The sequence below is a fragment of the Thalassospira profundimaris genome, from assembly GCF_003326675.1.
GTDB lineage: Bacteria > Pseudomonadota > Alphaproteobacteria > Rhodospirillales > Thalassospiraceae > Thalassospira > Thalassospira aquimaris.
On the sequence record NZ_JPWF01000004.1, the window covers coordinates 1 to 57,671 of the forward strand.

General features: G+C 54.2%; 48 protein-coding genes (1 of these 48 running past the window's edge). 17 read left to right on the forward strand and 31 right to left on the reverse strand.

The genetic code is table 11. The features are described 5' to 3' along the window. Positions 1-46 precede the first annotated feature (46 nt). The 7 genes from hydA to aptA all read right to left on the reverse strand — a co-directional run bounded on the left by hydA (position 47) and on the right by aptA (position 8,284). A complete protein-coding gene (hydA, locus tag TH19_RS06590) occupies positions 47-1,498 on the reverse strand; it encodes a dihydropyrimidinase (RefSeq protein WP_114101563.1) in 1,452 nt (483 codons plus the stop codon). A 160-nt stretch (positions 1,499-1,658) separates the two neighbouring features. Continuing rightward, positions 1,659-2,642 carry an ABC transporter substrate-binding protein gene (locus TH19_RS06595; protein WP_114101564.1) on the reverse strand — a complete coding sequence of 328 codons (984 nt, stop codon included), beginning with the start codon at positions 2,640-2,642 and terminating at the stop codon, positions 1,659-1,661. A gap of 61 nt (positions 2,643-2,703) precedes the next feature. Then, positions 2,704-3,861: an ABC transporter permease gene (locus tag TH19_RS06600; RefSeq protein ID WP_114101565.1), complete on the reverse strand. Its 1,158-nt coding sequence runs from the start codon at positions 3,859-3,861 to the stop codon at positions 2,704-2,706. Next, positions 3,858-4,787 (reverse strand): ABC transporter permease, encoded by a 930-nt coding sequence (locus tag TH19_RS06605; protein ID WP_258547849.1) that lies wholly within the window; start codon positions 4,785-4,787, stop codon positions 3,858-3,860. Before TH19_RS06605 ends, TH19_RS06600 begins: the two co-directional genes overlap by 4 nt. Beyond that, the gene (locus tag TH19_RS06610) at positions 4,777-5,568 is read right to left on the reverse strand and encodes an ABC transporter ATP-binding protein (protein WP_114101850.1); all 792 of its coding nucleotides are present in this window, start codon (positions 5,566-5,568) and stop codon (positions 4,777-4,779) included. The genes TH19_RS06605 and TH19_RS06610 overlap by 11 nt, the downstream gene beginning before the upstream one ends. A 270-nt stretch (positions 5,569-5,838) precedes the next feature. Further along, entirely contained in the window at positions 5,839-6,705 is an 867-nt protein-coding gene (locus tag TH19_RS06615; protein ID WP_068517972.1) for a nitrilase-related carbon-nitrogen hydrolase, read from the reverse strand. A 247-nt stretch (positions 6,706-6,952) separates the two neighbouring features. Further along, on the reverse strand, positions 6,953-8,284 hold the full coding sequence (gene aptA, locus TH19_RS06620) for an omega-aminotransferase AptA (protein ID WP_114101566.1): 1,332 nt from the start codon (positions 8,282-8,284) through the stop codon (positions 6,953-6,955). A gap of 465 nt (positions 8,285-8,749) precedes the next feature. Between aptA and TH19_RS06625 the strand changes: the two genes are divergently transcribed. The 4 genes from TH19_RS06625 (at position 8,750) to TH19_RS06640 (ending at position 13,528) form a co-directional block, all read left to right on the forward strand. Continuing rightward, positions 8,750-9,427 carry a TetR/AcrR family transcriptional regulator gene (locus TH19_RS06625; protein WP_114101567.1) on the forward strand — a complete coding sequence of 226 codons (678 nt, stop codon included), beginning with the start codon at positions 8,750-8,752 and terminating at the stop codon, positions 9,425-9,427. Between the two features lie 82 nt (positions 9,428-9,509). Further along, entirely contained in the window at positions 9,510-10,868 is a 1,359-nt protein-coding gene (locus TH19_RS06630) for a hypothetical protein (RefSeq protein WP_114101568.1), read from the forward strand. A 158-nt stretch (positions 10,869-11,026) separates the two neighbouring features. Continuing rightward, the gene (locus TH19_RS06635) at positions 11,027-11,881 is read left to right on the forward strand and encodes a substrate-binding periplasmic protein (RefSeq protein ID WP_258547850.1); all 855 of its coding nucleotides are present in this window, start codon (positions 11,027-11,029) and stop codon (positions 11,879-11,881) included. A 147-nt stretch (positions 11,882-12,028) separates the two neighbouring features. After that, positions 12,029-13,528, forward strand: coding sequence for an alkaline phosphatase D family protein (locus TH19_RS06640; protein ID WP_114101570.1), 1,500 nt, complete (start codon positions 12,029-12,031; stop codon positions 13,526-13,528). Between the two features lie 93 nt (positions 13,529-13,621). Here TH19_RS06640 and TH19_RS06645 read toward each other — a convergent pair whose 3' ends face one another. Genes TH19_RS06645 through TH19_RS06655 form a run of 3 tightly spaced genes read right to left on the reverse strand, consistent with a single transcriptional unit; the run spans position 13,622 to position 17,594 of the window. After that, complete coding sequence (locus TH19_RS06645; protein ID WP_114101571.1) at positions 13,622-14,899, reverse strand: Zn-dependent hydrolase; 1,278 nt, start codon at positions 14,897-14,899, stop codon at positions 13,622-13,624. Between the two features lie 33 nt (positions 14,900-14,932). Next, complete coding sequence (gene preA / locus TH19_RS06650; protein ID WP_114101572.1) at positions 14,933-16,210, reverse strand: NAD-dependent dihydropyrimidine dehydrogenase subunit PreA; 1,278 nt, start codon at positions 16,208-16,210, stop codon at positions 14,933-14,935. A gap of 25 nt (positions 16,211-16,235) precedes the next feature. After that, positions 16,236-17,594, reverse strand: coding sequence for an NAD(P)-dependent oxidoreductase (locus tag TH19_RS06655; protein ID WP_114101573.1), 1,359 nt, complete (start codon positions 17,592-17,594; stop codon positions 16,236-16,238). Between the two features lie 527 nt (positions 17,595-18,121). Here TH19_RS06655 and TH19_RS06660 point away from each other — a divergent pair. Beyond that, complete coding sequence (locus TH19_RS06660) at positions 18,122-18,541, forward strand: acyl-CoA thioesterase (RefSeq protein ID WP_114101574.1); 420 nt, start codon at positions 18,122-18,124, stop codon at positions 18,539-18,541. An 80-nt stretch (positions 18,542-18,621) separates the two neighbouring features. On the opposite strand, the gene TH19_RS06665 is transcribed toward TH19_RS06660, so the two are convergent. Genes TH19_RS06665 through TH19_RS06675 form a run of 3 tightly spaced genes read right to left on the reverse strand, consistent with a single transcriptional unit; the run spans position 18,622 to position 21,869 of the window. After that, positions 18,622-20,175: a DHA2 family efflux MFS transporter permease subunit gene (locus TH19_RS06665; RefSeq protein ID WP_114101575.1), complete on the reverse strand. Its 1,554-nt coding sequence runs from the start codon at positions 20,173-20,175 to the stop codon at positions 18,622-18,624. Continuing rightward, positions 20,172-21,323: an HlyD family secretion protein gene (locus TH19_RS06670; protein ID WP_114101576.1), complete on the reverse strand. Its 1,152-nt coding sequence runs from the start codon at positions 21,321-21,323 to the stop codon at positions 20,172-20,174. Before TH19_RS06670 ends, TH19_RS06665 begins: the two co-directional genes overlap by 4 nt. Positions 21,324-21,341: 18 nt before the next feature. Then, positions 21,342-21,869 carry a MarR family winged helix-turn-helix transcriptional regulator gene (locus tag TH19_RS06675; RefSeq protein ID WP_114101577.1) on the reverse strand — a complete coding sequence of 176 codons (528 nt, stop codon included), beginning with the start codon at positions 21,867-21,869 and terminating at the stop codon, positions 21,342-21,344. Positions 21,870-22,112: 243 nt separating this feature from the next. Here TH19_RS06675 and TH19_RS06680 point away from each other — a divergent pair, with 243 nt between their 5' ends. After that, positions 22,113-23,759, forward strand: coding sequence for a U32 family peptidase C-terminal domain-containing protein (locus TH19_RS06680; RefSeq protein ID WP_114101578.1), 1,647 nt, complete (start codon positions 22,113-22,115; stop codon positions 23,757-23,759). Positions 23,760-23,865: 106 nt separating this feature from the next. On the opposite strand, the gene TH19_RS06685 is transcribed toward TH19_RS06680, so the two are convergent. Both TH19_RS06685 and TH19_RS06690 read right to left on the reverse strand, forming a co-directional pair. After that, positions 23,866-25,368 carry a SagB family peptide dehydrogenase gene (locus tag TH19_RS06685; RefSeq protein ID WP_114101579.1) on the reverse strand — a complete coding sequence of 501 codons (1,503 nt, stop codon included), beginning with the start codon at positions 25,366-25,368 and terminating at the stop codon, positions 23,866-23,868. 6 nt (positions 25,369-25,374) lie between these two features. Beyond that, a complete protein-coding gene (locus TH19_RS06690; RefSeq protein ID WP_114101580.1) occupies positions 25,375-27,651 on the reverse strand; it encodes a TOMM precursor leader peptide-binding protein in 2,277 nt (758 codons plus the stop codon). A gap of 336 nt (positions 27,652-27,987) precedes the next feature. Between TH19_RS06690 and TH19_RS22400 the strand changes: the two genes are divergently transcribed. Both TH19_RS22400 and TH19_RS06695 read left to right on the forward strand, forming a co-directional pair. Beyond that, positions 27,988-28,416: a hypothetical protein gene (locus TH19_RS22400; protein ID WP_147250722.1), complete on the forward strand. Its 429-nt coding sequence runs from the start codon at positions 27,988-27,990 to the stop codon at positions 28,414-28,416. 146 nt (positions 28,417-28,562) lie between these two features. Then, positions 28,563-29,492 (forward strand): GNAT family N-acetyltransferase, encoded by a 930-nt coding sequence (locus tag TH19_RS06695; RefSeq protein ID WP_114101581.1) that lies wholly within the window; start codon positions 28,563-28,565, stop codon positions 29,490-29,492. Between the two features lie 80 nt (positions 29,493-29,572). Here TH19_RS06695 and TH19_RS06700 read toward each other — a convergent pair whose 3' ends face one another. From TH19_RS06700 to TH19_RS06715, 3 genes are all read right to left on the reverse strand, one after another. Next, entirely contained in the window at positions 29,573-30,166 is a 594-nt protein-coding gene (locus TH19_RS06700; protein WP_114101582.1) for a DedA family protein, read from the reverse strand. Positions 30,167-30,855: 689 nt separating this feature from the next. After that, positions 30,856-31,269 (reverse strand): DUF3830 family protein, encoded by a 414-nt coding sequence (locus tag TH19_RS06710; RefSeq protein ID WP_114101584.1) that lies wholly within the window; start codon positions 31,267-31,269, stop codon positions 30,856-30,858. A gap of 8 nt (positions 31,270-31,277) precedes the next feature. Beyond that, complete coding sequence (locus TH19_RS06715) at positions 31,278-32,504, reverse strand: ArsB/NhaD family transporter (RefSeq protein WP_114101585.1); 1,227 nt, start codon at positions 32,502-32,504, stop codon at positions 31,278-31,280. A 394-nt stretch (positions 32,505-32,898) separates the two neighbouring features. Here TH19_RS06715 and TH19_RS06720 point away from each other — a divergent pair, with 394 nt between their 5' ends. From TH19_RS06720 to TH19_RS06740, 4 genes are all read left to right on the forward strand, one after another. Continuing rightward, positions 32,899-33,276 (forward strand): hypothetical protein, encoded by a 378-nt coding sequence (locus TH19_RS06720; RefSeq protein ID WP_114101586.1) that lies wholly within the window; start codon positions 32,899-32,901, stop codon positions 33,274-33,276. Positions 33,277-33,445: 169 nt separating this feature from the next. Continuing rightward, positions 33,446-34,306, forward strand: coding sequence for a GNAT family N-acetyltransferase (locus TH19_RS06725; protein ID WP_258547869.1), 861 nt, complete (start codon positions 33,446-33,448; stop codon positions 34,304-34,306). Positions 34,307-34,932: 626 nt separating this feature from the next. Further along, complete coding sequence (locus TH19_RS06735; RefSeq protein WP_114101589.1) at positions 34,933-36,066, forward strand: type III PLP-dependent enzyme; 1,134 nt, start codon at positions 34,933-34,935, stop codon at positions 36,064-36,066. Positions 36,067-36,089: 23 nt separating this feature from the next. Next, the gene (locus TH19_RS06740) at positions 36,090-36,596 is read left to right on the forward strand and encodes a GNAT family N-acetyltransferase (protein WP_114101590.1); all 507 of its coding nucleotides are present in this window, start codon (positions 36,090-36,092) and stop codon (positions 36,594-36,596) included. 67 nt (positions 36,597-36,663) lie between these two features. Here the strand turns inward: TH19_RS06740 and TH19_RS06745 are convergent, their stop codons facing one another. From TH19_RS06745 to TH19_RS06770, 6 genes are all read right to left on the reverse strand, one after another. Beyond that, positions 36,664-38,238 carry a YbaY family lipoprotein gene (locus TH19_RS06745; protein ID WP_114101852.1) on the reverse strand — a complete coding sequence of 525 codons (1,575 nt, stop codon included), beginning with the start codon at positions 38,236-38,238 and terminating at the stop codon, positions 36,664-36,666. Between the two features lie 121 nt (positions 38,239-38,359). Continuing rightward, a complete protein-coding gene (locus TH19_RS06750) occupies positions 38,360-39,460 on the reverse strand; it encodes an ABC transporter ATP-binding protein (protein WP_114101591.1) in 1,101 nt (366 codons plus the stop codon). Position 39,461: 1 nt separating this feature from the next. After that, complete coding sequence (locus TH19_RS06755; protein WP_181846338.1) at positions 39,462-40,508, reverse strand: carbohydrate kinase family protein; 1,047 nt, start codon at positions 40,506-40,508, stop codon at positions 39,462-39,464. 8 nt (positions 40,509-40,516) lie between these two features. After that, positions 40,517-41,365, reverse strand: a complete 849-nt coding sequence (locus TH19_RS06760; RefSeq protein ID WP_114101593.1) for a carbohydrate ABC transporter permease — start codon at positions 41,363-41,365, stop codon at positions 40,517-40,519. Between the two features lie 2 nt (positions 41,366-41,367). After that, a complete protein-coding gene (locus tag TH19_RS06765) occupies positions 41,368-42,252 on the reverse strand; it encodes a carbohydrate ABC transporter permease (protein ID WP_181846339.1) in 885 nt (294 codons plus the stop codon). A gap of 90 nt (positions 42,253-42,342) precedes the next feature. After that, positions 42,343-43,581, reverse strand: a complete 1,239-nt coding sequence (locus TH19_RS06770) for an extracellular solute-binding protein (protein ID WP_114101594.1) — start codon at positions 43,579-43,581, stop codon at positions 42,343-42,345. Between the two features lie 128 nt (positions 43,582-43,709). Between TH19_RS06770 and TH19_RS06775 the strand changes: the two genes are divergently transcribed. Then, complete coding sequence (locus TH19_RS06775; RefSeq protein ID WP_181846340.1) at positions 43,710-44,924, forward strand: ROK family transcriptional regulator; 1,215 nt, start codon at positions 43,710-43,712, stop codon at positions 44,922-44,924. 60 nt (positions 44,925-44,984) lie between these two features. Here the strand turns inward: TH19_RS06775 and TH19_RS06780 are convergent, their stop codons facing one another. Then, positions 44,985-45,875 carry an SMP-30/gluconolactonase/LRE family protein gene (locus TH19_RS06780; RefSeq protein ID WP_114101854.1) on the reverse strand — a complete coding sequence of 297 codons (891 nt, stop codon included), beginning with the start codon at positions 45,873-45,875 and terminating at the stop codon, positions 44,985-44,987. 307 nt (positions 45,876-46,182) lie between these two features. Between TH19_RS06780 and TH19_RS06785 the strand changes: the two genes are divergently transcribed. From TH19_RS06785 to fhuB, 4 genes are read left to right on the forward strand one after another with little or no spacing between them, the layout of a single operon-like run. Then, positions 46,183-46,959 (forward strand): ABC transporter ATP-binding protein, encoded by a 777-nt coding sequence (locus tag TH19_RS06785; RefSeq protein WP_114101596.1) that lies wholly within the window; start codon positions 46,183-46,185, stop codon positions 46,957-46,959. 52 nt (positions 46,960-47,011) lie between these two features. Further along, positions 47,012-47,959 carry an iron-siderophore ABC transporter substrate-binding protein gene (locus TH19_RS06790; protein WP_114101597.1) on the forward strand — a complete coding sequence of 316 codons (948 nt, stop codon included), beginning with the start codon at positions 47,012-47,014 and terminating at the stop codon, positions 47,957-47,959. Positions 47,960-47,962: 3 nt separating this feature from the next. Then, positions 47,963-48,898 carry an ABC transporter substrate-binding protein gene (locus TH19_RS06795; protein WP_114101598.1) on the forward strand — a complete coding sequence of 312 codons (936 nt, stop codon included), beginning with the start codon at positions 47,963-47,965 and terminating at the stop codon, positions 48,896-48,898. After that, on the forward strand, positions 48,895-50,880 hold the full coding sequence (fhuB, locus tag TH19_RS06800) for a Fe(3+)-hydroxamate ABC transporter permease FhuB (protein WP_114101599.1): 1,986 nt from the start codon (positions 48,895-48,897) through the stop codon (positions 50,878-50,880). The genes TH19_RS06795 and fhuB overlap by 4 nt, the downstream gene beginning before the upstream one ends. 27 nt (positions 50,881-50,907) lie before the next feature. Here fhuB and TH19_RS06805 read toward each other — a convergent pair whose 3' ends face one another. From TH19_RS06805 to TH19_RS06830, 6 genes are all read right to left on the reverse strand, one after another. After that, a complete protein-coding gene (locus TH19_RS06805; RefSeq protein WP_114101600.1) occupies positions 50,908-51,330 on the reverse strand; it encodes a hypothetical protein in 423 nt (140 codons plus the stop codon). A gap of 81 nt (positions 51,331-51,411) precedes the next feature. Continuing rightward, a complete protein-coding gene (locus TH19_RS06810; RefSeq protein ID WP_114101601.1) occupies positions 51,412-53,811 on the reverse strand; it encodes a TonB-dependent receptor in 2,400 nt (799 codons plus the stop codon). Positions 53,812-53,919: 108 nt separating this feature from the next. Then, positions 53,920-54,981, reverse strand: coding sequence for a FecR family protein (locus TH19_RS06815; RefSeq protein WP_114101602.1), 1,062 nt, complete (start codon positions 54,979-54,981; stop codon positions 53,920-53,922). A 75-nt stretch (positions 54,982-55,056) separates the two neighbouring features. Then, complete coding sequence (locus TH19_RS06820) at positions 55,057-55,581, reverse strand: RNA polymerase sigma factor (protein ID WP_114101603.1); 525 nt, start codon at positions 55,579-55,581, stop codon at positions 55,057-55,059. 138 nt (positions 55,582-55,719) lie between these two features. Continuing rightward, positions 55,720-56,514, reverse strand: a complete 795-nt coding sequence (locus tag TH19_RS06825; RefSeq protein ID WP_114101604.1) for an NAD-dependent epimerase/dehydratase family protein — start codon at positions 56,512-56,514, stop codon at positions 55,720-55,722. Positions 56,515-56,548: 34 nt separating this feature from the next. Next, positions 56,549-57,671 carry the 3' portion of a TRAP transporter large permease gene (locus TH19_RS06830; RefSeq protein ID WP_114101605.1) on the reverse strand. The gene runs 167 nt beyond the window's last position, so only the last 1,123 of its 1,290 coding nucleotides appear in the window; its start codon lies beyond the right edge, outside the window — the gene reads right to left on this strand; its stop codon occupies positions 56,549-56,551.

Consider the following 57,671-nt stretch of genomic DNA (forward strand, 5'->3'; position numbering starts at 1 on the left):
CAGCCATTGGCTGCCCCGTTTCTGTTTCATCACATAAGATGGCGACTTAGACGCCAGCTGGAATACCGCTGCGCTCGACCTTACGCGGCGATGTGATTTCTTTCCATTTGGAAAGGGCCTTGTTGACGGCCGGATATGGTTCGCGGGCGATGAATTCGCCGTCGCCGCATTTGGCAAGAACCACGCCTTCTTCGGCGGCAATACGGCCGCGGCTGAGGGTATAGCGCGGAAGACCGGTCACCTCGATGCCTTCGAACACGTTGTAGTCAATCGTCGACTGCTGATGATCGGCGGTGATGATTTTCGATGCCTTCGGATCCCAGACCACAAGATCGGCATCGGCCCCAACAAGAACCGCCCCTTTGCGCGGATAGATATTGAGGATTTTGGCAATATTGGTCGAGGTTGCCGCCACGAACTCGTTCGGGGTCAGACGACCGGTATTAACACCAAAGCTCCAGAGAAGCGGCATGCGGTCTTCAAGACCACCCGTGCCGTTCGGGATTTTGGTGAAATCGCCAACGCCAAAGCGTTTCTGTTCGGTGGTAAAGGCACAATGGTCAGTCGCAACAACCTGCAAGCTGCCCGATGCCAGACCGTTCCATAACCCGTCCTGATGTTCCTTGCTGCGGAATGGCGGGGACATGACGCGACGTGCGGCATGATCCCAGTCCGGGTTCTTGTATTCGCTGTCATCAAGGATCAGGTGCTGGATCAGCGGTTCACCAAACACGCGTTTGCCATTGGCGCGTGCGCGACGGATGGCTTCGTGGGCCGGTTCGCAGGACACATGCACGATATAAAGCGGCACATTGGCCATATCGGCAATCATGATCGCACGGTTACATGCCTCGCCTTCGACATCGACCGGACGCGAATAGGCATGGGCTTCGGGCCCGTTATTGCCTTCGGCCAGCAATTTTTGCTGAAGGGTCGCAACCACATCACCGTTTTCGGCATGGACAAGCGGCATCGCGCCCAGTTCCGAACAGCGCGAGAAGGATGCGAACATTTCGTCATCATCAACCATCAGCGCGCCTTTATAGGCCATGAAATGCTTGAAGGTGTTGATGCCTTTTTCCTGCACGATGGTCTTCATTTCGTCAAAGACCTGCTCGCTCCACCAGGTGATCGCCATGTGGAAGGAATAGTCACAAACCGCCTTGGATGATTTGTTATCCCACGCCTGAAGCGCTTCAAGCAGCGACTGGTTCGGCGATGGCAGGCAGAAATCCACCACCATGGTGGTGCCACCGGCAACTGCGGCCTTGGTGCCGCTTTCGAAATCGTCGGCGGAATAGGTCCCCATAAAGGGCATTTCCATATGGGTGTGCGGATCAATCCCGCCGGGCATCACATAGCAGCCATCGGCGTCAATAACCTTGTCCCCGGTCAGGTTGTTTCCGATCGCGGCAATTTTGCCGTCTTCGATCAGGATATCGGATTTGTATGTCAGATCGGCGGTAACGATGGTTCCGCCACGAATAACCATGGACATGGGTGGCTCCTTGTCTGTCTGTTTGGTGAAAAGTTGCGGGCCTTCCCGGCATTTCACCCGTTTCCCCGAACATCACCGGGGCATCAAATTCTGTATTTGGATCGGGAGGTAATTCTGTCTGGCGGGGCATGAAACCACCGCCAGACAGATCAAAGTCGGATTACATGACCTTGTCGGTCACGGCATGGGTCCATGCGCCTTCCGGTTCTTTGGTGATAACCGGGTCAGAACCACCCGAAAGCAGGCTGTCAACGGTACGCTGATATGCTGCTTCGTCGAGTTTGCCGGAATCACCAAGCAATTTGGCAACTTCGGTCATCATGCGGATCTGGTGTTTTTCGGTCTGGGCACCGGTCGCATCGTTTTCAAGAACGATACCGGCTGCTTCTTCCGGATGCTCTTTCGCATACATCCAGCCCTTCATGCTGGCTTCTACGAAACGCGCCATCTTGTCGACAAATGCCGGGTCCTTGAGTTTGTCTTCAAGAACATACAGACCGTCTTCAAGGGTCGCGACACCCTGGTCTTCGTATTTGAAGACCTTAAGGTCTTCCGGGGTGATACCGGCATCAATGACCTGCCAATATTCGTTATAGGTCATGGTCGAGATGCAATCGGCCTGCTTCTGAAGCAGCGGATCAACGTTAAAGCCCTGTTTCAGAACCGTAACGCCCTTATCCCCACCATCGGTCGGAATGCCAAGCTTCGACATCCAGCTCAGGAACGGATATTCGTTCCCGAAGAACCAGACACCAAGGGTGCGGCCCGGGAAATCATCCGGGCTGGCAACGCCGGTTTCCTTAAGACAGGTCAGCATCATGCCCGATTTTGCAAACGGCTGTGCGATATTGACCAGCGGCACGCCTTTTTCACGCGATGCAAGTGCGGACGGCATCCAGTCGATGATCACGTCTGCACCACCACCGGCAATCACCTGCGGCGGGGCGATATCCGGGCCACCCGGATTGATGGTCACGTCAAGATCGGCTTCTTCGTAGAAACCCTTATCCAAAGCCACATAATACCCGGCAAACTGGGCCTGTGTGACCCATTTAAGCTGCAGGGTTACTTCATCTGCTGCCATCGCCGAAAGCGATGTCAGACCAAAACTCAACCCCAATGCAGTCGCAAACAATTTCTTCATTCGTCGATGTCTCCTCAGGTTGTAGTCAAGTCCTCCCGGCGGGTCGTCTTTGATTGTGCCTTTAGTGGCGACGTACCCGAAATGATGGATGCCATGACGTCGCTTTTCTCTCGATATAAGCCACGGCCCCATAGAAGGCGGTCCCCGCAAGGGCCGCCAAAGCGATCTCTGCCCAAACCATGTCGATATTCATCCGCCCGACCTCAGTCGAAATGCGGAAGCCCATACCAACAATCGGGGTGCCGAAAAATTCGGCGACGATTGCGCCAATCAGCGCAAGCGTGGAATTGATTTTAAGTGCGTTGAACACAAACGGCATGGCCGCAGGCAACCGCAACCGGAACAGGGTCGACCAGTATCCCGACGCATAGGTCGCCATCAGGTCACGTTCAAGTTTCCCCGCCGCATTCAACCCGGTCACTGTATTCACCAGCATCGGGAAGAAGGTCATGATCACGATCACGGCTGCCTTTGACTGCCAGTCAAAGCCGAACCACATCACCATGATCGGGGCGACCCCGATGATCGGAAGGGCCGATACCATGTTGCCCAACGGCAAAAGACCGCGTTTGAGGAACGGCACGCGGTCAACGGCAATCGCCATGACAAAGGCCGACCCGCAGCCAAGGACATAGCCACTCAGCACCGCCTTCACAAAGGTCTGATAGAAATCGGCCGCCATAACATCGGTCGAGGTCACAAACCGTACCCCGATCATGCTGGGCGGCGGCAACAGAACCTGTGGCACGCCAAATCCGGCAACCAGAACTTCCCAGACAAACAACAGCCACATGCCAAAGGCCACCGGCACAATCACATTCGCGGTTTGCTGCTTGGCCGTTTCCAGAGAACGGTAATTGGCAATCACATCAATCCCGCGCCAGACAAAGGCCCAAAGCGAGATGATAAACAGCCAGAACCCGGTTCCTGCATATCCGGCAACCCCGTGATCATACAGGGTCGAAACCGCCTGCCAGCACCCGAATACGGCAACGGCCAGCAACACGGTCCCGCTAAGAACCGAGCGCACGCCAATCCAGGTAAATGCCGCACCGGCAATAACACACAGCGCCATGGCAATGGCAAGACCGGGAATATCGCCGACAAAGGCAACCTGTTTGCCGGTATCAAGATCAACACCGGCAAGCGGGAAGATCAGAGCCAAAAGAGCCGCAATCGCACCAACCAGACAGAATTTATCAAGTTTCATCTGGTTCATGGCTTTACCCCCATGCGGGCCAGAACACGACGTTCCAGCCATCCGACAATCACCACCATCATGGCCGCGACAAAGGCCGCAGTCAGAAGGGCGGACCAGATCTGGATGGTCTGTCCGTAATAGGAGCCGGCAAGAAGACGGGCGCCAAGCCCTGCCTGGGCACCGGTCGGCAATTCACCAACGATGGCACCGACCAGACTGATCGCAATCGCAACTTTCAGGCTGGCAAACAGATAGGGCATCGCCGACGGCAGGCGAAGCTGCCAGAAGGTCTGCCATTTCGAGGCATTATAGGTCCGCATCAGATCAAGCTGGATGACTTGCGGCGACCGCAGGCCTTTGACCATGCTGATGGTGACGGGGAAAAAGCACAAATAGGTCGAAATCACCGCCTTTGGCACCACGCCCTTGATCCCGATGGCCCCCAGAACCACGATGATCATCGGGGCAATGGCAAGGATCGGAATGGTTTGCGATGAAATCACCCACGGCATCAGACTTTTTTCAAGCGTCATGACATGGACAATGCCAACCGCCAGAACAATGCCCAGAATGGTGCCAATGCCAAAACCAAGCAGGGTCGAGGAAAGCGTCACCCAGCTATGATAAACCAGTGACCGCTTTGACGTGATCTTGGTGGCAAAGATGGTTTTATACATTTCCTCGGCCACCTGGTGGGGGGCCGGAAGGATCGGACGTTCCTGTGCCAGGGTATCTTCGATCAATTGGCTGGTGGTCCAGGTTTGATCCGCGCGGGTATATTTGTCGATCTGGGTCGGCGCATTCATGAAAATGGCCCCGACATACCAAAGAGCAAACAGCGCAATCAGAACAACACAAACCGGACCAGTCTGCCCCGACATCATTCGGGACCAGATCGACGGCCCGGCAAGGGACCCGGTCATGGTGGCGGTGTTACTCGTCATTGCTGTGCCCCGCACGCAAACCTTCACGAACCCGGTGCGCAATTTCGAGGAATTCCGGTGTTTCACGGATATCAAGACTGCGGTCACGCGGGAAATCGGTTTCGATCACATCAATGATGCGGCCCGGACGCGGTGACATGACGACAATCTTGGTCGACAGATAAACCGCCTCGGGGATCGAGTGGGTCACAAAGGCCACCGTCTTGTTGGTGCGCGCCCACAACTTCAACAACTGCTCATTGAGGTGATCACGCACGATTTCATCAAGCGCGCCAAACGGTTCATCCATCAGCAGCAGATCGGCATCGAATGAAAGCGCACGGGCAATCGATGCGCGTTGCTGCATCCCGCCGGAAAGCTGCCAGGGGAATTTCTTTTCAAACCCGTTCAGTTCAACGAGTTTAAGGGCATCATGCGCCCGTTTGATCCGCTCTTCCTTGGAAATCTCCATGATTTCCAGCGGCAGGGTCACGTTGCGTTCAATTGAACGCCAGGGCAAAAGTGCCGGTGCCTGAAACACATAACCATATGCGCGGTTTTCACGTGCCTGTTCGGGCGAAACGCCATTAATGGAAATATCGCCGCCGGTCGCCCGTTCCAGATCGGCAATCACCCGCAAAAGCGTGGTCTTGCCACAGCCCGACGGGCCGATAAAGGAAACGAAATCGCCTTCATTGATCGTCAGATCAACATCGGAAAGCGCATAAACCGGACCATCCGCCGTCTGAAATGTCAGCGACAGATTTTTGATATCAACAACTGCGTCCTTGGATGCGGGCATCGAAGCAACGTTATTGACGACTTCTTTTAGCGTCATGGGGTTTCCCCTGATCGTATGTCTCTCTCGGAACCAGAAATGTCATGAAATGGCGTTTCTGGCACATTCGATGGAAGCTTCCTTTCAGGGACGTTGCCCTGAGCTTTGCCAACATTTGATCAGGTCCGTTTGGGCCCTGCCCGGTCATTGCCGGGATGACGGGATCATTGCCCGCCCATGTTGGTCAAAGTAAAACGGCAAGCAGGCCTTTGCCTGCTTGCCGGTATCATGATGTCAGTTTCCGTCCGTCAAACGGGTATAGGTCGAAGGGCGACGGTCGCGGAAGAATTGCCAGTTATTGCGGATTTCACGCACCATCGACATATCCATGTCGTGTACCAGCAATTCATCCTTGTCGCGTGATGCCTGTGCCTCGATCTCGCCGCGCGGATTGACGAAATAGCTTTGACCGTAAAACTCGCCAATATCCCACGGCTGTTCACGGCCAACGCGGTTGATCGCCCCGATAAAGCAGCCATTGGCAACCGCCGATGCGGGCTGTTCGAGTTTCCAGATATATTCCGAGACGCCTGCAACCGTGGCAGACGGATTGACGATATATTCTGCGCCATTGAGTGCCAACGCACGCCAGCCTTCCGGGAAGTGGCGGTCATAGCAGATATAGACGCCAAGCTTGCAATACTGGGTCTCAAAGACCGGCCAGTCCGATGCGCCCGGCTTGAAGAAGAATTTCTCCCAGAAACCGGCGACATGGGGGATATGGGTTTTGCGGTATTTGCCAAGATAGGTGCCATCGGCGTCAATCACGGCAGCGGTGTTGTAATACACACCGGTGATGTCTTCCTCATAGATCGGAACAACAATCACCATCTTGTATTTGGCTGCCAGTTCGCACATCAGCTGTGTGGTCGGGCCATCGGGGATTTTTTCCGCCGCGGCATACCATTTCTTGTCCTGGCTCGGACAAAAATAGGGCTGTGTGAAAACCTCCTGAAAGCACAGGACCTGCACGCCTTTTTTACCCGCCTCTTCAATAAGGGGCAAGTGTGCCTCGATCATGGCCTTGCGGATTTCTTCGGGGGTCTGATCGGTTGAACCCTTCAGGCTCATTTGAATCAGGCCGCCTCTCAGCATTGACATCCGAGATACCTCCTTGATCTGATATTTTATGTCCTAGCCACTTTTGTGGTCTGACGGACTTATGTCCTTTCGCGCCCCCAAAGACCCTGTTTTGTTTTATGCGGGTCTATTCCCAGAAGGGACGCGATCAGAAAAATCGCGAAACAGATGTTTCCTCCGTGGCGTTGCAAAACCGTCTGTTTTTTATGGGCCTTGCAAGCCATCTGTTCCCTGCCCGTCGATGCAGGCAGGGAACAGGATAGTCAATTTAGTCGATCTCTTTAAGCACGTCGCGCAGCGTTCCGAACAGCTGATCGATATGTGATTTTTCAATGATCAGCGGCGGCGAAAGCGCAATGATATCGCCCGTCGTGCGGATCAGAATGCCTTTCTCGAACGCCTTGAGAAACGCACCAAATGCACGCTTGGTCGGGAAACCGGCAATCGGTTCAAGTTCAATCGCACCGATCAGACCAAGGTTACGAACATCCTTGACCAACGGCAGATCAATCAGGCTGTGAACCGCATCTTCCCAATACTGACCAAGTTCCTTGCCCTTTTCATAAAGACCTTCTTCTTCATAGGTCTCAAGGGTCGCAAGACCAGCCGCACAGGCAACGGGGTTGCCCGAATAGGTATAGCCATGGAACAGCTCGATCATGTTGTCCGGGCCGGTCATGAAGGCATCATGAATTTCATCGGTCGCAAAAACCGCACCCATCGGGATCGTCCCGTTTGTCAGGCCCTTTGCGGTCGTGACCAGATCGGGCTGAACACCGAAATAGTCAACGGCGAACGGCGCGCCAAGGCGACCAAAACCGGTGATGACTTCATCAAAGATCAAAAGAATGCCGTGCTTGGTGCAAATCTCGCGCAGGCGTTCCAGATAGCCCTTTGGCGGGATCAGAACGCCGGTCGAACCGGCAACCGGCTCAACAATCACAGCCGCGATGGTTGACGGATCATGCAGGGCGCAAATGCGTTCCAGATCATCGGCAAGATACGCACCATGTTCGGGCATACCACGGGTAACACCGTTTTCTTCCGGCAGATAGGTGTGACGCATATGGTCAACACCGCCAAGCATCTGGCCAAAGGTTTTGCGGTTACCGGAAATACCACCAACCGAGATACCGCCAAAGTTAACACCGTGATAGCCGCGTTCACGACCGATCAGACGGGTCCGCTGACCATCGCCGCGTGCACGGTGATAGGCTAGGGCGATTTTAAGCGCGGTTTCAACCGATTCAGAACCGGAGTTGGTATAGAAAACATGGTTCAGGTTGCCCGGCATCAACTGTGCCAGACGGCTTGCCAGTTCAAATGCCTTGGGATGGCCCATCTGGAATGCCGGGGCGTAATCCAGTTCGTCCATCTGTGCTTTGACGGCTTCGACGATTTTCGGACGCTTGTGACCGGCGTTGCAGCACCAAAGGCCCGCAGTCCCGTCAAGGATTTCACGATTGTCGTCGGTTTTGTAATACATGCCATCGGCAGAGACCAGCATACGCGGGGTCTGTTTGAACTGGCGATTGGCGGTAAACGGCATCCAGAACGCCGAAAGATCGTTCGGACGGCTGATTTTCGTGGTGGCTGTCATAAAAGGTCTCCCGTACCTTTTTTATTGCTTCCCTGACACCGGACAGGTGGCGGGCACCCGTATTTCCGGCATCTGACATCTTTTATTCCGGCTGTCTGGCAATTTGATCAAGTGACCAATATGTCGCACATTCAACTTCCGGAGCAGCGCGCCCAAAAGGGCAGTCAAAAATCGTTAGCATGAGACACGCCCATGCACTAGAGCTTTAACACCACCGGGGAATTGTTTCGAATATTCGACCGTCAAACACCATTTCAGCGACCCTGTTTTTTATTTACGGCGTCTATTTTCTGTTTATCTTTCATCGGTGCTGTTCGATATTTCGGACAAAACCGACTCTTGACCATGGACAAGTGCGGGGCCAAGTGCGACGCGCATAAAAAAGTTTCTTTTGCATATTTGCGGTAGAGGTTATTTTAACCTGACCAAACGGTCAAGATAAATGACACAAATCAGAGAGCATGAATGACCTCATTTAAAAGCGTCTCGAAACAGGACAGTCAGTTTGGTGCGAAACCCGCAGCAAACGGGGCACACAAGGCCGCTATCCGCCAGGAAAATGAAGAACAAATTCTGGCTGCTGCCGAACGGGTTTTTGCCGATTTCGGCTTCAAGGGCGCGACCACCGCGCGCATCGCCGAAACCGCAAATGTGCCCAAGGCCAATGTGCATTACTATTTCAGCACCAAAGAGGCGCTGTATCGCCGGATCATGGAAGATGTCTGTGATCACTGGCTGGAAGCAGCCATGACCTTTGACAACAGCGCCGACCCCGCCGTGATCCTGCGTGGCTATATCGAAGCCAAGATGGATTTGTCGCGTGCGCGCCCCTATGGTTCGCGGCTTTGGGCCCATGAAATCATTCGTGGGGCGAAATTTTCGTCCGGCTATATCTCGACCACGGTCAAGGACTGGCTTGATAGCCGCGTTGTCGTGATCAAGGGCTGGATCGCCGAGGGCAAGATGGATGACATCGAACCCTATTCCCTGATGTATATGATCTTTGCCACGACCCAGCATTACGCCGACTTCGGCCGCCAGATCGAAATCTTCAATGGTGACAGGCCGCTTAGCGAAGAACAATTTGCAGAGGCTAAGGAAAACGTCGTGCGGATCATCCTTAAGGGCGTTGGATTGTCGTGACCCACATCTACCCACAACACTAAAGAGTTTTCTTTGCCTAAAATACTGCGCCTCAAATCGCCGGCCGACGATAAGGAACAGCATGTCAAAAAAGAACAGACACGGGCTTAGCAGAACCATTCCCGAAGAAGTTAAGCGGGAGATTAGACAAAGATCCAAGTTTGGCTGCGTGGTGTGCAGACAAGCAATCTACACCTACGAGCACATACTTCCTTGTTTTGTCGATGCCACCGAACACAACCCCGACAACATGTGCCTTCTCTGTCCAAATCATCAAAGAGATTCCACAGATGGAGTGCTGTCAAAAGCGATAATACAAAACGCTTACGAACAAATTCAAAAGTCTAATGCCCCCCTGGCACCCAACAGACATAACTTCTTTAACTTAACTGATCATCCAACTGCGATTGTCGAATTTGGACCAACGAGCTTCCACGGCTTCCAATCAATTATAAATATTGATGGCAAAGACCTACTTTGCTTCTCAAAAAGCGAAAATCTCGATCAGTTTCTCAATATCAATGCACAGTTTTTTGACAGTTCCGGCCAACGACTTTTTAGCATCAAAAACAATGAATGGATTGGCAATCACCGCAGCTGGGACATTGATTTTGTAGGCAGAAGATTAACAATCCGGCGGCGCTTAGGTGATGTAATTTTCTCAGCAGAGAAGCTAATTAACAGCAATACAATACGAATAGAGAAAATAGATATGTGGATAAAACCATTCCACATATATGCAGACAAAAAACAATTTAAAATCGGACAAATTAATACGAACAAAAAACAGTACGTATACTACGGAATACACGCACAGTTACATTACGGCAAATGCGGTGTATTTTTAGATTCGCAGTCAACTAACAATCTTGCTGTAGGTCAACTCAAAATATATGGAGGGAATGCCATCATAACAGGAACTGGCATAAATTTAGGCCGGGGAGATGGTTATATGATTTTCAAAGAAATGAGAATCGATAAGACACCTAACGTTCCTATTCTAATAGAACCAAGACCAATAAAAAGAAAAGAACATCAAATTTTCGTCACCGGGCATCTTCAAATCAAAAAATTGCAGTTCTCCAGCTGGGAAGAAGAAGAGTATTATTTAGATGGCATGAAGTTGATTTCGAAGCCTTCTTCATGGGGAGTTATCACCCCAAACACAAACGAAGAATTATTCCATATCGCAGGTAGCGAACAGGCACGTTTAGAAAATTTGAAGGGTTTCGTCGGCTATTGGGCAGATGATCTCTTAAATCAAAGCTGGGCTGATCGCGTTTTCGAATGTGAAGTTAAAAGCGATGAGCACCTAAACTCCACCGTCAGAGTGAAAAGAAGTAAAATTTCCGGCAGAGAAGTCGTTCGTGAAACATCCCCTGAAGACAACAAGTGGTTTTATCCACACAAATTCGCCGGAGTTCCCGTGTGGAAAGAATGACTAACCGCAATATCGCCTTGTTTCCCATAACTGGTCTCTCATTAAACCAACAATAACCCGCCCAAAAGTATCGCATCCCACCTCTTCCGGATAGTTGTGCAACCACGACGTCCGACAAATCTGTAATAGCAGACAGATTTCCCAAGACAGAGGCTGATATGGCGTGCCCTGAAATGTGGTTACGCGCCGCCAGAACGCTTTTTGCTGCCTTTGTGGCTGGCGGCCTTGGTATTTTGATCACCAATTCGGCAATTGCCGATAACAGTTCCCCGATCACCACTGATCGCGACCGGGCTCTCTCGGGCTGTAAAACCCTAAGCGTTGGCGGGGCCGATGGCTGGGAACCCATCACCTATATCGAAGAAAACGGCCGACAGAGTGGGCTTGGCATCGACATCCTGCGCGCCTATGCCGATGCCCATGGCATTCAGCTCGAACTCAGGCTTGATGTTCCCTGGAACCGCTCGCTTCAGATGCTGGCGAAGAACGAGCTTGATGTCATTGCAGGGGCCTATTTCACCGCTGAACGCGACCGCACTTTTATCTACACCCAGCCGTTTGCATATGACGATGTGATGATTTTTCAACATCGTGACAACCGCTTTGCCGTCAATGGCCTGCATGACCTGATCGGCTATCGCGGTGCCCGCCCGCAAGGGGGCAGCTATGGCGATCATATTGATAAATTTGCCGAGCAACGTTTGGACATGATGTATTCCCCGACCGGGAACAACATTTTCAAAGTGCTGCTCAATGGTCGGGCAGATTACGTCATGCTGGGGCTTTATGATGGCATGGCCAACATCTATCGCGACAAACTGGTCGATACGGTCATCCCCGCCGAAACGCCAATTGCGCGCAATGAAGTCCATCTGATGTTTTCACGCGGCAGTGCCTGCGTTCGCCACATCAAAAACATCAATATTCTGATCGACAGACTTGATGAAGACGGCACCCTTGATCAGTGGACCAAAAACCATCTGATGAAATATCCGACCGAAAACGGAAGTTAAGGCAGCGCTGCTTTGCCGCAGCCCCTGACGCCACCGATAAGCCCCCAAATCCCAGCCCCTTTCCTCAATGCGAGTTTCACCTTAAAGTTGCCGTGTCCGAGCAAAATAAAACTTTAATTTAGCAAAACATAACAATGGGATGGATCGATGAAAATCCTGATGGGGCCGGTTCTGTCATTCAAGGGATATGACAGCACCAATAATCGCTGGAAGCTGAGTGCGCTGGTTGTCACAGGTAGCGCCGAGCCAACTGGCATCTTCTTTACCAATGGACAAAATGTCACCCAGCACGGCTCCAAATTGCTGTCCCAAAATGGCAATCGGTTTGCCCACAGTTTTCAGTTTGAGGTGCCGCTGGCAAACACCCCGTCAAAACTGACCTATAGTGTTGAAAACGGCATCTATCACGACATCCACCTGCCCGCCCAAAATGATGCACCGAACATGTCCTATGCATCCTGCAACGGCTTTTCATCGCAAAAGGTGATGAAGGGGGTCGAGGTCAAAAACCGCATGTGGCTTGAGATGGCGGAACGCCACAGCAAAAACCCGATCCATTTAATGCTTTTGGGCGGGGATCAGGTCTATGCAGATTCGATCTGGGAAGTCGTTCCCTCGATCAAGGAATGGAACAACAAACCCAACCAGGCCGCCAACAAAGCAAGCTTCACCAAGCCGATGGAAAAGCAGGTCGAAGCATTTTATTTCAACCTTTACACTGAACGCTGGGCACAACCGGAAATCCGCCAAATGATGGCCAGTATCCCGTCAATCGCCATCTGGGATGACCATGACATCTTTGACGGTTGGGGTTCCTACCCGCCTGCCCGTCAGGACTGTCCGGTTTTTCAGGGGATCGGCGCAATCGCGACCAAGGCGTTTAGTGTTTTCCAACAGCATATCGCGCCGGGCGCCAACAAGCCTGATGTCTATCTTGCGCCAACATTCGGTTTTTCAATGGGGCATGTGATTGGCGATACCGCCATCCTGTGCCTTGATATGCGATCCGAACGCACCCAGCGACAGGTCCTTTCAAACCCTCACTGGAAACAGGTCTATGATTGGGTTTCGGGTCTCTCGGACATCAAACATCTGTTTGTGATGTCGAGCATCCCGGTCGTCTATCCCGATTTCAATATGCTTGAAAGTTTGCTGGGCGTTGTGCCGGGCCAACAGGAACTTGAAGACGACCTTCAGGACCATTGGAGCAGCCGAAGCCACAAAGGCGAGCGCACCCGCATGGTGCATCGTCTGTTTGATTTTCAGAAAACCGGTATGCGGGTCACGATCCTGTCAGGCGATGTGCATGTTGCCGCCCTTGGCATCCTGCAAAATGATCGCATGGAATACGAGGGCAAAACGCGCGTGATAAATCAGTTGATTTCATCAGCCATCGTTCATCCCGCCCCAAGCAAGATGGTCTTGTTTGCGCTTCGGCACCTGCTTGATAACGATCAGGAAATTGATCCGGGTATTCAGTCACGCATGGCAAACCTGCCCGGCACCGATGTCCGTTTTGTTGGCGCGCGCAATTTCCTGTGTCTGGAGCCCGATGACAAAAACGGTCAGAACCGATACTGGGCGCACTGGATTGCCGAAGGACAGGAAGAACCCTTTACCAAAGTTATCCATCCGGTTCCGTCCTGATCGCAAACCCGGGCAAAAAAGAAGGGCGGGTATAAAACCCGCCCCGCTCTGGGTGGCTGCATGGTCAGCCACGGGAGGATGATAATCCTGAAATCAGTCTGATTTCTGCATTACGGTTTCATCGGCCTTGGCCAGAACCGCATGCAGCAGAACCTGCCCACCGGCATCCGACCAGTGTTTGTGGACTTCTTCGATTTCGTTATGCGAAATCCCGTCCACACACGGGATAAAGATCATTGCCGTCGGGCAGACCTGTGCGAGATAGCAGGCATCATGACCGGCACCCGAAACAATTTCACGGGCCGAGAAACCGCCAAGTTCCGCACCTTTGCGAACCGCATCAACACAGGACGCATCAAACGGCACCGGGGCGTAATAAAAAATCTGTTCCAACTCGGTCTGAAGGCCGATTTCAGCAGCAATTTTTTCCACACCTTCGCGAAGGGCCTTGTCCATATCGGCCAGAACCGCATCGTCGGGATGACGGAAATCAACGGTGAAGAAGACCTCGCCCGGGATGACGTTGCGCGAATTCGGATGGATCTGCATCATGCCAACCGTCGCACAGGCAAGCGGGGATCGATCCAGACCGATCTTGTTGACAAGATCAATCACACGCGCCGCCCCAAGAAGCGCATCCTTGCGGGTTTTCATCGGGGTCGGACCAGCATGGGCTTCGACACCGGTGAATTTGATTTCATACCAGCGCTGACCCTGCGCATCGGTGACAATCCCGATATCCTTGCCTTCATCTTCAAGGATCGGGCCCTGTTCGATATGGGCTTCGAAATAGGCCCCCATCGGGTGGGCATCAATGGTCGCCTCGTCCGGGCCCATATAACCGATACGTGTCAGTTCCTCGCCCATGGTTTTGCCATCGACGTCAGCCCGTGAATGACCGTATTCAAGATCAAACACCTTGGCAAACACGCCCGATGCCACCATTGCCGGGGCAAAGCGCGAACCTTCCTCGTTGGTCCAGCACACAACTTCAAGCGGGGCTTCGGTTTCGTATTTGGCTTCGTTCAGCGCCCGGATGACTTCAAGGCCCGAAAGCACGCCATAAACACCGTCATATTTCCCGCCGGTCGGCTGGCTATCAAGGTGGCTTCCCATCACAACCGGCGGAAGGTCAGGATTACGACCTTCACGCCTTGCAAAGATATTGCCCATCTTGTCGATACGGATCGAGCATCCCTCGGCCTCGCACCACTTGATGAACAGATCGCGGCTTTCGCGGTCAAGATCGGTCAGCGCCAGACGGCAAACGCCGTCCTTTGCTGTTTTGCCGATTTTGGCCATTTCCATCAGGCTGTCCCAAAGGCGGTCACCGTCAATTGACAGATTTCGAACACTGGGTTGAAGAGTCATTATTCAATCCTTTTAGGTTGGTGGCACTGATGGTTATTCGGCAGCCATACGCATCGGGTTCAACGGATGTTCCGGCCAGGTCATTGGCGGTTTGTCAGTTTTGACCGGCTCCATGGTGATACAATCAGGGACCGGGCAAATGTGATAGCAAAGGTTACAGCCAACGCATTCCTCGTCGACGACCTCGAACAGGCGGCCGCCTTCGGGCTTGGCTGTCATGGTAATGGCCTGATGCGAGGTATCCTCACATGCGATATGGCAACGACCGCATTCGATGCAGTTATCCGGGTTGATCACGGCTTTGGTGTCAAAGTTCATGTTCAACTCGTTCCAGTCGGCAACCTGCGGCACCGCGGCACGGGTGAACTGTTCGACACTGGTGTAACCCTTGTCATCCATCCACTGGCTCATACCGTCGATCAGGTCATCAACAACGCGGAAGCCATAAATCATCGCAGCGGTGCAAACCTGAACCGCGTTGGAACCCAGAGCCATGAACTCGACCGCATCTTTCCAGGTGGTGATGCCACCGATACCGGAAATGTGAAGGTTTTTGGTTTCCGGGCTACGGGCGATTTCAGCAACCATGTTCAGGGCAATCGGCTTGACCGCCGATCCGCAATAACCGCCATGGGTTCCCTTGCCATCGACCATCGGTTCGGGGACCATCTGATCGATATCGACCGAAATGATCGAGTTAACGGTGTTAATCAGCGACACCGCATCCGCCCCGCCTTTGTAAGCAGCCTCGGCTGACCACAGGATGTTGGTGATGTTCGGGGTCAGCTTGGTAAAGACCGGAATATCAACGCTTTCCTTAACCCAGCGGGTGACCTGTTCAACCATTTCAGGCACCTGACCAATCGCCGAACCCATACCGCGTTCACACATGCCATGCGGGCAGCCAAGGTTAAGCTCGATGCCATGCACGCCGCTTTCGGCGATCTGCTGGGCAAGGTCCTTCCAGGCGCGTTCCTCGATCGGGGCCATCATCGATCCGATAATGACGTGATCGGGATATTCCGCACGGCATTCGCGGATTTCCTGAAGGTTGACGGCCAACGGACGGTCGGAAATCAGCTCGATATTGTTGATACCAAGCAGGCGGCGGTTCTGGTCATGATGGGCACCATACCGCGACGATACGTTGATCACGGGCGGATCAATGCCAAGCGTTTTCCAGACAACCCCGCCCCAGCCCGCTTCAAAGGCGCGAACGACGTTATATTTCTTGTCGGTCGGCGGTGCAGATGCCAGCCAGAACGGGTTCAGGGAATCAATCCCGGCGATTTTGCAGCTTAGATCAGCCATTTTTCTCTCTCCCTTAGCTGGCAGTTCAAGCGGATTTCAGGAATGCATCAATGGCGATGGCGGCCTGTTTGCCGTCCTCGACCGACTGAACAGTCAGGTCCTCGCCGCTTTTGATGCAGTCCCCACCGGCGAACACGCCCGGGGCTGTTGTCTGATAGTTTTCATCGACCACGATTTTGCCGCCGGCGATCTCCATTCCGGCAAGGTCATCGGTTTTGATTTTTTGTCCGATGGCTTTCAAAATCTGGTCGGCACGCACTTCAAAGGTCTCGCCGGTTCCAACCAGCTTGCCACTGGCATCAAGTTCGGTTTTTTCGAACTCCATGCCCAGAAGCTTGCCATTGGCCTTGATCGCGACGGGCTTTGCCCAATAGCGGACAACGACACCATTGGTTTTCGCCAGGTCCTGTTCAAACTCGGTCGCCGACATGTTTTCCGCCCCGCGACGGTAAACAAGGGTAACCTCATCGGCACCAAGGCGCTTGGCCTGAACCGCGGCATCGATTGCGGTGTTACCGCCACCAATGACGATCACGTTATTGCCAACCGGCATGTCGGATTTCGGTTCGGTCTGACGAAGCTTTTCGATAAAGCTGATGGCGTCATCAACGCCCGGGAATTCTTCGCCCTTAAGGCCAAGATTGTTGGTCGATCCAAGACCGACACCGACAAACACGGCGTCATAGGAATCTTTCAGCGCATCGATGCTGATATCTTTGCCAAGGGCCTTGCCGTATTCGATGCGGATACCGCCAATGCCAAGCAGGAATTCAACTTCGCGCTGGGCGAAATCATTGGTCATCTTATAGGCGGCCAGACCATATTCGTTCAAACCGCCCGGCTTTGCCTTGGCTTCGAATACGGTGACATTGTGGCCAAGCATCGCGGCACGGTGCGCACAGGAAAGGCCCGCCGGACCGGCACCGACAACAGCAATTGATTTGCCGGTTTCAGGCGCACGTTTGAACGGATGGGGCAGATCGCGCGCCATCAGATGATCAACGGCAAAGCGTTGCAAACTACCGATTTCAACAGCCGTATCTTCGGCAACGTTGCGCACGCAGGCCTGTTCACACAGAACTTCGGTCGGGCACGCACGGGCACAGGTGCCGCCCATGATGTTGGCCGACAAAATGGTTTTTGCCGCGCCATCCGGGTTGCCGGTGCTGATCTTGCGAATGAAGGTCGGAATATCAATCGATGTCGGGCATGCGGTGACACAAGGGGCGTCATAGCAATACAGGCAGCGATTGCTTTCTGCCATTGCCTGAAGGGTGGAATAAGCCGGATGCAGATCGGAAAAACCGTCATCTGCTGCGTTGTGACCGGCACCGCCATGGATGGCACCGGATTTGGAAACTTGCTTGGCCTGCAAGGTGGTCATTGGTTTTGTCTCCCTGCCAAAAAGGCGTCCTCTCCTGATGTCGTCGAGAGACAAAACAAGAATGCAAAAAACAGTCTGACCAGCGCGGGCACTGTGATCCCAAATAAGGATCAGGATGGATTTATGGCGTGCGCGGACGGGCGGGCCCGACCAACTCTGGGTCTTCCTGTTCTGAACATTCTTGGCGTATCCGTCCGGACATTGCCGGACTTTTCCCAGTATCTAATCTGTCGTGTGATTATAGTTTCGGGGTTATCCCCGGTTGATTACACGTACAGATGCCTCTCTCTGACATATACAGCATGTCCAATCCTGATCATTTGGTCAAGATTAAAAATCCGAATTCTTGTCCCGTTGTGAAAACGGCCTGCTTCCCCTTGTAAACCGCCATATTTCAACTTCGGCCAACATCGGCTTTGCCAATGACCGGCGTTGTCCATCGCATTGATTTGGCAATATTTTGCACTGGCTTTAGTCGAACGAACTAAAGTAACGTTACGTCATCAACCCATTTCGGATCGTGCCAGATGACTTCAAAAGATACTGCAACGGACACCCTTCCTGATCGTCAACCTTCGGTTCGGGCCGTTGCCATGCCGGCTGATACCAACCCCAGCGGTGATATCTTTGGTGGCTGGTTGATGTCGCAAATGGACTTGGCCGCAGGCACGGCCGCGGCACGCCGCGCCAAGGGAAGAACCGCCACGGTATTTGTCGATACTATGTCGTTCCTGCGCCCGGTGCATGTCGGTGACGAAGTATCGTTCTTTACCGAAATCATCCATACCGGCCGCACATCGCTTCGCATCAATGTCGAAGCCTGGCGTCAGACCCGGTTCGAAGAAACATCGGAAAAAGTGACCGAAGGCGTCTTTACCTTTGTCGCACTCGACGAAGACGGCCGCCCGCGCCCGATTGACCCGGACCCCGAAGGCGCGACAGCCTGAACCACCCTTTACCACCCTGAACAACAAAAACGCCCGCAAACCATCACTTGCGGGCGTTTTGTTTTGGAAAACCGGGAACGCTATTCCATGACTTCCATATGTTCGTCTTTGGACGGTTTGGCGCGTTTGGGCCCCTGCATCAACAACAGCAACGGCACCACGGCAATCACGATCCACATCATCGCCTGAAAATCGTTGAGATAGGCAATAGTGCTGGCCTGTGAGGTGACGACCTTGTTCAGCATCACCGCCCCGGTTTGCGTTTGCCAATCCCAGATATCGGGCAGCCACGGACTTTGCAGGGCCATGCGGAACGGTGTCAGCTTTTCGGCCAGACTTGCATGCACGACCTGGGTATTCTGGGTCAGCATGGTGGTCATTACCGAAATGCCGATACTGGACCCGATATTGCGCATCAGGCTGAACATTGCCGTGCCTTCGGTCCGGTAATGCGGGTTTAGTGTCGCAAAGGTAATCGTACTAAGCGGCACGAAAATGAAACCAAGCCCGATCCCCTGAATGATGCCGGTTCGGATAATCACATACTCGCTGACATCAGTGGTAAAGCCGATCATCTCGTAAAGCGACAAGGCCGTCATAAACAGGCCAAACAGGATCAAAAGACGGGTATCAACCCGCCCGACCAACCGCCCGACCATCATCATGGCGATCATGGTACCAATGCCACGCGGCGCAAGCAACATGCCCGCCGTCACCACCGGATATCCCATTAGGTTTTGCAAGAATGGCGGCAACAATGCCAAAGTCGCCAACAACACCACCCCGACCACAAAGATGAAGAGCAGCCCGACGACGAAGTTCCGGTCGGTAAACAGGCCCGGCTCAAGGAACGGGTTCCGTGCGGTGAACATATGGACGATGAACATATAAAGGCACACCGCAGCCAGGGCCGTTTCAATGATGATTTCCCAGGATGCAAACCAGTTCTGGCTTTCACCCCGGTCAAGCATCATCTGAAGCGCCCCGATCGACAGGCTAAGTAACGCAAAACCGAACCAGTCGAATGACAGACCGGGCCTTTTGTCGGTTTCGGGCACAAAGGTCATGATGCCAAAAAGCGCCATCAAACCGATAGGCAAATTGATGTAAAACACCCAGCGCCAGTTATAAAACTCGGTCAGATAACCGCCCAGTGTCGGGCCCAAAATCGGCCCCAACATCACGCCCATCCCCCACATCGCCATGGCAGAGCCGTGCTTTTCTTTTGGGTAGGTATCAAGCAACACCGCCTGCGACAACGGCACAAGCCCCGCCCCGAACGCGCCCTGCAACAGACGGAACGCCACCATTTCCGGCAAGGATACCGCCGCCCCGCACAGCATGGAGGCAATGGTAAACCCGGTAACCGAGACCAGAAACAGCTTCTTGCGACCAAATCGCGCGGCAAGGAAGCCGGTCGGCGGCGTCATGATGGCGGCCGCCACGATATAGGATGTCAGAACCCAGGAAATCTGATCCTGGGTTGCTGCCATATTGCCCTGCATATGGGGCAAGGCAACGTTGGCAATGGTGGTGTCGAGCGCCTGCATAATGGTTGCAAGCATGATCGAAACGGTGGTCAGACCGCGCTCAAGCGGCGTTGTCTCGCTGGCCGCCGTGGCGGCAGCACTCATTGCGAAACTCCGGCAATTTCAGTACCGGCTTCGGCCTGATTGATCCCGACCCATGACATCATCGCAGCCGCAAATGCCGGCACCTTGCGTTGATGGTGGGTATCGATTTCGACTTCGGTACTCATACCCGCACGCAGTTCAGGCAAATCGCCATGGGTGTCGATGGCAATACGCACAGGCACGCGCTGTACCACTTTGACCCAGTTGCCCGTCGCATTCTGGGCCGGGATCACGGAAAATTCCGCGCCGGTCGCCGGTGCCACCGAATGCACGACACCATGCCAAACCATATCGGGATAGGCATCAACCGAAATTTCGGCCTTTTGCCCCGGCTTAAGATGGGTCAGTTCGACTTCCTTGAAATTGGCGTCGATCCACTGAACATCACTTGATACCAGACTTGCCATCGCCGAACCGGCTTTGACATAGGCCCCTTCTTCGGGCTTGTTGCTTAGTACGCCATTAAACGGTGCAATGATTTCGGTATGCTTCAGATCAAGCTCTGCACGGGCCAGATCAAATTTCGCCTGCTGATATTGCGGCAGATTTTCAATCGGTGTTTCAACATCCCCGCCCAGCTTGGACAGGGTCGTTTTCATTGCCCGCCGATCAAGGACAATGCGTTGCTTGGCGGCCAGAAGGGTGTTCTGAGCTTCATCAAGGGTGGCCTGCGATGCCACATTGTTTTTGCGCAATGCCTGCTGACGATCAAATTTCTTCTGGGCAAAATCGAGATTGATCTTGGCCAGTTCAAGACTGCCTGCCAGTTCTTCATAGCTGTGACGCAGGGCGTCGACTTCCTGCTCCACCGCGGCCAGATTGGCATGGGCGCGTTCAACAGCGATCTGATAGGGACGCGGATCGATGCGGAACAGCACGTCGCCCTTGTGGACCTGCTGGTTTTCTTCGACCAGAATTTCCGTGACCGGCCCATCGATCTCGGGCGCGATGGCAACCATGTCTGCATGAACATAGGCGTTCTCGGTGCTAACAAACCGCCCGCCCGTGTAATACCAGTAGGCCCCACCGACTACGACGGCAAGCGGCCCTGCCATCAGCAGAACCGGACGCAACCAGCGCTTTTTGGGCTTTGACACAGGATTTTCGTTCGCTGCCGACGGGGCAGCATTCTGATTTTGATCTGACATGATGTTCGGGGCCTTGATTTATGCGTTCTCTGAGCTGGCTGGCTTTGCCGTCTTGGCATTGGACGGGATGCAGTCGGGAATGGCGGCGTCACTCGGCTTTCCACCCGGCTCAACAGCAATCAGGTTTTCGTGCATCTGGCGAAGCAGTGAAACCAGCATATGCTGCATCTCGGGCGTGATCCCGGCCATGGCTTCTTCACGGGCGGCGGCGGCAACCACAAAGATGCGATCAAGCAACGGTGTGGCGGCATCGGTCGCAAAAAGCTGAAATGCCCGACGGTCATCAGGATCGGCCCGACGTTCCACCAGCCCTTCCTCGACCAATTTGTCGATCAGACGTGCGGTCGTGATCGGCTGAATTTCAAGCATCTCGGCCAAGCTTACCTGCCGGATACCTTCATTGCGCGCCACATATACCAGTGCCTGCATCTGGGCCTGGGTCAGGCCGAACTCGTCTGCGTGACGCATAAAGTTGCGCCGCATCAGACGGGTAACGTCCTTCATCAAAAAGCCGATATTCTGTTTGGGATCGCTAGATTGTGGCATTTGCCAGCTCAGTCAAAGTCGCATGGTTGATATATAATAAGCAATGTATACTATATCACTCAGGTGACTTCAAGTCAGTTGACGCCACCCCGCCCTGCACGCACGGCATGGCTGCTGATCATCGGGGTATCTATGCAAGCAGGGTCAAATATGCGATTTTAATCGGCACAGGCAGCAGGCTGTGATAGAAGCCGCGCCAGAGAGATTTCCCGCAGACGACCAAATAGAAAAGACCCGCAAGTGATGAGTGATCAATCGCGCCGTTCCGAATTGCTGATGCCAGCAGGTTCGCTCGAAAAACTGAAAGTGGCTGTGCTGTATGGTGCAGACGCCGTTTACATGGGCACGCCGGACCTGTCATTGCGGGTCAAAAGCCAGATGTCGCTTGAAGACGTGGTCGAGGGCATTGAATTTGCCCACAGCCACGGTGTTCGCGTTTATCTGACGCTGAACCTGTTTTCGCACAACAAGGATATCGACAAACTGCCGGAATATGTCGATACGGTGCGCAAATGCATGCCCGATGGCCTGATCGTTGCCGATCCGGGCGTTTTCATGTTTGTGCGCGAACATGCCCCGGAACTTGATTTACATGTGTCGACCCAGGCCAATGTTTGTTCCTGGCAGTCGGTCAAATTCTGGCAAAGCATCGGCGCCAAGCTTGTGGTGCTCGGCCGCGAGGTTTCCTATGCCGAACTGACCGAAATCCGCGAAAAATGCCAGGACATCAAGATCGAGGCATTTGTGCATGGTTCGATGTGCATGACCTATTCCGGTCGTTGCCTTCTGTCGAACTTCATGGCCGAACGCGGTGCGAACCAGGGTGCGTGTGCAAACTCGTGCCGCTGGAAATACAAAGTCCACATGAAGCTTAAGGACGGCACGGTCAAGGAACTGCACCTGACCGAAGAAAACCTCGAAATGTTTGACTTCTTCCTTGAAGAAGACATGCGTCCGGGCGAACTGATGGAAATTCAGGAAGACGAACGTGGTTCCTATATCCTGAACTCGCGCGATCTTTGCATCATGCCGAAGCTTGAAGATTACCTCAAAATCGGTGTCGACAGCCTCAAGGTCGAAGGCCGTGGCAAAAGCCCCTATTACGCAGGCCTCGTTGCCCGTGCGTACCGCATGGCAATTGATGACTGGTACAAGGACCCGGAAAACTGGTCTGCCGAAGAATATATGAAGGAACTGGCAACCATTCCGAACCGGGGTTACACCCTGGCCTTCCATGATGGCCGCCTGACCAACTACGCGCACGGCTATGACAGCAACACCAACGTATCCGATTGGGAATTTGCCGGAATGATCGAGGAAGTCGAAGACGACGCCTTTATCATGTCGGTCAAAAACCGCATGCTGCCCGGTGACGTGATTGAAATCGTCCCGCCGCGTTCGCGTCAGACCATTTTCATCCGCATGTATGAATTCATCGATGCCAAAACCGGCAAGGTCGGCGAAGCGGTTCATGCCAACACCCATCCGCGCATCCGTCTTCCGTTCTCGCTGTTTGAACAGGAAGACCCGGAATTCATGCGTCGCGAAATCGTCCCGATGACCATCGTGCGCAAGGAAAAAGCCCTTTCGGAAGATGAATGGCAACGCCTGAAACTTGATCAGGAAGGCCACAAGATCGAAATGGGCAAAGGCAACGAAGACCGCTACGACGCCAAACGCGAAGCCCTTCAGACCGCCCTTGATGACCGCCAGAAAGAACGTTCATTCCGCACCCCGCGCGTCGGCACCAAGGGTTGCTGTGGCCGTGGGTGCAACGGCTGCCTGATCTTCTGGCACGATGACACCTATGCCAAGGCCCGCGAAATCCTTGCCAAACGCAAACAGGGCGAGATGCTTGAAAAAGACGGCAAGACGATTGCCGCGGAATAGGCATTCTTCAAACTGCTGATCACTCAAAACCGCCGGATAACCCCGGCGGTTTTTTTGTTTGGCCCAGCAAACCCAAAGCGACCACCTCCGATCACTTCAGCCTGGATCAGTGATAGGATTTCTTGATCGGCGGGCCATTGAGGATGAATTCGCCAATCGCAGTTTCATGTTCGACGCCAAGACCGGTGGCAAGTGCAAAAAGCGCACTATCGCCGCTTCCGGTAGCACAGGGTGATAGCCCCATTTCAGTTGCCACCAGATAGAACGCCTCCATCATCACCCCGGCATTAAGCAGCGACAGCCGATAACAAAGATTCTGGTACTTCCAGCCAAGGCGTGGCATCCGGCTTGCCATCACGATCAGACTATCGGGCAACTTGGAACCAAGACCCGTGGCATTACAGGCCACACCGAGAATGGCTTTGCGCACCTGTTCGCGGGCAGGCAGCGCATAAAGCGCATGTTCCACCCCCTGGTAATGATAGATGCCGGGTTTCAAACCATCACAGCGATTGATAACCAGATAGATTTCGATCTCGTGGATCGCGCCCCCGGCCGGGACCGGACGTTCCAGTAAATCCTGCAACTCAACGCCTTTGATATGTTTGCGGGTGGCAACAGTCCGCCACAAAAACCCGCCCAGACCATCAAGCGTTAAAGGGCGTGCGCCCGGCTCACGAATGGATTTGCGCGCGTCCATCACCTCATAAAGTGACTGATGTCCGGGCACTGCATCCGATGAATAGTCATCCGGACGTGGCAACGCGATCTTGTCGGCCGACATTGGTGCCTTGATCGCGGGCGGCGATGGGACTTTATCTTTGAACTGATAGGTCGCGCCAATCGTTCTCTGCCCCAGAAAACTGCGGGACCGGGCATGAAACAACCGTTCATGAAATTCCCAGCTTTGACGTTCGAAACTGTCAAGCGAACGGCTTTGCAAAAAGCCGAACCGCCAAAGAAAATGCCAGAAACCGGGATAGACCAGCTTTTCCTCGTCGCTTGGGTTCCGGTCACTCCCGTGATGCGGACCGTCAAATATGTAGGGCAGCAACCCGCCACCATCAGGGCCAAGCACCAAGCGCACACCGATCTCACAGTTTTCAAGAACCGTCTTGCCGTTTTCGCGCTGGACAAAGGCAAAGCGCGAAATTTCCGCACCGTCGGGCACCGCCCCTATGACAAGGGGCGTATAGTAAAGCCGCGACCCTGATTCGATATGACACAACGGCACATCAGCAGATTTGTCCGGGCAATACCACCACTGCAAAGCCTGAACCTTGGCCAGCTCATGCAACAACTGGTCGGCCTTTTGCCGAACCTCTTCGGCTTTCAGTTCCGGGCAAATCTCACCAACCTGCTCGCAAAGTGTCGTCACTACCACGCCATGATTGCCAACCCAGGCCGAGACCAAATCGACAAATCGGGGATCCGACCAGCCGGTTGCGTGGTCATAAAGTGTCGGCTCGTCGCCAAAGGCCGTCTTCAACACCATGCGCCCGCTGGTGTCATCAAATGTGACCGCCCGAACATGGGGCGCAAGCCCGACACCAAGATAGGGGTCAGAAGACGCAAAAAATTCAGAACCCGTCGATGCAATCATGGTCATGACGCCTCACAGGAAGAAAGCCAAGGGGTGGAGATCATCATAGCTGTGGGGATGATCAAGCACCCCCATCTTGACGGGTGCATCAAACAAACGCCCCGGCGCACGGCGGTTCCAGAAATGACGCAACCCCGGCACCACAACACGAACACAGGAAAGCGGCAGGTCCTGGCGACTATAATCGACAACAATGGTATCGAACCCTTCCTCTGCCATCCGGTCGACACAGAATTGGACCGCCTGATCAATTGTATCAAAGCCTGCGCTTGGAAGATCATCGACCGACTTTTCCGTACCGGCCCCGACAATATAGGGGTGATCCGCAAGATTTTCGTTTGCCAGCCATGTCGTCATGGCATCTTCCATCCCGCCCTTGTCCTGGATCGCTGAGGGTTCGATATCATCATGCATCAAAATCTGATTGAGTTCGGTCAGGGCACGCAAAGCGGCAATACGCCCGTCAAGATGCGATCCGAAACCAAGCAATATGCGGCTGCCATCCTGTTTGGCTGATGCAGCAATCATCACCGGAATCCCCAGATCGGTGGTCAGATCAATCACCCAGAACGTGCGTCCCAGTGACTGATAATGGGCCTGCATTTTGGCAACGAACGCATCATCAAGCCCGTCTAGCGAAACACGCCTCGGCACCAGACGGTTATACCACCAGATCGAAATCGCATCACGTTCAACCAGTTCAAGGAAACCCTGCAGGATTGCTTCTTCGATGCTGCCGCCCGTCGCACAGCCATTTGAATCTGCTGCGCAGAAATCATGATCACCGGGCGCATCACCCCGATATTCGTAATAGCAGAACCGGGTCGGCACCCAGCGCGGCGCATGATCCCGCAGTGACCAGGCCGGGGTCCAGTCAATCACCGCTGTCTCGTCAAACGGTTCGGGAATGCGGGCCATCACGGTGGCATTCTGGTTCAGGCTTTCGCGGTTCTGATATTGCTGCGCGGCATAGTCCAGAAGTGACGCGGGATGCGGGGCATGTTCGCGATTGTCCTGCCAGCTCGCCTGATGGCGGGGTTCGGAGCCCGACCATTGCGCGCCATAGCGTTCAACGGCCTCGGCCAGACAACTGATCTTGGCCTGCTCGTCACTCAGCCCCTTGCCCGCTGCTCCGCCCGGGCGACCAAGCGAGCGATTCTGACGCGGATCAATCGACATCCGTCGCCCTTGCGAGGCGGAATAGACATGCAGCCCCTCTCCCAGATCGGCCTTGTGCAGATGACCAACAATACCGGTCAGGGGGCTGACAATCGGTTCCAGTCTGGCCAAGGCCTGTTCGGGGGTCAGCACCCGCCAGCCGCCATCTGCCCCATCCTGATTTTTGATCCGCGACAGGGTGATCGGGCGATGCATCTGATCGGGTGTTTGCGGGCCTGATTGCGGCATATGTTCGGGGCAATCGGTAAATAGCGGCACACCATGCTGTTCATTTACCCCATCGCTTAACGACCAGACCTGCAACTTTGTGCGCAGATCATCGCACTGGCCAAAACTCAGACGCACCGTATCAAGTACGACGCGACCGAATGCCACCGCCAGACTGGCTTTGGTAAAGGCCCGGGCCGGACGGGCGCCTTCTGGCGATGCCGGGGCCACTGTATCGCCCTGACGATGTTCAGCCAGTCGTCTTGCCAGACAGAAATAACAATTTCCCGCACCGCCATCGGCCCCAATGACCGGCCCGAACCATGCGCTTAATCCACCAGGCTTGAACGGCACCCATGCCATTTTGCGTTTGGCTGCCATGCGGGCGAAATCCGAAAGTGCCGGTTGCAGATAATCTTCGGTCAGAACAATGGTCAGATTGGCATTTTTAAAATCGGTAATGCTGAAGCCTTGCGCCATAAGCATCGCAGCCAGTTCGGATGCTTGCACCGATCCCGCTGCCCCATCGCGACCCAGCCCGACAACCGCAAGCTTGATCGACTGGGCAAAGCTTTCACATTCGTCAGGTTGCAAGGCATTGGCGCTCCAATATGCAGATCGGGCATGATCCGCCCATGGATCAATCGCAACGACATAGCCCCGCTTACGCATATGCGCGATCATCTCGGATATATCCGCAGGCGGAATGCGATCACCGAGCCCGGCGATAATTTCCTGCTCGCGCAGACGTCCATCAAGATAGGGGAACAAAATCCCGTATCTTTCGCCATTCAGGCGAAAGCTTTGGGTTTCCGACAGCAGCAAATAAGTGTGATTGCCAATTGCGTGCAGGGTGAAATGCGGGGCAATCGCAAGGTATTTCTGATCGTCCACCATTGTCATTCTTCCCCGCAAGTATTGTTATTCCCGCTCAGATATCTGATCAGGTTGCCCTGCCTTGCATCATTTATGCAATAGTAAAAAATAACCAAATATCAATGCACAATCGGAAAACTGCGCAATCTGCGTTGCACAGAATATTAGACATATGTTAGCGTCTTTTTCGCGCTAAAAGTTTGCGACACCAAGAATAAATAAGGGCCCCAAGCAATGCGTCGGGCAACCTTGGTTCACATATGGCGTTCTTTGAAATTCGTACTGCTTATTTCTGTTTCCGAGGCAACCCGGGCATAGCCAGCACGACTGATATCTGGCAACCGGTTTCAGGAGTATCTGGATATGACACAGGAAAATCGCGCTGTCGGATCACTGCCGACACCAGCTTTCCTTCGCCTGTTTGACGATGATCACGTCAGCGACAACAATCTGGCTCTAAACCACCCGCCCGCTCCGGGGCAGTGTATTACCACCCTGCAGCCGGAAAGTGCCGATATCAGCGACAGCAATCTGGCTTTAAGTCACCCGCCTGCTCCGTGCCAGTGTATTTGCACCTTGCTGCCGGAAAATGCCGATAGAGACGACGGTATCGATCTGACCACATCTCCTTATCCTGCTGGGCCGTCCTTGTGTTTCCGTCCTGGCAAAGATGAACTGTCTGTTCAGTTTGACGACCTTGATCTAAGCGCACCGCCTCCCGGCTTTCACACGCAGAGCTGCGCATGTGGTCTGGGGTGTGTTTCACCGGTCACTCAAAAGTCTGAAGCCTGACGCTTAGTGCGCCGCTTCCGGGTGGTCCGAAGCCATGCTAACCCGCATCAGGCCAACTCCAGACATCTGCGGCGCAAAAAACCATATCAATTTACGCTATGTTCTGCCCTTCAACGGGTAGAACATAGCCACCCTATTGCGACACCATGACGGATACAAAATTGCCTCTGCATATCGCGCAATATGATCCCGCCACGATGGAAGGCCCCTTTCGCGCTTTGCTGGGCCGGTGGGGTGTCCTTGAACAAAGCTCTCCATTTTACGATTACTGGCAACCGATCCTAAAGGACCACCGCACGGTTCTTGACGATCTGGTCATGGCTTTTGATGGTGAGGCCGTGATTGGTCTGGCACAGGTCAATTGGCGCCCAACACTTGATAACAAGGCACGCTCGGTCACCTATTTCATAAATGCCGACCAACCCAAAGAGCAGGTCGCCCGTGCGATCAAACAGCATCTCGATATAATCCTGGCCAAGCGCGGCCTGACAACACAGGTCGCTTTCAGCCCCCCTGAATATGCCGACTATAATGCCTTTTACGAGCAGATCGGCTTTGTTCATCGTGCCGAATATGATTCGATGCGCATGATCTGGGATGGCGGTGATTACACAAAGACCGCCGTCGCAGGACTTAGCATCCATCATTATGACCACGATCATCCCGACCCGGTGATCGAGGCTGAACTGGCCACCATGTTTAATCGCACATTTGCCAATGAACCGGCCTGTGCTGACCTTGAAGGCAAAGACATTCGCAAACTGTCGGTCCATGGCGGCATGTGGTTTGCGTATGCCCGCGAACAGGCAACCGGGACAATCGTTGCCTATGCCGAATGCGGCGTAGATGGACTGTTCTCTGCGATTTCTGTCATCCGTCCCTATTGGGGCAAGGGTGTTGCAGAATGGCTCGCCGCCCATTGCATGGATCATTTCAGGGCAAACGGGATCGACAAGCTCTGGAGCCTTGTACGCACCCGCAATGCCGCATCAATCCGGTTGCACGAACGGATGGGCTGGAAACGCGATGGCGACGGAGTTTACCGGTACTTTTTTTCTCAGATCGAGCAGGCCTGATCAGCAACCCCACAGTCCCTGCAACAGCACAAAGCCCGAAGACAAAAACGGCAGCCCGTGCGGCTGCCGTTTTTCTTTGATTACTTGATCGCCTTTTCGGCCTGCTGTTCCAGTTTGTCGATCCGTTTAAGCCCGAACCAGCCAAGCCCAAGGAAAACAATCAGCAAGACCGGGCTTAACAGCGTCAGATTGCGTTCAAGCAGTTCCGACATCCCTTCGCCCAGAACATAACCCAGCGCAAAGTAAATCCCGATCCACATCAGGATCGATGCGATGCTGAGCGGCAGAAAACGCATGAACGACATCGAACTCATGCCGACCGGAAACACGCTGATTGATCTGATGGTGTTGGGATAACGGCAGAGCAGGATATAGGCGACACCATAATGCTCGAACAAACGCATGGTTTTGCCCATCCAGTTTGAAAGCGCATCAGGCAGCTTGCGCACAATCGCATCGCCATATTTACGCCCCAGCCAGAACCGCAACATATCGCCAACAAAGGCCCCGGACAGCATCGCCACCATGGACGGCCCCAGCAACAGGCTTTCAGACACCACAAAAACGCCGACAAAAACCGGCAGAATGCTGGCCTTACTCACGCAATAGGTAAAGATCAGGCTATAGACCAGTTGCTGGTGATCCTGAATCCACAGATTGATTGTCTCGAACACGGCTATCCCGTCCAATTACTCAAATAAAAGATGTTTTGTAGGACAAGCGCAAGGTTGATACGAGTGTTTGACATCACACTTACTCCACACATCTAGTTTTCCACAGGAGTCACCAACAAACACACATTTTTTCAATCATTGATTGAGACAATTACCTGCACTAAATTTCAGATTAGCCGTGGAGCTCGAAACTGTTCTGAGGAAAAACAAAGTATGCGTCCTGATATTCCCAACCTAAGAACTTGGCCCCGGAACTTGAGCGCTATGAGAGGTGGCGGTTTATCAACCGCTCAAGGAGGCGGGATGTCGGCCGCGCGTTACGGTGGCGCCTCAACCTTACAATATGGCGGTTTGTCGACATTGAAATACGGGGGAATGTCTACTCTGCAATATGGGGGACTCTCGACTCTGAAATATGGTGGGCTATCGACACTTAGATACGGAGGACTATCCACGCTACAGTATGGTGGCCTCTCCACTTTGAAATACGGTGGTCTATCGTCTCTAGAAGGCGGCGGAATGTCGACCTCGTCTTCAAACGTATATCGAAGCAATATACCGCCTTGGCCTTATTTCGTTCGAGAGCTCGAAGCACGAGGTTTTCAGCAAGCCTCTGATTTGATCAGGCAATACTTGCCTGATCAATTTTGGCCTGAGAATTTTTTCGGTTATTGAGTCCTGATGCACAATTAGCGCAACTCAAACCGCACCGGCTGGGCACCTTCCCACAGGGTCATTTTGCCAAGCTTTTCAAGGTCCTCATGATTACTGGTCACTGTGATGAAATGGTTACCGGCAAGCTGGCCGACCTTGGAGGCGAAATGCACCCCGCCATAGGCCAGCAGGATTTCGGTTTCGCTGATGCCGCCGGGATACAGGATGATCTGCCCCGGTGCCGGGAAGCTGGTGTGGTTTTCATACCCCACACCGAACTGATAATCACCAAGCGGCATCCAGACACCTTCGCCGCTCCAGCGGACATGAACCGCTTTGCTTTCGAACGGCATCCGGTCAAGAAACGCCTTGCAGGTTTTGGGGGCCTTTTCCGTTTCAAGCACGCCATCAAAGGTAAACGGGCCAGCGGTAATTTTAATCTTGGTCATTTTGGGTCCTATGAAATCAGGGTCATCCAGCCCAGTGCCATTACAAGACTGATCAAGGTGATCGGCACGCCAAGGCGCGCATAGTCTGTAAATGAAATCACCGTTCCGGCCTTTGCGGCCTGTTCAACGGCGATGATATTGGCGACCGAGCCGACAATCAGAAAATTACCCGACAATGTGCTGAAAACCGCAAGCCCATGCAACATGCTTTGTGACCAGTCGGGCCCAAGCGACAGCAACATCATGACAAGCGGCACATTGCCAATAGTGTTTGACCCGACAAGCGACACGCCAACCAGAATACCGGGTTGATCAATCCCAAAGGTGCTAAGCATATCGTGAAAGAACTTGGCGATAACGTCATCACCCGACATCGCGCCTGTAACAATGAACAGACCACAAAACAGCGCCAGCAAATGCCAGTCTACCCGGCCAAGAACCTGATCTGTACCAAGCTTGCGACTTAGCAACAGCATCGCAACGATCAGCAAACACCAAAGGGCGCGTTCTTCGACCAGAATAAAGATCAGGATCACGGCAATGGTTGCCGCCAACGCCTTGCTCAGTATCGGACGATCAAGGGAAACCGATATTGCATCCGAACCGGGAACGGCGTGACTGACAACCCGCAGCGCGTTGCGCGTCATCGGGCTATAGATCAGAACCGCATAAACCACCAAAAGACCGATCAGGGCCGGAACCCCACAGGCAACAAGGAATTCAACGAAATCCAGTTGACCGAATTCGGCAATCATCAGGTTTTGCGGATTGCCGATCAGGGTCGCGGCCGATGCGGCATTGGCCGCACAGGCCACCGCGATGACAAATGGTTTGGGATCAAGCCCGCGTGCGACAACCCCCTGTATCAGGATCGGCGTCACGGCCCAAACCACAACATCATTGGTCATGACCGCCGACAAAGCGCCGCAAATGGCAATCACCCCGGCCAAAAGGCCACGCGGCCCTAAATCAAGATGGGAAATACGATTACCGAGCCAGTCAAAAAAGCCACTTGCCGCATATTGCGATGACAGCACCATCAGGGTTAGCAAAACCGACAAGGTGGCAAAATCGATGGATGCCAGGGCCTGTTGCCCGTCAATCGCCCCGGCCAGCAACAGAACCAATGCCCCGATCACGGCGATACCTGTGCGATTGATTGCAAGTCCCGGCCAACGGCCCAGCGCCATGCCGAAATAGACCCCCGCAAAGACAGTAACGATCAGCCAGTCCAATTTGGAATATCCAGTACTTGTCTACACCGACACCCTGCGCACTATGTAACGCCAACAAATCTCGCAAGCACGCGCATTTTTTGGGCTGCTCGCTTATTCTTCCAGCCCGGTTACACTTTGTTTCCAGAGAGTTCCAAAATCCGTTGAACGTAAGAAACCCTGATTTCCAGATCGCAACATCATTACCGCCTAATTCCACAGACAATAGTTAACCCGTGATTGCATATCGCTTGCCGGTAATGTAGTGTTTTGCACGAACCGGATACCGGAAAAAACAGAAGAATCATGACGTTTCGGCACAACCAACCGTTTTGAACGCATATCGGTATAATGGTTGATGTCGGGTCTTGCGTCTCCACAGATCGCTAACATCGATATCAGGAGTATCAGGGATATGACAAACAAGCGCCTGACCGCCGGATCAGTTCCGTCGCCAGCATTCTTCCGCCTTGCCAATGACGAGGATCGCCAGCTTTCGACCTCGCACCCCAAAAGCATTGTTTCATTCGCGCACACCGATGAAGAACTTGGCGCATTTCCCGGCCCGCGCCCGGGTGGAGCGTTCTGTGGTTTCCACACACCGCCTGAAACCAAAACGTCGTCAAAGACAGACAGTCAGGACTGCTATGACGAGGAAATCGGTCTTTCGGGCTATCCCATTCCCTGTCAGGGTGGGCACGCGCCGTGCCTTATCTCTTCGGATGAGGACTTGGACATTGCGACGCATCAGATGCAGCAATGCTTTGGCTGCCAACCCGGTGGTGGTGTCTAAGGTCCGTCAAAGTAAGTTAAGGAACTAAAATTCCGGTGCGATTGCCGATATCGGCAATCGCATTTTTCTTGTCCTTTGCCCCATAGAGATACCCGTAATGCGATCCAGCCCTTCCCGGTTTGCGGCAATGCTAACCGTTACGGAATATAACCCGTCGACGATGCGAGATATGCTGTATCACACGCTTGCGGAATGGGGTCTGACCAATCCCCGGTCAGATTATTACAATTTTTGGCAATCCATCCTGAATGACCCGTTCGAACGCCTTAGTGCAATGGTCCTTGCCATCCATAATGACCATTGCATCGGGATCGGCTTTGCACATTGGCGTCCCTACTTTTTTGACGGCTGTCGAAGCGTTGTCTTCATGGTTGCACCCGCCTATCGCAATCGGGGGGTGGGCGATGTCCTTAAAGACGGGATGGACCGCGTTTTTCGACAACACGGTCTGACACATCAATATGCACTGGTCCTGCCGGAAGACGCCGAACTCATCCCATTTCTGGAACGTTGCGGGTTTATGGAAAATCTAAGCGAGCGCAGCTTTCGTTACTGCTGGGATGGGGGCCATTATTCCTACACACCTGTACCGGGCCTGAGCCTTCATCATTTTGACCGCGACCATTTTGATCCCGAGATTGCCAGCGATCTGGCCGATTTTTACAACCGCGCCTACATTACCGAGCATGTTCATCCCACTGTCACCGGCGACCTGATCGCGAAGTTGATCAAGACGGACAATACATGGATGATTATTGCCCGCGACGATGTCACCGGGCAAATTGCCGCCTGTACTGAATGTACGGATTTCGGAATGTTTTCCGGCATTGCTGTCTTGCGGCCATGGTGGGGAACCGGACTTGCCAAATGGATCACCGGTTACGCGCTGGATCAATTCCAAGAAATGGGGATCAAACCTCTTTGGTCGATGGTTCGTGAAAAAAACGCCGCATCGATACGACTTCACAAAAGTGTGGGGTCATATGAAAACGGAAGTTGCAGGCATTTCATCTCCGCGGTCCCGAACTGAGGCCCTGCTACGACTCACACATGTGGAACCACTCCCTCAACGCCCGTACAACACGTCCCCGGTTCATCCACCCAGCCCCTTGCGCGTCTGTTTCTGACCTGACATGAAACGCCACACGGGCCCCCGGATATGCACAAATTGCAATGCCCCATACCAAAATGCGGGAACTCATATTCTTGCAAATCAAAAACACGGCCTTTTGAGCCATTTTTTGCGTTGCGGTATCGGTTATTCGACGATCCTGCGATTGTTTCATGACAAAAGGGATGAAAATTTCACTTGCGCGGGAAAAGCAACAGGCGTAAATCCCGGCTTGCCCAAAGTCGCACGTGCCTGTGGTGGTCCTGCTTACTGGAACCCTGTAGGACTTACTTAAAGCAACGACGGTGTAGGGCTTTTTTGGTCTCAGGTGGCGTCCAAATCCACCGACACTAAAGAGGCACACCATCATTGCCCACGTGCGGAACGGGAAATCCCCATTCCATAGCGAGGCAGACTTAACTCGCAGTTCCGGTTGGCCCCGGAGCTTATCAGCACGCAGGTAGTCCGCGTCACGCGCCTCCACCGCGCCCATACGCATCAGGTACCGGCACGCTGCCATATTCGTGGAATGGGAGAACGCCCCAATGGCAACTCAGCGTATTATTGATTTTCTCGCACAGAACCGACCGGAAGGCCCGTGCCTTGTTGTTGACCTCGATGTTGTTCAGCGCAACTACGAGACCTTTACCCGTGCGCTTCCTGACTCCCGCATTTTCTATGCGGTCAAAGCGAACCCGGCCCCGGAAGTTCTGAGCCTGCTTGCCGATCTTGGCAGCAACTTCGACACCGCATCCGTGCCCGAAATCGAAATGGCGATGGCCGCTGGTGCCAGCCCGGACCGTATTTCGTTTGGCAACACCATCAAAAAAGAACGCGACATTGCGCGCGCTTATGAAATGGGTGTTCGCCTGTTCGCCGTTGATTGCGTCGAAGAAGTCGAAAAAATTGCCCGTGTTGCGCCTGCTTCGCGTGTCTTCTGCCGCATCCTGACCGATGGCGTTGGTGCAGAATGGCCGCTGTCGCGCAAATTCGGTTGCGCACCATCCATGGCACTCGAAGTTCTTGAACATGCCAATCACATGGGCCTGGATGCCTATGGCGTGTCGTTCCACGTTGGTTCGCAGCAGTGCAACCTTGACGCCTGGAACACTGCCCTTGCAGAAGCATCTTCGATCTTCCGTACCTTGGCTGACAAAGGCATCGTTCTGCGCATGGTCAATATGGGCGGCGGTTTCCCGACCCGTTACCTGCGTGACGTTCCGGCGACCGAAGCTTACGGCTCGGCCATCATTGACGCGCTTCACACCCACTTTGGCAACCACATGCCCGAAACCATTATCGAACCGGGCCGTGGCATGGTTGGTGATGCGGGCGTGATCAAAGCCGAAGTCGTACTGATTTCGCGCAAACACGAAGATGATCCGGTGCGCTGGGTTTACCTCGATATCGGTAAATTCGGTGGCCTTGCCGAAACCATGGACGAAGCAATCCGTTATCCGATCACGACCATTCATGACGGTGGCGATGTTGCTCCTTGCGTTCTGGCTGGTCCGACCTGTGACTCTGCCGACGTGCTCTACGAGAAAAAACCTTATGACCTTCCGGTCGCACTGACCATCGGTGACGAGGTTCTGATCGAAGCAACCGGCGCCTATACCACCACTTACGCATCTGTGGCGTTTAACGGCTTCTCGCCGCTGACCGCCTATATCATCTGACCCCATTCGGGAAAGATACATCAGTGATCACGATTGATCGCGAAGGCCGCTTTGACCACGTCGAACGTGAAAAGCTGCTTGATCGCGTCATGGGTCAGGCGCGGTTTCAGAAATCTTCTGAAATCCTGCGCCGTGATAGACTTCCGGCGGACGGTCTTGCGTTTGTCGCCCACGATGGCAAACAAATGATCGGCACTGTCCGGTTGTGGAATGTCAATGCCGGTAACAGCGGAAGCGCGCTGTTGCTGGGTCCGCTGGCCGTTGAAAAGGTCTATAGCGGATCGGGCGTTGGTGCCGGTCTGGTTTACGCAGCCCTTAACGCTGCGCAATCTGCCGGGCACCGTTCGGTTCTTCTTGTCGGGGACCCGGAATATTACGCACGCTTTGGCTTCCAGGCAGCGCCTGCCAGCGGGCTTTTGATGCCCGGCCATTTTGATCGCCACCGGTTCCAGGCGATCAATCTTGGCAACGAAGATGTCCTGAGTGGCGCGCACGGCATGTTACATGCCACTGGCCAGCGCGCACATTAAAAACAAAGCCCCGCATCACCTGCGGGGCTTTGTCATTTAAGGCCATATTCTTTTGGCTCTCTGCTTCTCAGCAGGTCTTTTGCGACAGCCAGCCAACAAACGTCCCGCCCTGCTCCAGCCGTTCGTGACTGAAACATTTACCCCCCGGATAGGCTCCGCTTGCCGGGGTAAAGCGAACATCATCTTCGCCGGGCAGAATGTTGGTGGTGGTTTCAACCAGTTCGGTATGGACCGTACCAAGCCCGTCGGCCGGAACAAGACAGTCATAGCGCCCGCCATTGCCGTTGACCGTACGCACACCAACCATGCCATGGTTCATCGGCCATGCTTTTAACACAGACACCAGATCACCGGGATTCTCGGCAAGGCAGGCGGTGATTGCCGGCTGCAAATCTTCGAAATATTCGGTCCAGATGCCTTTGTTGGCGGCCTTAAGTTCGGTCACTTTGACAACCGGGAAATTGCCCGGTGCCAGCGCCAGACTGACAGGGTTTGCCGAAACGGCACAATGAACATCGCCCGACGGTGCCAGCCACACAGCATCCTGTCCCTTGCCGCGCAGCTCATAGACCTCGTTGCTGTATCCATATCCCGAACCGGTCCGAATGCGCGACAGTGACAAGGGTTCACGCCCCGGGAATTCGACAATGGCGCGATCAATGCGATTTTCAAAGGTCACGAAAAACCGGCTTTTATCATCACAGACAAAGAATTTGGCACCGGCAAGTTCGGTGGGATCGGTCGGATCTGTATTCATCTGGGCCAGCATGGCGTCAATGCGGCTGAGTGCAACTTTGCTTTGGGCAAGGGCACCGCTGATTTCATGTTCATCAGGGGTGCTTTGCGCACCATTGACGGTCTTGGTTCCTGAAGAAAAGCGCCCTTGTGCAAAGTCAAGCTGCAAGCTGTAATGAAGCGGCTTGTCGCCCTGTGCCCCGCCATAATTTACCCGCGTGGCATCTTCGGCAAACCGCAGCAACTGGTTGTTGCGGTAATAGATTTTGACGGTCGATTTACCATAATCGCCAAGGTCGCGATGCTCGTCGACCATCATCGGTTCCCCATCTGGCGAAACATATGCCTTGTAGGTCACGGTATGATCGCTTGCGGCATACTGACCGGGGATCACACGCATATCGGGCAAGCGGGTCTCGATTGCCGCAATGTCGCGCGAAATGTCGCTGCCATCGGTTTTGCGCGCCCCGTCCGACTGCGTTCGGGTAATCGGACGCACCAGAACTTCGACATTGCTTGGCGCATCGCGGGTCAGAACCGGATAGGACTGATCATTGCGGAACAACAGATCATCATTGGCATTGACGATCTTTGCCTCGATCACATAGGTCATCCGCGGATCGATTTTCGATGCGTCATAGGGCAAAACAAACGCCATCGGCGGGTTTGAAACCGGTTGACGCAGGGATGCTATTTCGATCGATGGTGCATCGGCACGCGACACATCAAGCAACCGCACAACCAGGAACGTGGTATCGGGCGACAAGGCAATGCGTTCGCGATACACAACCGTACCGGTCACACTGGTGCTGCTGGTTTGAAGGGCGGCACAGCCCGACAAGATCGTCACCATGCCAATGGAAAAGAACGCCCTTACCCACATTTTCGTGGACGATATTATCTTCATTTTGACCCCGGCTTGCTCGTATTTTTGGATTGTGCGTTGATCAGTGCACAATGTTGCCGCCAAAAATACTTAAAACCAAGGCCAAAAAGGGGCAAAGGACGTTAATTGCTTATAAAAGCCGTCAAGCTGCCTTGGCCGCCCCCTGATCCAGACGCACACCGTCCTTGTCAAACAGATGCCAGTTATCCGCATCGGCAATCGTCAGTGCCAGGGCATCGCCGATCGACACCCGGACAATCCCCGCCAAACGGACATTGATATCAATCTGTGCCGGATTGCCGATACCGCAATGAAGCTGCACAAAGGTATCCGATCCCAAATGTTCAACCGACAGAACCGTACCCTTAAGGGCCGCCTGTGCCGGATCATCACACAGCACCAGATGTTCGGGACGCGCCCCGACGGTCAGTTTCTGGTTGGCGCTGACATGATCGCCGATCACGACGGCCTGCCCCGATGGCATGATCACCCGCCCGGTTTCATCACTGTGTGCTTCCCAGAAATTCATCTTGGGCGACCCGATAAAGCCCGCAACGAACTGGTTGGCCGGATTAAGATAAAGATCAAGTGGCGATCCAACCTGTTCGACAATCCCGTCACGCAGCACCACAATACGGTCTGCCATGGTCATGGCTTCAACCTGATCATGGGTAACGTAAATCATGGTCGCCCCAAGTTCGCGGTGCAGACGGGCCAGCTCCATGCGCATATCCACACGCAGGGCCGCATCAAGGTTTGAAAGCGGTTCATCAAGCAAAATGATCTTGGGATCACGCGCAAGCGCACGGCCAATCGCCACACGCTGACGCTGCCCGCCTGAAAGCTGTTTGGGGGTGCGATCAAACAGATGCAACAATTGCAAGACATCGCCAATTTCACGCGCCTTGGCTTCGATATCGGCCTTTGACCAGCCCGCCATCTTAAGCGGGAAGCCGATATTTTCCCCGACCGTCATATGCGGATAAAGCGCATAGGATTGAAACACCATGGCAATATCACGATCCGACGCCGGAAGATGATCGACGCGCTTGTCACCCAGATGAATTTCACCGGCTGTAATTTCTTCAAGCCCGGAAATCATGCGCAGTAATGTGGATTTGCCACAGCCCGACGGCCCGACAAAAACCACCAGCTCCCCGTCCTTGATCGACAGGTCAACGCCCTTGATGATGTCGGCTGCACCGAACGACTTTGTGACATTGAACAAAGATACAGACGACATTTCAGCTATTCTCCAAACGGTCAAACGTCATGATTTCTTCGCCGGTCGGCAATTGGGCGGTCAGAACCGCTGCGACATCGGGGCAAAGATCGGAAATTTCGGGATATCGGCGCGGCTTGCTGGCAATCGCCTTGCCTGCCACCTCGATCCCCGCACGCAAGGCATCGGAAAGACCGGCCTGATTTTGCAAGGCCATCAGGAAGCCGGCATTAAAGCAATCACCGGCCCCGACCGTATCCACAACATCAATGGTGCCCCGCACCGGGGCATGATGAACCCGACCATTGGCAAAGGCCGTTGCGCCGTCCGCACCGCGCTTGACCACGATGACGGCATTTTCCGGCAGCTTGACCGCAATTTTTGCCAGATATGTTTCGATATCACCGGCAAATTCCGCGGCTGTAATGCCCAGAATTCCGGCGGCCTCGGCATCATTGATCAAAAGGATATCCACATATCCCAACCAGCTTTCAAGATGGGCCTGGACATCATCACTCCATCCCCCGGTCGGCCATGCGGTATCAAGGGCGACAATCGCACCCTTGTCGTGAAGTTCCTGCATCAGACTGGCGCAATCGGGCACCAGACCGGGCATCAGGAACGACCCGACAAACAATGCAATCGCCCCGTCGACACGGGTTTCGGCCAGCATTTCACGCACCATCGCGGCATCAAAGATCGAACTGTGTCCTTCGTTTGAAAGAAACGTCCGTTCCTTGTCGGGATGGGTCAGGCCAAAGGTCACAGATGTAATGGTGTCACTGCGATGCCAGTGATCGGCAAGCGGTCCGAACTGGTCGCACAACCAGTCGCCCATCGCGTCCTTGCCGACATTGACGACAATATGCTGGTGGGCATCAAGGGCCTGAAGGGCAGCACCGAAATTGCCGCATCCCCCGCCAATCCGCATTTCATAATCGGGATAGACGGTCTCGGTGCCCGGTTGCGGCCAATGGGCAACCGGGCCCATCAGCTGATCGACATTGATCGTGCCAATAGAGATGATCGGGCGCGACGGATCAGGGCGAATACCCAAGCTTGATTTCATCACGATATTCATCCCTTCACACTGCCGCTGGCCAGCCCCGAAACAAGGGTTTTCTGCATAAAGAAGGCCAGAACCACCGGGGGTACAGCGGCCAGAATGCCCGCCGCCGAAATCAGCCCGTAATCCGCCACACGCCCGGCTGCCAGATCGGCAATTGCAACGGTGATGGTCTTGGCGCGGATGTCATTGGTGAACAAAAGCCCGTAGAAAAATTCATCCCATGCCAGCAACACCGCCATCATCACCGCCGCCCCAAGGGCTGGCCGGGCAATCGGCAGGATCACATACCAGATGGCCTGCAACCTGTTGGCACCATCAATGATCGGCGCTTCATCAAGATCGCCCGGAATGGTGTCAAAGTTGCTTTTGAGAAGCCATGTCGTGAATGGCAACAGGATCGAGCAATAAACAATGATCAGGGCAAAGTGGGTATTAAGAAGCCCAAGCGCACTCATCACCGTATAAAGCGGCAGAACAATTGCCACAGGCGGCAACATAAAGATCGCGATCACCGCATAAAGCAGGTTCTTGCGCCGCGGTCCGGGCAAGCGGGAAAAGCTGTAAGCAGCCGGAATGGCGGCAATGATCGAAAGACCGGTCGCGCAAAAGGCAATGATGATGCTGTTGCGGATACCATACAGGAAACTGGCCGACGGGCTGTTTTCGGCAAACACCAAAAGACTGCGATAATTTTCAAAAGTCGGCTCGTCCGGCCACCATTGCAGCGGCAAGGTGGTCAGATGGGTCGAGGAGCTGATGCTCATGATAAACAGCCACAAAACCGGAACCGCAATCACGGTGGCAAGCAACAACGCCCCCAGATAGATGCAGATCTTTTTTGTCAGGGATGCTTTCATAATCACACCTCCCCCTGCTTGCGGATCAGATACATATATCCGGCAATAAGACAGGCACTTATCAGAACAACAATCAGCGCATAGGACGCCCCGGAACCGACGCGCATATAGGCGAATGCTTCCTGATAGACATAGAAACTGACGGTCTTGGTACTGCTGGCCGGACCGCCGCGGGTCATGACATAGACAATATCAAACACCTTGAAGGCCTCGATGGTGCGCAAAACAAGCGCGACACTCAGCGGCCCCAGAATGGCCGGAAGGGTAATGCGCCAGAAACGGTTCCACACGCCTGCCCCGTCAAGGGTTGCGGCTTCGTACAGGTCCTTTGGCACGGTCTGAAGGGCGGCAAGCGCAATCAGGGCAACCAGTGGGAAGTTTTTCCAGACATCGGCCAGAATGACCATATCAAGGGCCGTTGCCGGATCACCCAGCCAGGACCGATAAGCATCCAGCATCCCGATCTGAACCAGCAAGGCATTCAGCGCCCCGAAATCCGGGTTATAGATCAGCCGCCACATCATGGCATTGACCACCGTCGGCAGCGCAAGCGGCAAAATCAGCATGGCGCGCAACAGGGTCCGCCCGGCAAAGGCTTCGTTCAGCAACAGTGCAACCAGAACACCGATCACCATTTCAGCACCGACAGAAATCACGGCGAAATAGGTGGTGTGCCAGATGGCTTCGAGAAATTTTGAAGAAGACAGCGCACGCGCATAATTGTCCAAACCGACAAAGATGCTGGTGACATCAGGCGCAATCAGCTTTGCCCCGGTCAGGCTGTAATAGATGGTTTTGATCAGCGGGTAGCCACTGACCCCGACGATGATCACGATCATCGGGGTCAGCAAAAGCCACGCCGTCACCGTTTTACGATAGGAAATCATAGCGGTGTATTCGGCTCCGGGTTTGAGCCCGAACAAGCATGGAGAAGGTTCACACACGTCCGGGCTCTGGATCAAAAAACGCTTTCGCGCTTACTGCATGTCCGAGATGGCTTCTGCGGCATTGTTCAGCGCATCCGCAGGTGTAACCGAACCAAGCATCGCATTCTGAAGGGCTTCTTGCAGAACAGATGATGCTTCCTGATAGGATGCCATGGTCGGACGCGGTGCCATAACTGCAAGGCTGGTTTTGGCCGCTTCGACAAACGGTTCCTGACCTTTGATCACGTCCGGGTTGGAATAGGATGCTTCCCATACCGGCAGGCTGAGTTTGGCGAATTTATCCTGAACTTTCTGCGAGGTCAGGAATTCGATATATTTCCAGGCTTCTTCCTTGTTGGCACTTTTGGTCGGAATACCAAGACCCATCGAACCGTTCACAGCCGATGCCTTTGATACACCTTCGGCACCCGGTGCCGGTGCGATACCAACCTTGCCTGCGACCTGGCTTTCGGCCGGATCATTGGCAAGATTATACATGTAACCCCAGTTCAGGGCGAAGGCGGCCTGACCGCTCGAGAAGACACGACGAACGTCTTCTTCAAGATATTCACGGGAATTCGGGTTGGTCAGACCGTCATCAAGGGTGCCAACCATATATTCAAGCGCCTTCAGGCCACCACCGGTATTGAAGGCCGGTTTGCCATCGGCATCAAGGAATTCACCGCCCATGCCCGACAGGATGGTGGTGTAATCACAAATGGCGGCTTCGGACTGCGACCAGGACCAGACCAGCGGATGTTCGACAATGCCCTTTTCCTTGATGGCTGCAGCCTGTGCACGCAGTTCTTCCCAGGTTGCAGGCGGGTTATCGAAACCGGCGGCTTTCAGCATGTCCTTGTTATAGAACAGGAACTTGGTATCTGCGATCCACGGCATGCCGTAAAACGCGCCGTCATATTTCACAGTGGTCCAGGCACCATCAAGAATGCCTGCGCGGGTTTTGTCATCGATGCGCGCGCTGACATCTTCAAGCAGCTGATACTGTGCGAATTCTGCCGGCCAGATCACGTCATAAAGCACGACGTCATAGCCATTGGCGCTTTGCGACAGAACGATTTTGTCATGCAGGGCTTCGTACGGAACCAGTTCGGCATTGACCTTGATGCCCGGATTGGCGGCCTCGAACTCGGCCGTCATGTTGCGAATGTCATCTTCGCTATAAGCAGCTTGCGCCATGAAAAGCGCGTTAAGGGTCACGTCCGCATGCGCGGCCCCGGATGCGGCAAGCACACCTATTGCGGCACCTGTCATGAGATTCTTGATATTCATGATTTATATCTCCCTGATACATAGGATACGACTTGGATAGACGACACGCCTGATTGAGGACAGGCTTTATTATTAATTCAATTTGATGTAATTAATAATTCAAAAGAAAATGGGCGGCAATGGCAAAGATGAAAAAACAACCAAAGAGCGTCACGGGCACCAACCTTCTGCACGCCAAAAACCATAACAGACGTGCGGTTTTGGATGCGGTTCGACGGCATGACGGATTGTCACGTGCGGACATCACGCGCATCACCAATCTGTCGGCACAGACCATCTCAAACCTGGTCGGAGAGCTTGAAGATTCCGGCCTTCTCCTTGCCGGAGAACCGATTCGTCAAAAACGCGGACAACCTGCCCGCCCCTATCGCCTGAACCCGGACGGCGGATATGCCATCGGATTTCAACTTACCGGGACACAGTTTGACGCGGTTCTGGTCAACCTTCTGGGCAAAGAACGTGCCCGCATCAGCCAGCAATTCAACCATCCCAATCCTGAACAGGCGATTGAATTGCTGATTGATGCAACACACCGGATCATTTCCGATTGCGGCCTTGATCCGGCGCGCAATATCGGGATCGGGATTGCCATGCCAGGGCCCGTTGGCATTGCCGGACCAACCGGGATTGCGCCGGGCTGGGAAGGATTTGATATCGTTGCCGCCCTCTCGGAAAAAATCGACTGCCCGGTCTTTGTTGAAAACGATGCCGACGCCGCCGCCATATCCGAAAAGCTTTATGGCAATGCGCGCACGCTTGAAAACTTCGTCTATGTTTTTGTCGGATATGGTCTGGGTGCCGGGCTTTTCATGGATAACCAGATCATTCACGGCACCAACGGGGCGGCTGGTGAAATCGGCCATCTTCCGGTCGAACCGCAGGGGCGCGATTGCCCGTGCGGGCGCAAGGGATGCCTTGAACGCTATGTGTCGCTTTTGGCGCTATATGATGAATTTGATGCCGCGGATCGCGATGCGCTTTTGAATGACACGACACTGAACCGCCTTGCGCAACTTTCACCCGATGACGAACCCGTCAAACGCTGGATCAAGCAGGCCGCGCCGCATCTTGCCACCGCCGTACAGATCTTGGGCAGTATGCTGGACCCGCAGGCGGTGATGCTGGGCGGGTTGTTACCCGAACCGATCGTCAAGGCGTTGCTTGATGAACTGTCAAATCTGGAAGTAACCGGCAGTCGCACCCCGCTTGGCAATGCGCTTCCTGTACAGGCCGGCGTCGGCAACCTTTTATCCGCCGCCATGGGGGCCGCGGCCCTGCCGATCTATCACGAACTGGTCCCGGACTTTCAGAATATGCTGAAAATCCGGGATGCCAATGCCTAGGCGTCAGGACCTGGTTCAATAGCCAGATCAATTGTCTGATGAATTAAATCTGCCTGCACCCTACCCGGCAAAGCGGGTGCAGGACTGACCGGCGACGTCTGTCTGAATTGACAAAAGCGCACCTTCAAGCTCGTTGCCATTCCCGTCCAGCCCGACCGAGGCCGAGGTGATATAAAGCGTCCTAAGGTCCGGTCCGCCAAACACGCAACTGGTTGGCTGGGTCACTGGCAGATCGATGATCCGGTCAATACTGCCATCGGGCGCAAAACGGATCAGGCAACTTCCGCCCCAGCGCGCATTCCAGATATAGCCATCTGCATCCATCGCCGATCCATCCATATTGCCACGATCCTGCGGGCCAAAGAACACACGCGGATTGCTGGGAACACCGGTTTCCATGTCATAATCATAGACATTCAGCGTATCCTTGATGGTATCGCCAAAGAACATCTTCTTGCCGTCCGCCGACCACAGAAGCGTATTGGAAATCCCGATATCGGACAGGAAACGGGTCGCATCGCCATCGACACCAACCCGGTTCAGCGTGCCGGTCGAAACCGTGACAGGAAGGTCTTCGCCGTTCGGACCAATATTGTTTTGCATAGTCCCGTGCCAGAACCGACCGGCCGGATCAACGCGGCTTTCATTCGAACGGTTGCCGGCATGGTCGCTATCCGGGGCGACAAACGGGGTGGTTTCGCCGCTTTCGGCATCAAGAAACGCCAACCCATCGGCAAGTGCAACCAGAAGCCCGTCATTTTCACGCGGCACGATGGCGGCGACCGGCTGATCAAAGGTCCAGCTGCGCGACCCACCATCCTGGGGCCGCAGCGCATAGGCGGTTTTGCCGACGATATCCACCCAATACAAAACCCCGTCCCGGGCATCCCAATGTGGTCCCTCGCCCAGCGTACAGCGCAGGTTTGGCAATACGGTTTTCACGTTAGCCATGGTTTCTCCCTGAATTTTCGCGATTTCCGCGTTGTTTTGTATGATCATTCAATAGCACGCGTTGCGCGCAAATATCAGATCAAAGTGATTGTCTTTATTGCTACCCGGAATAGAGACGCCTGAAAAGTCATTTTATATGATGAATAGGTTCCCCTTCAATATTTTCAACAAATGCAATCGCAACTCGGTTGCATTTTCCGCAAGTAATTGATAGGCATTCTCATATTGGGGAGGGTGATTTGTCATTCACTTAGCCAGCAGGCAAAGGGACTTCGCCCCGCATACGATATTGACGAGTTTCCCGCGCATGTTCGATCTGAAAGACGTCATCTTCAAAAGTGATGGCAAAAACCCGAAAACGCTTCTGTCCGATATCTCGGTCAATTTCCCGACCGGTGCATTCAGCGCGATTGTCGGTCACAACGGATCGGGGAAAAGCACGCTTTTGAAGTTGCTTGCGCGCAAGAACAACAAGCATTCCGGCACCATCACCCTTGATAATGCGGCACTTGAAAGTCACGGTACGCGCGATTTCGCCCGCAAGGTCGCCTATCTTCCGCAAAACCCGGTGGTGCCACCGCATCTGAGCGTGCGTGAACTGGTCGCCTTTGGTCGCTATCCCTGGCGCGGGGCGTTTGGACGTTACCGCGATGAAGACCATGCCAAGATAGATCAGGCAATGGAACTGACCCATGTGACCGGCTTTGCCGACCGTCTGGTTGCCAGCCTATCGGGCGGGGAACGCCAGCGCGTCTGGCTTGCCATGCTGCTGGCACAGGATGCGCCGGTATTGCTGCTGGACGAGCCGACCTCGGCGCTTGATGTCGGCCATCAGCGCGACATTCTGCAACTGGTCGCCAATCTGAAAAATCACAGCAATCTGACCGTGATTGCCGTTCTGCACGATATCGACATGGTCGGGCGTTTTGCCGATCACATCATTGCATTGCGTGGCGGTCAGACCTGCTGGCAGGGAACAGCCCGCGATTTCATGCAGGGCGAAATCCTTCGCACCATTTTCCAAACCGACATTGATGTCATCCATCTGCCAGACCACGACCGTTTTGTCAGCTATGTCGCCTAGGGCGCAGCAACAATCGGTGCCGGACCGGCCAACAGGGATCAGGAACAGTCATATGCATACCCGTTTGATCAGCCAAATCGCGGCAAGCTGCCTTGTCGCCATGACGGCGCTTAGCCCGATTGGCGCATCGGCCCAGACAATCCGCCATGAAATGGGCGAAGTCACCTTTGATGCGCAGCCGACCCGTTTTGCCGGATCAAACTGGGCGATGACCGAAAGCCTTTTGGCCCTTGGCATCGATCCGGTTGCCGTCCCCGAAGCGGATGGTTATCGCGTCTGGGTGGTCGAACCGCAATTGCCCGCCACGTTTGCCGATCTTGGCACCCGGCGCGAACCCAATTTCGAAGCCCTGCGCGAAGCCAAGCCCGATGCCATCCTGATTGGCGGCGAAATGGCGATGGCCTATGACAAGCTGTCAGGCGTTGCACCAACGCTTGTCTATTCGATCTATGACACCGGAAAAGATACCCCAGCCATCGACAATGCCGAGAGCCTTCTGCGCAATATCGGCACACTGGCCGGTAAGTCGGACAAGGCCGAAGAAGTAATTGCATCGGCCAATGCACGGATTGACGCCGCCGCCGCACGCATTCGCGACCATCTTGGCAAAGACGCCAAATTCACCATTGTCCGCATCAATGACGAAGCCCATTTCCGCATTCATGGCAAAACATCTCTGTTTGGATCGACGCTGGCACGTATGGGCTTTGCCAATGCCTGGGAAGGCGAAGTGAATGGATGGGGTTTCCATAACGGCGATGTGTCCGATCTGGCAAAAATGGGCGATGTGCAATTTGCCTATGTCGAACCGATTGCGCCGACAGTACAAAGCCGCCTGTTTGATACCGCGATCTGGAAGGCAATGCCCTTTACCCGCAATGACCATGTTTATGCTGTGCCTGCAAGCTGGACCTTTGGCGGACTTTTATCCGCCGCACGCTTTGCCGAACTTCTGGCCGACGCAGTAACCGGCACCCAGACCACAGCAAGCGGATCATAAGTCATGGCATTTTTACGCACTTTTCTTGGCGGGATGTTCTTTGCCGTCACGCTGTTTGTCCTGACTGGGACACCTGCGATTGCCGATCCGATCCGCATCGAACACGAACAAGGAACCCTTGAACTTGCCGCACCGGCAAAACGGGTTGCAACGATCAACTGGGCCTTTACCGAAACCGTCATTGCGCTTGGCCTTGATCCGGTCGCGGTTGCCGATCCGGCCGATTACGGTGACTGGGTCGAAGAACCGGCATTGCCCGATGACTTTGTCGATCTGGGGCAACGGTCATCACCAAACCTTGAAGCGCTGCGTGCTGCCAAGCCCGATCTGATCATTGTCATCCCCGATATCGGGATCAGTTATGACAAGCTTTCGGAAATTGCGCCGGTTTTGCAATTGCGGATGTTTGACGAAAACCGCCCGGCATTTGAAACCGCGCGCGAGGTTTTTGGTAAAATCGCCAAGGCCACCGGACGCGAAGCCGAAGGACAGGCATATCTGGCACATGTCGATGCTAAACTTGCCGAATATGGCGAACGCACCCGCGCGGCCCTTGGTCCTGATCAGCAACTGAATATCATCTATTTCTTTGATGAAAGCACGATCGGCATGTTTGGCGACACCTCGCTTCCGGGCTCGGTGATGGCGGCGATGAATGTGCCCCTGGCCTTTGACGGGGAAGTCAATAAATGGGGTTTTGCCCGTGGCGGCCTTGAACTGATTGCCCCTTATGCCAAGCAAAGCGTGGTTTACACCAACCCTGTGCCCGATGCGATTTTGGACAAAATGTTTGCATCCCCGATGTGGAAATTCATGGATTTCACGCGCAACAACCGCATTTACGAGTTGCCGGTTGTCTGGATGTATGGCGGGGTTCCATCGTCGCTTCGTTTCGCAAAACTTCTAAGCGAAAGCATCGAGAACGGCCCCCATCAATGACCAACACCCGTTCGTACCTTCCGGCCATATTGCTTGCCCTGCTTGGCCTGTCTTCCATCGGCATTCTGGTGATTGATTTCTGGCCGTTCCTGCAAAAAGGACTGGCCGGGCAAGTCATGTTCAGTCCCGATGAAACCGACTTTGACCAGATCCTGTTTCATTACAGCACCCTGCCCCGTCTTGCGATGGCGTTTTTGTGCGGGGCGGGTCTTGCACTGGCCGGGGCGGCGATCCAGACCGTGTTGCGCAACCCGCTGGCATCCCCGACCACACTTGGCGTCGGGGCCGGTGTTGAATTTGCCCTGACCATTTTCCTGCTGATTGCCCCGGCATCCATGGCAATCTTTCAGGAAGCCTTTGCCCTTGCCGGGGGCATGATCGCCCTTGGTGCGGTTTACCTGATTGCATCCAAGCGCGGCAACGCGACGCTGTGGCTTATTCTGGCGGGTATGATTGTCAATCTGCTGTTGCAGTCGGGATCGCAGATTGTGTTACTGTTTAACGAGCAATATCTGCAATCGGTCTTTATGTGGGGGGCCGGTGATCTGGCCCAGAATGGCTGGGAATCAACCGAATTTGTTCTGCCGCGTGTCGTGATTGGCATGATTGCGGTTCTGGCTCTGTCGCGTCCGCTTGATTTGCTTGCGCTTGGTGACGACACCGCCAATTCGCTGGGTGCCAAGGTTACCGTTCTGCGTTTGTTGATCCTTGGCTTTGCGGTTTTCATCACCGCATCGGTGATCTCGGCGGCGGGCATGATCGGATTTGTCGGTCTTGCGGTTCCAGCCGCCCTTCGCATTGCCGGGTTGACCCGATCACGTGATCTTATGATCTATTCGGTTTTGACCGGCGGCTTTGTCCTGTTGCTGATCGATTTTATCGTACGGCAGTTTAACGGCCTTGGTGGTGATGTCTTGCCAACCGGGGCGGCAACCGCACTGTTTGGCGCGCCGTTCATCATTCTGGTCCTGCGCAAGGCACGGATCATGCCCGGCACCCAAAGCGAAGATCAGCACAGCGATCAGGAAATCATTTCCAAACTGCGCCTGTCGATCATCCTGACCATCACGCTGGTTCTGGGGATCGGGTTCTCGTTGTTTGTTTCGCTTGATGGCAATGGCTTTGCCGTCCTTGGCTGGAACGCCGACAATATGGATATTCTTCTGGGTCGGTCTGAGCGCACCTTTGCCGCGATGATTTGCGGGGCGGCACTAGCGGTTTCGGGCACGCTTATTCAGCGTGTCGGTCGCAACCCGCTGGCCAGCCCGGAAATCACCGGCGTCAGTTCGGCCACCGCCCTTGCCATGATCGTTGCCCTTGCCATTTTCGGATTTGGTCAACGTGCCGAATTGATGGTGATCGGGGCCGCAGGCGGGATTGTCTCCTTGCTGGTGTTGCTTGTTCTGTGCCGAAAGTTCACCCATGCACCGCATTACATGTTGCTAAACGGTTTGGCTTTGACCGCCATTCTGGGCGCCATTGTCCGCATCGTCCTGACACGCAGTGGCACACAAACATCAATGCTGATGTCCTGGCTGGCGGGTACGACATATTTCACCAACATGCACGAAGTCATGATTGTTGCCGGTGTGACGGCGGTGTTGCTGGTGGTGGCAATCGCCCTTCGTCGTCCGCTTGAACTGGCATCCCTTGGCACCGATCAGTCGGTTTCACTGGGCCTTGGCATTTCCGGCTTCCAGTTTGCCATGATGCTGGTTGCGGCCATCCTTGCCGCCAGTGCGACGCTTCTTGTCGGACCGCTTAGTTTTGTCGGCCTGATGGCCCCGCATCTGGCACGTGTTGCAGGGTATCGGCTTGCGGGTGGGCATTTGCTGGGTGCGGTTCTGATCGGGGTGAATGTGATGATGGTGGCCGAATGGCTGGCCAGAAACATGATCTATCCGGCGCAATTGCCAACCGGCATTATCGCCGCCTTGATCGGCACCAGTTACTTCCTGATCCTTGCAGTCCGCAAACGTTAACCCCCGACGAATACCGCCAACCTCGTTCTAGTTATCGTCTGAAGACGAGGTTGGTGGCCAGCTTTGTGCCAGTTCAAAGGCCTGATCAAGGCTTGTGACATGCTTTACCGGAAAGGGCAGCATCCTGGCAAAGTTGCTTTGTTCCGGGTCATGGTCATCGTGGCTGTGAAGGTTTCCATCCCCGTGATGGTGGCCTTCGTCAACGCGAATAAGGCCCTTGGTAAAATCGGAAAGCCGGTCGCGATTGCGCTTGAACCAGATGGCGGCCTGTTTGCGGATTTCATGATCCTGATCGGCAAAACCCGATACCCGGAAAATCAGGATGGCCGGTTCCGTGCGGGATGCCAGATCATCAAGGGCGGCAAGATAGGCCTGTCCGTCTGTGTCGGTCTGACGGTCGATCATTTCAAACAGGACGATATCGCGGGCGGGTGTGCTTGAACGAAACATCACCGGTCTCCTAATGGAAGCGGCCCGGCGGAAAACCGCCAGGCCATAAGTATCGATAAAATCAGACGACGTCCGATGTGATCAGAATTCGCGACGGAAACCGACGGTCAGGGTGCGGCCATGACCGGCAACCGAATATCCGCGAAGGGCCGTTGCCGCCGGGTTTTCATAGCTGGTATCAAACAAGTTCTCGATCCCGAAGCGCGCCGTACCACCCAGAACCGGATAGTTCCCCATCAGGTTAAAGACCAGGCTTGGCTTAATCTTGGCGGTTTTGATCTTGGTGCGCGCAGCGGTATAGGTCCCGTCAAAGCGCATATTCAAATCGCCCCAGACATAGCTGTCGACATAACCGGTAAAGCGGAATGGCGACGGAATGCGGTTATTAGGAAGCCAACTGTCAAGATCACCATCCTTGTTGGTGTCATAACGACCTTCAACATAGGACGCCAGGGCACCGACATAAGTATCCTCGGTGATGTCATATTCACCGGTCAGTTCGGCACCGATGATGCGTTCTTTTTCCTGACTGAGCGAGTTGGTCGCAGCATCGAAATTGTCACCGCGATCATTGGTGCTCATATAAACCGCGCCGGTGGTGCGGAAATCCTGTCCGTTATAGCGGGCTGCCAGTTCATAGGTCTTAACCTTGGATGCCTCGACATCAAGGGCGCTGAAATTCATCGGCACGCCACTTAGACCGGCACGGCGGGTATAGGCCCCGACATCAGGAACCGAGAAACCTTCGCTATAGGAAAGCGACGTATCAAAACGATCCGTCCAGTGAACAACCGCGGATGCGTTATAGGTGACCGCGCTATAGGTCGTGTTGCCCCCGGTATATTGCGCAGCGGCAAGGATCGCCTGACCCACACCGGCGTTATAGCGCATATAGTTCGGACGCAGGAAATCCTTGACCGTCAGGTCATATTTTTCATATCGCACACCGCCCGACAAATCGACAAACTGCGTCACAGGCGCGCTCAGCTGTGCAAACACAGCCCGGCCATCCTGGGTCATCGGCGCGCCAATGTCGCGACCGCTGATGGTGCGATATTTGACATCGTCATAGGTCAAATCCCCACCCCAGGTCAGGGTAAGACCATCATAAACCGGATCAAGGCTGGTATCGGTCGACAGCTTGACGCCGTATTTGACGGTATCAATCACCGACTGCCCCAGCGGGTCTTCGACCGAACCGGCATTGGAAAGCGCAACCAGTGCGGGGTTGTAGCTTGAATGATAATCGGCGCGCGCGGCCTGTTTGTAGCTGTCATTGTAAAACAGCTTCAGATCACCGGTGCCGATTTTGCCAAAATCATATTCGTAACCGGCGGTGAAATACTGGCTTTCATCTTCAAGCGGTTGCGCGGTGTAGGGATTGTTGTAATCAACCGATACCGGATCGGTGGTCAGATCAACGTTATAGTCGATATCCTGACGGAACCGCACGACTTCGGTCGAAAGGAACAGGCGATGGCCATCGGCAACCGTCACACCGGCCTTGCCAAAGACGTTCAGGTCTTCGGCATTGTCAAAGCCCCCCTGCCCCAGCATGGCATCCGACGGAATTTGATTGCCATACCCGTCATAGGCGTTGCCGGTTTTAGATGCTGTAACGCTGGCGGCCAGATCAAGCGCACCAATACCACCACTGCCCGACAGGGTCAGGGACGGCGCGAAGCTTTCGCCGATATCGTCGGTGTAGCTGGTCATATGGCCGTCAACGACAAAGCTGTTTTTGCCGACTTCACCGGTTTTGGTGATGATGTTGATGGTCGCCCCCGTTGCCCCGTCGCCGTTCATGGCGTTGGAGCCCGGAATGACTTCGATGCTTTCGACCTGTGCGATATCGATCATCGACAGGATGCGGCTTGAATTACGAAGCGGCGTGTTGCGCGATACCCCGTCAACCAGCACCTGCACGTCACGACCACGGAAGGTTTCCGTGCTTGAGATCAGGCTTTGGTCATCAAACATGAAACCCGGCACAGTGTTGCGAATGACGTTTGTCACATCACTGCTTTTGGCCATCTGGGTTTCGATCTGATCGCGGCCAATTACCACGACCGACGGCGACATTGACTTGATCGACCGGCGCGAACGGGTTGCACTGACCACAATATCGGGCAGAACCATGGAACCGTTATTCCCCATGCTTTGGGTCGGCACAGGGGCGATACGGACACTGTCATTGGTGACAAATTCAAACTGATAGCCACTTCCGGCCAGAAGGCGAGCCAAGGCATCCGCCGCACTTAGTTCTGCGGCAACTTCACCGCTTGTCAGGTCCGAAAGGTCCCCCTGAACAATCAGTTGCAGGCCGAACTGATCAGCCACCTGATCCAGGGCAGCGCGCAGATTGCCCGCGGCAATCGAAACCTGTTGTGGTGCAGATGTGGTGTCCTGTGCGGATGCCATCGGGACAGCAGCAATCATCAATGTTGCGACAAGTGCGCTGGTCCCCAAAAGACGGGACATCCCAAAATTCTCAGCTTTCAAAGCTTGATCCCTTCGCTTGAAAATAACAATGCAAATCACTATTACCTTCATGACGAACGGCTCCCGGATTTGAGGAGCACATTTTTTCTATTTTCTTGAAATTATTCTGAAACCGCCCGGAAAAGCGCGTTCTTCAAGGCCGTAGGCGGCCAGTAATGCATCATGCGCGCTTTGCGGTTTGGACAGATCAAAGCTGCCCGATACCGTGATATCGCCCAAACGCGGATCACGCACAAAGGTCAGATCATCCAGAAGCGGTGAAATCCGCGCCAGCAATTCTTCGACCGGCATATCATCGACAATCCAGCGCCCGCCGCGCCAGGGGGCAACACGATCCGGGGCCACATCGGCGTAATGCACATCGCCATCGGCATCCTGCCAGGCCGCACGTCCCGCTGTCAGACGGGCCAGACGGGTTTTGCGATCTTGCAGATCAACCGTGCCTTCGGATACCTCGACACGCGCATAGCCGCCCCATTTGGACGCACTGAATGCGGTGCCAACAGCAATCGCCGTCATCTGATCAAGCTGAATGCGCAAGGGACGCGATGCGTCCTTGGCGACTTCGATGAAAACGCCGCCTTCAAGCACGGTGATATCGCGCGCAGCTTCGCTGTAATGCAGGGCAACGCGTGTGCCCGGCTCCATCCAGATGCGCGAACCGTCTGACAGTTCATGCATCTCCGACACCGCGGAAACGTTCGCCGCCGCGACAAGATCGGGGGCCGGTTGCAGCGTGGAGTAACCAAACAATGCCGCCAGCACCAAGCACGTCACCAGCGCCAGAACCGGGCGTGCGCGACGCTTTGCCGACCGCATTCCGGGCAAACGGCCACCACCGCCTTCAAGTGCGCCAAGCCGTTCAAGATCACGACGCACACCTTCAAGATCAACCGGTGCCGGATCGGATTTCACCGGTGCGGCAGAAACCACGACATCCTCGTCCCTGTCAGCTGCGATGATTTCCATGCTGCGCCACATCTGGCAGGCCCGGATCAGACGTTCGGGATTGCCCGGATCGGCATCCTGCCAGGCACCAAATGCATCTTCCTCGGACCGGGTCAGGTCAGACTGATCAAGACGCACCGCCCAGTAATCGGCGATGTCTTCATTGCTTTGGCAGTCTTCGGGATAGCGGAATTCATTCATGGCAAAGGCGTTACCCGGCTTTTGTCTTTGTGACCTGTTACTTTATTGACGTCCGGGCGCACCATTTGAGGATGTCTAGTTTTCATGACGCGCCAGCACCTGTTTGCAATGTCTAAGCGCCTGACGCAAATGCTTTTCTACCATATTGCGACTAACACCAAGATGTTCGGCGGCCTCGGTCGGACTTAAATGGTCGCGTTTGCACAGCAAAAACACTTCGCGACACCGGGGTGGCAGGTCATCAATCGCGGTTTTGACAATCGCCAGTCGTTGGCGATCAACGCTGATTTGTTCGGGCGTTACGGTTTGGGCGCCCGCCCCTTCAAGCTCGCTGATTTCAGACGGATCGGTAAATTCAAGCGGGTTACGGTTATGACGCCTGAGCGCATCAATCGCCAGATTGGTTGCCATGCGCATCATATAGGCCGGGGGATTGGCGATCTGGGCCGGATCGACATTGCGATGGCGCAGTTGCACATACAAATCCTGCAATACGTCATAGCTTTCGTCGCGCGTCGGCAGGTATTTCTGAACCTGACGCAGCAAACGATCATGATATTGCTGATAAATGGAATCCCAGAAACGGTCATTGACCGCCATTTTGACGCACCTGAACCTCGATAATGATAACCGTTATCATTTTCACTTTTGATTATCTTCGATCCGGCACGCCGTCAATGCCAAAAGCAAAAAGGCCCGCATTTGCGGACCCTTTGCCAGAAGGAAGACGACGGGAAATCAGTCTTCGAAATGTCCTTTGGCAGCAAAGCCACCACCCTGATAGATCACAGCCGCATCATGACGATCTTCGGGGCCAAAAGCGGCCTCGATCTCGGCACGGAACTGTTCGGAGCTGTCTTGCGGTTTCCAGCCAAGGAAGTCGGCGTGATCGTTGCTCCACCATTTGGATTTGTTATCCGACACGCCATAGACCACCAGATTACCGGTCATTGGCGCATCAAAGATCGCCTTCATCAGGGAGATGAAGTCACGCGGGCTCATCCAGGTGGACAGCATCCGGCGATCCCGCGGCTTTTCAAAGCAGGAACCAATGCGCACCGAAACGGTTTCAACATCAAACTTGTCGTAATAGTAGCTTGCCACCGCCTCGCCATAGCATTTGGTCACGCCATACAGGCTGTCGGGGCGCAGTTCGGATTTGTCATCAAGCTTGTCGGTGCGCTTGTGAAAACCGATTGCGTGGTTGGAGCTGGCAAACATGATGCGCCCCACCCCGTTCTGACGGGCCCCTTCATACAGGTTATAGGTGCCTGCAAGGTTGGCCTGAAGAAGGTCGTCAAAGGCCGCCTCGATTGAAATACCGCCCAGATGGATGATGCCATCAACATCCTTGGTCAGTTCGATCACAGCCGCACGATCCGAAAGATCACACTGCACGACTTCCTCGTTCGGGCCCGCCGGGTCCATCGGGGAAATATCGGACAGGCGAATGACATCGGCATAACCCTTAAGCCCTTCGCGACAGATTTTCCCAAGGTTGCCACCGGCACCGGTAATCAGCAAACGTTTCATCTTTATCCTCTTTGATATGCGTCTTTATCCGCGATCAGTTGGTGCCAAATACAAGATCAGGCAGCGTCAGTGAAATCGCCGGAATATAGGTTGTCAGCAAAAGCGCGCTCAAGATTGCCAGATAGAATGGCCAGATCGACTGAACGGCTTTTTCGATTTTCACCCCGCCAATGGCACACCCGACAAACAGGCACGAACCGACCGGCGGCGTACACAGGCCAAGGCCCAAATTCATCATCAGCACCATCCCGAACTGGATCGGGTCCATGCCAAACTGCACGGCAAGCGGCAGGAAGATCGGCGTACAAATCAGGATCAGTGCCGCCATATCCATGATCATGCCTGCCACCAGCAACATCAGGTTAATCAGCAACAGAACCACAATCGGGTTATCCGTGATGCCGGTAATCGCCCCGGCCAGAGCATCGGGCACCTGATAGAAGGCCAGCATATAGCCATATGCCGATGCACAGCCGACCAGCAACATCACAAGCGCCGTGGTTTTGGCCGATTGTTTGACCGCGGCAACAAACCCCGCCCAGCTCAGTTCACGATAGACAAGCCCGGTAATGATCAGGGCATAGGCCACACCAATCGCACCGGATTCCGTAACCGTGAAGACACCACTTAGAACACCGCCAACAATGATCACAGCGGTAAAGAAGCCCGGAATGGCGCGCACTGCGGTCTGCCAGACAACGCCCCAACCCGGGAACGGTTCAGCCGGATAGCCATGCTTGATCGCAACAAGCCATGTAGCAAGACCAAGCAACAGGCACATGATGATGCCCGGCACCACACCGGCCATGAACAGCTTGGAAATCGAAATGCCCCCGCCTGCGGCCACCGCATACAGGATCATATTATGGCTTGGCGGGATCATGATCCCGGCAATCGATGACGTCACCGTGACGTTGACGGCATAATCGGCGCGATAGCCTTCCTTTTTCATCACCGGGATCAGGATCGATCCAAGGGCGGATGTATCGGCCACTGCCGATCCGGAAATGCCGCCAAACAGCATGGATGAAAACACGTTCACAATGCCAAGACCGCCACGACGACTTCCGACTAGCGCGGTTGCAAATTGCACCAGCCTTGATGCAATCCCGCCATGAAGCATCAGCTCGCCAGCAAAGATAAAGAACGGAATAGCC

What these genes read in the sequence shown, in the direction of transcription:
- hydA (WP_114101563.1), bottom strand. Translation starts at nt 1,498, where the DNA reads ATGTCCATGGTTATTCGTGGCGGAACCATCGTTACCGCCGATCTGACA.
- TH19_RS06595 (WP_114101564.1), bottom strand. Translation starts at nt 2,642, where the DNA reads ATGAAGAAATTGTTTGCGACTGCATTGGGGTTGAGTTTTGGTCTGACA.
- TH19_RS06600 (WP_114101565.1), bottom strand. Translation starts at nt 3,861, where the DNA reads ATGAACCAGATGAAACTTGATAAATTCTGTCTGGTTGGTGCGATTGCG.
- TH19_RS06605 (WP_258547849.1), bottom strand. Translation starts at nt 4,787, where the DNA reads ATGACGAGTAACACCGCCACCATGACCGGGTCCCTTGCCGGGCCGTCG.
- TH19_RS06610 (WP_114101850.1), bottom strand. Translation starts at nt 5,568, where the DNA reads ATGCCCGCATCCAAGGACGCAGTTGTTGATATCAAAAATCTGTCGCTG.
- TH19_RS06615 (WP_068517972.1), bottom strand. Translation starts at nt 6,705, where the DNA reads ATGTCAATGCTGAGAGGCGGCCTGATTCAAATGAGCCTGAAGGGTTCA.
- aptA (WP_114101566.1), bottom strand. Translation starts at nt 8,284, where the DNA reads ATGACAGCCACCACGAAAATCAGCCGTCCGAACGATCTTTCGGCGTTC.
- TH19_RS06625 (WP_114101567.1), top strand. Translation starts at nt 8,750, where the DNA reads ATGACCTCATTTAAAAGCGTCTCGAAACAGGACAGTCAGTTTGGTGCG.
- TH19_RS06630 (WP_114101568.1), top strand. Translation starts at nt 9,510, where the DNA reads ATGTCAAAAAAGAACAGACACGGGCTTAGCAGAACCATTCCCGAAGAA.
- TH19_RS06635 (WP_258547850.1), top strand. Translation starts at nt 11,027, where the DNA reads ATGGCGTGCCCTGAAATGTGGTTACGCGCCGCCAGAACGCTTTTTGCT.
- TH19_RS06640 (WP_114101570.1), top strand. Translation starts at nt 12,029, where the DNA reads ATGAAAATCCTGATGGGGCCGGTTCTGTCATTCAAGGGATATGACAGC.
- TH19_RS06645 (WP_114101571.1), bottom strand. Translation starts at nt 14,899, where the DNA reads ATGACTCTTCAACCCAGTGTTCGAAATCTGTCAATTGACGGTGACCGC.
- preA (WP_114101572.1), bottom strand. Translation starts at nt 16,210, where the DNA reads ATGGCTGATCTAAGCTGCAAAATCGCCGGGATTGATTCCCTGAACCCG.
- TH19_RS06655 (WP_114101573.1), bottom strand. Translation starts at nt 17,594, where the DNA reads ATGACCACCTTGCAGGCCAAGCAAGTTTCCAAATCCGGTGCCATCCAT.
- TH19_RS06660 (WP_114101574.1), top strand. Translation starts at nt 18,122, where the DNA reads ATGACTTCAAAAGATACTGCAACGGACACCCTTCCTGATCGTCAACCT.
- TH19_RS06665 (WP_114101575.1), bottom strand. Translation starts at nt 20,175, where the DNA reads ATGAGTGCTGCCGCCACGGCGGCCAGCGAGACAACGCCGCTTGAGCGC.
- TH19_RS06670 (WP_114101576.1), bottom strand. Translation starts at nt 21,323, where the DNA reads ATGTCAGATCAAAATCAGAATGCTGCCCCGTCGGCAGCGAACGAAAAT.
- TH19_RS06675 (WP_114101577.1), bottom strand. Translation starts at nt 21,869, where the DNA reads ATGCCACAATCTAGCGATCCCAAACAGAATATCGGCTTTTTGATGAAG.
- TH19_RS06680 (WP_114101578.1), top strand. Translation starts at nt 22,113, where the DNA reads ATGAGTGATCAATCGCGCCGTTCCGAATTGCTGATGCCAGCAGGTTCG.
- TH19_RS06685 (WP_114101579.1), bottom strand. Translation starts at nt 25,368, where the DNA reads ATGACCATGATTGCATCGACGGGTTCTGAATTTTTTGCGTCTTCTGAC.
- TH19_RS06690 (WP_114101580.1), bottom strand. Translation starts at nt 27,651, where the DNA reads ATGACAATGGTGGACGATCAGAAATACCTTGCGATTGCCCCGCATTTC.
- TH19_RS22400 (WP_147250722.1), top strand. Translation starts at nt 27,988, where the DNA reads ATGACACAGGAAAATCGCGCTGTCGGATCACTGCCGACACCAGCTTTC.
- TH19_RS06695 (WP_114101581.1), top strand. Translation starts at nt 28,563, where the DNA reads ATGACGGATACAAAATTGCCTCTGCATATCGCGCAATATGATCCCGCC.
- TH19_RS06710 (WP_114101584.1), bottom strand. Translation starts at nt 31,269, where the DNA reads ATGACCAAGATTAAAATTACCGCTGGCCCGTTTACCTTTGATGGCGTG.
- TH19_RS06720 (WP_114101586.1), top strand. Translation starts at nt 32,899, where the DNA reads ATGACAAACAAGCGCCTGACCGCCGGATCAGTTCCGTCGCCAGCATTC.
- TH19_RS06725 (WP_258547869.1), top strand. Translation starts at nt 33,446, where the DNA reads ATGCTGTATCACACGCTTGCGGAATGGGGTCTGACCAATCCCCGGTCA.
- TH19_RS06735 (WP_114101589.1), top strand. Translation starts at nt 34,933, where the DNA reads ATGGCAACTCAGCGTATTATTGATTTTCTCGCACAGAACCGACCGGAA.
- TH19_RS06745 (WP_114101852.1), bottom strand. Translation starts at nt 38,238, where the DNA reads ATGAAGATAATATCGTCCACGAAAATGTGGGTAAGGGCGTTCTTTTCC.
- TH19_RS06750 (WP_114101591.1), bottom strand. Translation starts at nt 39,460, where the DNA reads ATGTCGTCTGTATCTTTGTTCAATGTCACAAAGTCGTTCGGTGCAGCC.
- TH19_RS06755 (WP_181846338.1), bottom strand. Translation starts at nt 40,508, where the DNA reads ATGAAATCAAGCTTGGGTATTCGCCCTGATCCGTCGCGCCCGATCATC.
- TH19_RS06760 (WP_114101593.1), bottom strand. Translation starts at nt 41,365, where the DNA reads ATGAAAGCATCCCTGACAAAAAAGATCTGCATCTATCTGGGGGCGTTG.
- TH19_RS06765 (WP_181846339.1), bottom strand. Translation starts at nt 42,252, where the DNA reads ATGATTTCCTATCGTAAAACGGTGACGGCGTGGCTTTTGCTGACCCCG.
- TH19_RS06770 (WP_114101594.1), bottom strand. Translation starts at nt 43,581, where the DNA reads ATGAATATCAAGAATCTCATGACAGGTGCCGCAATAGGTGTGCTTGCC.
- TH19_RS06775 (WP_181846340.1), top strand. Translation starts at nt 43,710, where the DNA reads ATGAAAAAACAACCAAAGAGCGTCACGGGCACCAACCTTCTGCACGCC.
- TH19_RS06780 (WP_114101854.1), bottom strand. Translation starts at nt 45,875, where the DNA reads ATGGCTAACGTGAAAACCGTATTGCCAAACCTGCGCTGTACGCTGGGC.
- TH19_RS06785 (WP_114101596.1), top strand. Translation starts at nt 46,183, where the DNA reads ATGTTCGATCTGAAAGACGTCATCTTCAAAAGTGATGGCAAAAACCCG.
- TH19_RS06790 (WP_114101597.1), top strand. Translation starts at nt 47,012, where the DNA reads ATGCATACCCGTTTGATCAGCCAAATCGCGGCAAGCTGCCTTGTCGCC.
- TH19_RS06795 (WP_114101598.1), top strand. Translation starts at nt 47,963, where the DNA reads ATGGCATTTTTACGCACTTTTCTTGGCGGGATGTTCTTTGCCGTCACG.
- fhuB (WP_114101599.1), top strand. Translation starts at nt 48,895, where the DNA reads ATGACCAACACCCGTTCGTACCTTCCGGCCATATTGCTTGCCCTGCTT.
- TH19_RS06805 (WP_114101600.1), bottom strand. Translation starts at nt 51,330, where the DNA reads ATGTTTCGTTCAAGCACACCCGCCCGCGATATCGTCCTGTTTGAAATG.
- TH19_RS06810 (WP_114101601.1), bottom strand. Translation starts at nt 53,811, where the DNA reads ATGTCCCGTCTTTTGGGGACCAGCGCACTTGTCGCAACATTGATGATT.
- TH19_RS06815 (WP_114101602.1), bottom strand. Translation starts at nt 54,981, where the DNA reads ATGAATGAATTCCGCTATCCCGAAGACTGCCAAAGCAATGAAGACATC.
- TH19_RS06820 (WP_114101603.1), bottom strand. Translation starts at nt 55,581, where the DNA reads ATGGCGGTCAATGACCGTTTCTGGGATTCCATTTATCAGCAATATCAT.
- TH19_RS06825 (WP_114101604.1), bottom strand. Translation starts at nt 56,514, where the DNA reads ATGAAACGTTTGCTGATTACCGGTGCCGGTGGCAACCTTGGGAAAATC.